At 70.9% G+C, this 56223-nt stretch carries 53 protein-coding genes and 4 tRNA genes (2 of these 57 cut by a window edge); 39 read left to right on the top strand and 18 right to left on the bottom strand.

Annotated elements, in window-relative coordinates:
• Both ABZZ17_RS02630 and ABZZ17_RS02625 read right to left on the bottom strand, forming a co-directional pair.
• Positions 1–654: the 5' portion of a CocE/NonD family hydrolase gene (locus ABZZ17_RS02630; protein WP_356871118.1), read on the bottom strand. The gene continues 1350 nt to the left of window position 1, outside the view; the window shows 654 of its 2004 coding nt (coding positions 1–654); it begins with the start codon at positions 652–654; the stop codon falls past the left edge of the window.
• Between the two features lie 20 nt (positions 655–674).
• On the bottom strand, positions 675–2180 hold the full coding sequence (locus ABZZ17_RS02625) for a peptide MFS transporter (protein WP_356871116.1): 1506 nt from the start codon (positions 2178–2180) through the stop codon (positions 675–677).
• Between the two features lie 202 nt (positions 2181–2382).
• Between ABZZ17_RS02625 and ABZZ17_RS02620 the strand changes: the two genes are divergently transcribed.
• The 4 genes from ABZZ17_RS02620 (at position 2383) to ABZZ17_RS02605 (ending at position 5569) form a co-directional block, all read left to right on the top strand.
• Positions 2383–3393, top strand: a complete 1011-nt coding sequence (locus ABZZ17_RS02620) for a polyprenyl synthetase family protein (RefSeq protein WP_356871114.1) — start codon at positions 2383–2385, stop codon at positions 3391–3393.
• A 262-nt stretch (positions 3394–3655) separates the two neighbouring features.
• Positions 3656–4855 carry a sigma-E factor regulatory protein RseB domain-containing protein gene (locus ABZZ17_RS02615; protein WP_356871112.1) on the top strand — a complete coding sequence of 400 codons (1200 nt, stop codon included), beginning with the start codon at positions 3656–3658 and terminating at the stop codon, positions 4853–4855.
• Positions 4856–4952: 97 nt separating this feature from the next.
• Complete coding sequence (locus tag ABZZ17_RS02610; protein ID WP_234333790.1) at positions 4953–5156, top strand: hypothetical protein; 204 nt, start codon at positions 4953–4955, stop codon at positions 5154–5156.
• A complete protein-coding gene (locus tag ABZZ17_RS02605; RefSeq protein WP_356871110.1) occupies positions 5153–5569 on the top strand; it encodes a hypothetical protein in 417 nt (138 codons plus the stop codon). The genes ABZZ17_RS02610 and ABZZ17_RS02605 overlap by 4 nt, the downstream gene beginning before the upstream one ends.
• A gap of 106 nt (positions 5570–5675) precedes the next feature.
• Here ABZZ17_RS02605 and ABZZ17_RS02600 read toward each other — a convergent pair whose 3' ends face one another.
• The 3 genes from ABZZ17_RS02600 to ABZZ17_RS02590 form a co-directional block, all read right to left on the bottom strand.
• Positions 5676–6992: a M28 family metallopeptidase gene (locus tag ABZZ17_RS02600; protein ID WP_356871108.1), complete on the bottom strand. Its 1317-nt coding sequence runs from the start codon at positions 6990–6992 to the stop codon at positions 5676–5678.
• A gap of 220 nt (positions 6993–7212) precedes the next feature.
• Positions 7213–8217, bottom strand: a complete 1005-nt coding sequence (gene rarD, locus ABZZ17_RS02595; protein WP_356871106.1) for an EamA family transporter RarD — start codon at positions 8215–8217, stop codon at positions 7213–7215.
• A 155-nt stretch (positions 8218–8372) separates the two neighbouring features.
• Positions 8373–9230, bottom strand: coding sequence for an SDR family oxidoreductase (locus ABZZ17_RS02590; RefSeq protein ID WP_356871104.1), 858 nt, complete (start codon positions 9228–9230; stop codon positions 8373–8375).
• Positions 9231–9328: 98 nt separating this feature from the next.
• Here ABZZ17_RS02590 and ABZZ17_RS02585 point away from each other — a divergent pair, with 98 nt between their 5' ends.
• On the top strand, positions 9329–9742 hold the full coding sequence (locus tag ABZZ17_RS02585) for a helix-turn-helix domain-containing protein (protein WP_356871102.1): 414 nt from the start codon (positions 9329–9331) through the stop codon (positions 9740–9742).
• A 37-nt stretch (positions 9743–9779) separates the two neighbouring features.
• On the opposite strand, the gene ABZZ17_RS02580 is transcribed toward ABZZ17_RS02585, so the two are convergent.
• The 5 genes from ABZZ17_RS02580 to ABZZ17_RS02560 all read right to left on the bottom strand — a co-directional run bounded on the left by ABZZ17_RS02580 (position 9780) and on the right by ABZZ17_RS02560 (position 16860).
• A complete protein-coding gene (locus ABZZ17_RS02580; protein WP_356871165.1) occupies positions 9780–10841 on the bottom strand; it encodes a 2-oxoacid:ferredoxin oxidoreductase subunit beta in 1062 nt (353 codons plus the stop codon).
• A gap of 1 nt (position 10842) precedes the next feature.
• On the bottom strand, positions 10843–12789 hold the full coding sequence (locus ABZZ17_RS02575; protein ID WP_356871100.1) for a 2-oxoacid:acceptor oxidoreductase subunit alpha: 1947 nt from the start codon (positions 12787–12789) through the stop codon (positions 10843–10845).
• A 268-nt stretch (positions 12790–13057) separates the two neighbouring features.
• Entirely contained in the window at positions 13058–13717 is a 660-nt protein-coding gene (locus tag ABZZ17_RS02570; protein ID WP_281210401.1) for a response regulator transcription factor, read from the bottom strand.
• A 296-nt stretch (positions 13718–14013) separates the two neighbouring features.
• Positions 14014–15303 (bottom strand): sensor domain-containing protein, encoded by a 1290-nt coding sequence (locus tag ABZZ17_RS02565; RefSeq protein ID WP_356871098.1) that lies wholly within the window; start codon positions 15301–15303, stop codon positions 14014–14016.
• 399 nt (positions 15304–15702) lie between these two features.
• Positions 15703–16860, bottom strand: a complete 1158-nt coding sequence (locus ABZZ17_RS02560; RefSeq protein ID WP_356871096.1) for a sensor domain-containing protein — start codon at positions 16858–16860, stop codon at positions 15703–15705.
• 157 nt (positions 16861–17017) lie between these two features.
• Here ABZZ17_RS02560 and ABZZ17_RS02555 point away from each other — a divergent pair, with 157 nt between their 5' ends.
• The 12 genes from ABZZ17_RS02555 (at position 17018) to ABZZ17_RS02500 (ending at position 28565) form a co-directional block, all read left to right on the top strand.
• Positions 17018–17425 (top strand): NADH-quinone oxidoreductase subunit A, encoded by a 408-nt coding sequence (locus tag ABZZ17_RS02555; protein WP_030163040.1) that lies wholly within the window; start codon positions 17018–17020, stop codon positions 17423–17425.
• Entirely contained in the window at positions 17416–18033 is a 618-nt protein-coding gene (locus ABZZ17_RS02550; RefSeq protein ID WP_356871094.1) for an NADH-quinone oxidoreductase subunit B family protein, read from the top strand. The genes ABZZ17_RS02555 and ABZZ17_RS02550 overlap by 10 nt, the downstream gene beginning before the upstream one ends.
• Positions 18030–19364 carry an NADH-quinone oxidoreductase subunit C gene (locus ABZZ17_RS02545; RefSeq protein ID WP_356871092.1) on the top strand — a complete coding sequence of 445 codons (1335 nt, stop codon included), beginning with the start codon at positions 18030–18032 and terminating at the stop codon, positions 19362–19364. Before ABZZ17_RS02550 ends, ABZZ17_RS02545 begins: the two co-directional genes overlap by 4 nt.
• Positions 19361–20329, top strand: a complete 969-nt coding sequence (locus tag ABZZ17_RS02540) for a complex I subunit 1 family protein (RefSeq protein ID WP_356871090.1) — start codon at positions 19361–19363, stop codon at positions 20327–20329. Before ABZZ17_RS02545 ends, ABZZ17_RS02540 begins: the two co-directional genes overlap by 4 nt.
• The gene (locus ABZZ17_RS02535; protein ID WP_356871088.1) at positions 20329–20922 is read left to right on the top strand and encodes an NADH-quinone oxidoreductase subunit I; all 594 of its coding nucleotides are present in this window, start codon (positions 20329–20331) and stop codon (positions 20920–20922) included. The genes ABZZ17_RS02540 and ABZZ17_RS02535 overlap by 1 nt, the downstream gene beginning before the upstream one ends.
• Positions 20919–21575: an NADH-quinone oxidoreductase subunit J gene (locus ABZZ17_RS02530; protein ID WP_356871086.1), complete on the top strand. Its 657-nt coding sequence runs from the start codon at positions 20919–20921 to the stop codon at positions 21573–21575. The genes ABZZ17_RS02535 and ABZZ17_RS02530 overlap by 4 nt, the downstream gene beginning before the upstream one ends.
• Entirely contained in the window at positions 21575–21934 is a 360-nt protein-coding gene (gene nuoK, locus ABZZ17_RS02525; RefSeq protein WP_356871084.1) for an NADH-quinone oxidoreductase subunit NuoK, read from the top strand. Before ABZZ17_RS02530 ends, nuoK begins: the two co-directional genes overlap by 1 nt.
• Positions 21931–23979, top strand: coding sequence for an NADH-quinone oxidoreductase subunit L (locus tag ABZZ17_RS02520; protein ID WP_356871082.1), 2049 nt, complete (start codon positions 21931–21933; stop codon positions 23977–23979). The genes nuoK and ABZZ17_RS02520 overlap by 4 nt, the downstream gene beginning before the upstream one ends.
• A 38-nt stretch (positions 23980–24017) precedes the next feature.
• A complete protein-coding gene (locus tag ABZZ17_RS02515; RefSeq protein WP_356871162.1) occupies positions 24018–25571 on the top strand; it encodes an NADH-quinone oxidoreductase subunit M in 1554 nt (517 codons plus the stop codon).
• Positions 25568–27106: an NADH-quinone oxidoreductase subunit N gene (locus tag ABZZ17_RS02510; protein ID WP_356871080.1), complete on the top strand. Its 1539-nt coding sequence runs from the start codon at positions 25568–25570 to the stop codon at positions 27104–27106. The genes ABZZ17_RS02515 and ABZZ17_RS02510 overlap by 4 nt, the downstream gene beginning before the upstream one ends.
• Before the next feature lie 206 nt (positions 27107–27312).
• Positions 27313–28176 (top strand): zinc metalloprotease HtpX, encoded by an 864-nt coding sequence (gene htpX, locus ABZZ17_RS02505; protein WP_356871078.1) that lies wholly within the window; start codon positions 27313–27315, stop codon positions 28174–28176.
• Positions 28173–28565, top strand: a complete 393-nt coding sequence (locus ABZZ17_RS02500) for a YccF domain-containing protein (protein ID WP_356871076.1) — start codon at positions 28173–28175, stop codon at positions 28563–28565. Before htpX ends, ABZZ17_RS02500 begins: the two co-directional genes overlap by 4 nt.
• Positions 28566–28837: 272 nt before the next feature.
• On the opposite strand, the gene ABZZ17_RS02495 is transcribed toward ABZZ17_RS02500, so the two are convergent.
• The 3 genes from ABZZ17_RS02495 to ABZZ17_RS02485 all read right to left on the bottom strand — a co-directional run bounded on the left by ABZZ17_RS02495 (position 28838) and on the right by ABZZ17_RS02485 (position 32270).
• The gene (locus ABZZ17_RS02495; RefSeq protein WP_356871074.1) at positions 28838–30076 is read right to left on the bottom strand and encodes an amino acid permease; all 1239 of its coding nucleotides are present in this window, start codon (positions 30074–30076) and stop codon (positions 28838–28840) included.
• An 18-nt stretch (positions 30077–30094) separates the two neighbouring features.
• Entirely contained in the window at positions 30095–31531 is a 1437-nt protein-coding gene (locus tag ABZZ17_RS02490) for a SulP family inorganic anion transporter (protein WP_356871072.1), read from the bottom strand.
• A gap of 250 nt (positions 31532–31781) precedes the next feature.
• Entirely contained in the window at positions 31782–32270 is a 489-nt protein-coding gene (locus ABZZ17_RS02485; RefSeq protein ID WP_356871070.1) for a YajQ family cyclic di-GMP-binding protein, read from the bottom strand.
• A gap of 202 nt (positions 32271–32472) precedes the next feature.
• On the opposite strand from ABZZ17_RS02485, the gene ABZZ17_RS02480 reads away from it, so the two are divergent.
• Positions 32473–32554: transfer RNA gene (locus ABZZ17_RS02480), tRNA-Tyr, on the top strand.
• Positions 32555–32651: 97 nt separating this feature from the next.
• Here the strand turns inward: ABZZ17_RS02480 and ABZZ17_RS02475 are convergent.
• Positions 32652–33203, bottom strand: a complete 552-nt coding sequence (locus ABZZ17_RS02475; RefSeq protein WP_356871068.1) for a hypothetical protein — start codon at positions 33201–33203, stop codon at positions 32652–32654.
• Between the two features lie 61 nt (positions 33204–33264).
• Here ABZZ17_RS02475 and ABZZ17_RS02470 point away from each other — a divergent pair, with 61 nt between their 5' ends.
• Entirely contained in the window at positions 33265–33705 is a 441-nt protein-coding gene (locus ABZZ17_RS02470; RefSeq protein WP_356871066.1) for a DUF3574 domain-containing protein, read from the top strand.
• 18 nt (positions 33706–33723) lie between these two features.
• On the opposite strand, the gene ABZZ17_RS02465 is transcribed toward ABZZ17_RS02470, so the two are convergent.
• Both ABZZ17_RS02465 and ABZZ17_RS02460 read right to left on the bottom strand, forming a co-directional pair.
• Positions 33724–34380 carry an SDR family oxidoreductase gene (locus ABZZ17_RS02465; protein ID WP_356871064.1) on the bottom strand — a complete coding sequence of 219 codons (657 nt, stop codon included), beginning with the start codon at positions 34378–34380 and terminating at the stop codon, positions 33724–33726.
• Positions 34381–34435: 55 nt separating this feature from the next.
• Positions 34436–35725: an amidohydrolase family protein gene (locus tag ABZZ17_RS02460; RefSeq protein WP_356871062.1), complete on the bottom strand. Its 1290-nt coding sequence runs from the start codon at positions 35723–35725 to the stop codon at positions 34436–34438.
• 415 nt (positions 35726–36140) lie between these two features.
• On the opposite strand from ABZZ17_RS02460, the gene ABZZ17_RS02455 reads away from it, so the two are divergent.
• The 10 genes from ABZZ17_RS02455 (at position 36141) to ABZZ17_RS02410 (ending at position 42932) form a co-directional block, all read left to right on the top strand.
• Positions 36141–36213 (top strand) — tRNA-Thr (locus tag ABZZ17_RS02455).
• A gap of 48 nt (positions 36214–36261) precedes the next feature.
• Positions 36262–36334, top strand: a tRNA-Met gene (locus ABZZ17_RS02450).
• Positions 36335–36422: 88 nt separating this feature from the next.
• Positions 36423–36587 carry a 50S ribosomal protein L33 gene (gene rpmG / locus ABZZ17_RS02445; RefSeq protein ID WP_003956487.1) on the top strand — a complete coding sequence of 55 codons (165 nt, stop codon included), beginning with the start codon at positions 36423–36425 and terminating at the stop codon, positions 36585–36587.
• A gap of 92 nt (positions 36588–36679) precedes the next feature.
• A complete protein-coding gene (locus tag ABZZ17_RS02440) occupies positions 36680–37132 on the top strand; it encodes a MaoC family dehydratase N-terminal domain-containing protein (RefSeq protein WP_356871060.1) in 453 nt (150 codons plus the stop codon).
• Position 37133: 1 nt separating this feature from the next.
• On the top strand, positions 37134–37562 hold the full coding sequence (locus ABZZ17_RS02435) for a MaoC family dehydratase (protein ID WP_356871058.1): 429 nt from the start codon (positions 37134–37136) through the stop codon (positions 37560–37562).
• A 1100-nt stretch (positions 37563–38662) separates the two neighbouring features.
• Entirely contained in the window at positions 38663–39292 is a 630-nt protein-coding gene (locus tag ABZZ17_RS02430) for a TetR/AcrR family transcriptional regulator (protein ID WP_356871056.1), read from the top strand.
• A gap of 172 nt (positions 39293–39464) precedes the next feature.
• Positions 39465–40880: a DHA2 family efflux MFS transporter permease subunit gene (locus ABZZ17_RS02425; protein WP_356871160.1), complete on the top strand. Its 1416-nt coding sequence runs from the start codon at positions 39465–39467 to the stop codon at positions 40878–40880.
• Between the two features lie 133 nt (positions 40881–41013).
• Positions 41014–41412 carry a DUF3291 domain-containing protein gene (locus tag ABZZ17_RS02420; protein ID WP_356871054.1) on the top strand — a complete coding sequence of 133 codons (399 nt, stop codon included), beginning with the start codon at positions 41014–41016 and terminating at the stop codon, positions 41410–41412.
• Between the two features lies 1 nt (position 41413).
• On the top strand, positions 41414–42514 hold the full coding sequence (locus tag ABZZ17_RS02415) for a UDP-N-acetylmuramate dehydrogenase (protein ID WP_356871052.1): 1101 nt from the start codon (positions 41414–41416) through the stop codon (positions 42512–42514).
• Between the two features lies 1 nt (position 42515).
• On the top strand, positions 42516–42932 hold the full coding sequence (locus ABZZ17_RS02410; protein ID WP_356871050.1) for a hypothetical protein: 417 nt from the start codon (positions 42516–42518) through the stop codon (positions 42930–42932).
• Here the strand turns inward: ABZZ17_RS02410 and ABZZ17_RS02405 are convergent.
• Complete coding sequence (locus ABZZ17_RS02405; protein WP_356871048.1) at positions 42922–43941, bottom strand: adenosine deaminase; 1020 nt, start codon at positions 43939–43941, stop codon at positions 42922–42924. The two genes, ABZZ17_RS02410 and ABZZ17_RS02405, sit on opposite strands and share 11 nt — an antisense overlap.
• Before the next feature lie 206 nt (positions 43942–44147).
• Positions 44148–45374 carry a pyridoxal phosphate-dependent aminotransferase gene (locus ABZZ17_RS02400; protein ID WP_356871046.1) on the bottom strand — a complete coding sequence of 409 codons (1227 nt, stop codon included), beginning with the start codon at positions 45372–45374 and terminating at the stop codon, positions 44148–44150.
• 191 nt (positions 45375–45565) lie between these two features.
• On the opposite strand from ABZZ17_RS02400, the gene ABZZ17_RS02395 reads away from it, so the two are divergent.
• The 10 genes from ABZZ17_RS02395 to ABZZ17_RS02350 all read left to right on the top strand — a co-directional run.
• A tRNA-Trp gene (locus tag ABZZ17_RS02395) sits at positions 45566–45638 on the top strand.
• A 105-nt stretch (positions 45639–45743) separates the two neighbouring features.
• Positions 45744–46025 (top strand): preprotein translocase subunit SecE, encoded by a 282-nt coding sequence (gene secE, locus ABZZ17_RS02390; RefSeq protein WP_030298162.1) that lies wholly within the window; start codon positions 45744–45746, stop codon positions 46023–46025.
• An 84-nt stretch (positions 46026–46109) separates the two neighbouring features.
• A complete protein-coding gene (gene nusG / locus ABZZ17_RS02385; RefSeq protein WP_356871044.1) occupies positions 46110–47051 on the top strand; it encodes a transcription termination/antitermination protein NusG in 942 nt (313 codons plus the stop codon).
• 170 nt (positions 47052–47221) lie between these two features.
• Entirely contained in the window at positions 47222–47656 is a 435-nt protein-coding gene (gene rplK, locus ABZZ17_RS02380; protein ID WP_030230579.1) for a 50S ribosomal protein L11, read from the top strand.
• A gap of 86 nt (positions 47657–47742) precedes the next feature.
• Positions 47743–48471, top strand: coding sequence for a 50S ribosomal protein L1 (rplA, locus tag ABZZ17_RS02375; protein ID WP_356871041.1), 729 nt, complete (start codon positions 47743–47745; stop codon positions 48469–48471).
• Positions 48472–48663: 192 nt separating this feature from the next.
• Entirely contained in the window at positions 48664–49560 is an 897-nt protein-coding gene (locus tag ABZZ17_RS02370; RefSeq protein WP_356871039.1) for a hypothetical protein, read from the top strand.
• Positions 49561–49973: 413 nt separating this feature from the next.
• Entirely contained in the window at positions 49974–50504 is a 531-nt protein-coding gene (rplJ, locus tag ABZZ17_RS02365) for a 50S ribosomal protein L10 (RefSeq protein WP_272259900.1), read from the top strand.
• Positions 50505–50614: 110 nt separating this feature from the next.
• On the top strand, positions 50615–50998 hold the full coding sequence (gene rplL / locus ABZZ17_RS02360) for a 50S ribosomal protein L7/L12 (protein WP_356871036.1): 384 nt from the start codon (positions 50615–50617) through the stop codon (positions 50996–50998).
• Between the two features lie 571 nt (positions 50999–51569).
• Complete coding sequence (rpoB, locus tag ABZZ17_RS02355) at positions 51570–55052, top strand: DNA-directed RNA polymerase subunit beta (protein WP_356871034.1); 3483 nt, start codon at positions 51570–51572, stop codon at positions 55050–55052.
• Between the two features lie 97 nt (positions 55053–55149).
• On the top strand, positions 55150–56223 hold the 5' portion of the coding sequence (locus tag ABZZ17_RS02350; protein ID WP_356871032.1) for a DNA-directed RNA polymerase subunit beta'. It continues 2826 nt past the right edge of the window; only the first 1074 of its 3900 coding nucleotides appear in the window; its start codon is at positions 55150–55152; its stop codon lies beyond the right edge, outside the window.

Genomic DNA, 56223 nt, shown 5'->3' with positions numbered 1-56223 from the left:
GTCGTCGCGGGTCTGGTGGGACAGCCAGGTGTGGACGAGGGGCTCCACGGCCTCCAGCCGGTCCAGCCACTGCTCGCGCCAGCCGTCCCCCGCGTAGAGCGGGTCCGGTGGCCGCGAGGCGAAGGCCAGCATGGTCGCCGACCAGGCGTGCATGTCCACGGCCAGGACGGAGCCGCCCATGTAGTGGACGTCGTTGTCGTACCGGTCGTCGGTCGAGCAGACGGTGACCACCGCCTTCAGGGCCGGCGGGGCGAGCGCCGCGATCTGGAGGCTGTTGAAGCCGCCCCAGGAGATCCCGAACATGCCCACCGCGCCCGTGCACCACGGCTGCGCGGCCAGCCATTCCACCACCGCGACCCCGTCGGCCAGTTCCCGCGCGTCGTACTCGTCGCCCGGGTGCCCGCCGCTGCAGCCGTGGCCGCGCACGTCCACCCGGACCGAGGCGTAGCCGTGCCCCGCGTACCAGGGGTGGCGCTGGCGGTCGCGGGGCGCGGTCCAGTCCGTGAGCCGGTACGGCAGGTACTCCAGCAGGGCGGGGACGGGCTCGTCCGTCACCGGGCGCCAGATCCGCGCGTACAGCTCCACGCCGTCCGGCAGCGGGATCCGGACGTCCTCCTGGGTGGTCGCGTACGGGAACGCGGTACGGATGATCATCGGTGGTCGGCCACCCTTTCTCAGTGGACGGGGTGCATCGTGCGGCGCAGCCAGGGCGCCAGTGCGACCACGACGAGGCCCGCCGCGACCGCGACGGCGCCGTTGACGCCGAAGTAGACGGGGTGGGAGACCTGGTCGTAGAGCTTGACGACCTGGGCCTGGATGCCGTTGGCGAGGGCCAGGGAGAGGAACCACAGGGCCATCGTCTGGCTCGCGTACGCCCTGGGGGCGAGCTTGGTGGTGGCCGACATCCCGGAGGTCTCCAGCAGGACGTCGCCGAGCCCCAGCAGCAGGTACGAGCCGACGATCCACCAGGCGGCCATCTTGTACGTCTCGTCGGCGTGGCCCGAGGTGGGGATGACCATCAGCAGGAACGACAGGCCGCCCAGGATCACCCCGATGGCGATCTTGTTGGAGGCGTGTGGCTGGCGGTGGCCCATGCGGGCCCACAGGGCGGCCACCACCGGGGCCAGCAGGACCTCGAAGGCGCCGAGCGCGGACGCGTACCAGCCGGCCGGGAAGTCGAAGCCGAGGATGGTGGTGCGGGCGTTCGTCGAGGCCAGCAGCATCATCGTCGAGTAGGCCTGGAAGAGGATGAAGTTGAAGGCGACCGAGGCCAGGAAGAGCACCACGTACGGGCGCAGCCGTCCGCGTTCCTCGGCCGTGACGCGCGGACTGCGGAACATGACGGCGAAGTAGACGACCGGCGCGATCACCGAGACGAGGGTCAGCAGGTCGACGAAACGGTCCATCGTCAACCAGCCGATAGCGGCCAGGAGGGTGGCGATCGCGGCGAACGCGACACACCCGCCGGTGATCTTCCACACGGCGGCGCGCATCGCGTCGGGCGCGAGGGCGTACTCGGCCGAGTGCTTGCGTCCGGCCAGATGGCGGCGTCCGAGGACGTACTGGACGAGCCCGGCGGTCATGCCGATGGCGGCGGCGGAGAAGCCCCAGTGCCAGCCCTGGCGTTCGCCGAGCCAGGCGGTGACCAGCGGTCCGGCGAAGGCGCCGATGTTGATGGCCATGTAATAGAGGGCGAATCCGGCGTCGCGCCGCTCGTCGGCCGTGCGGTACAGCTTGCCCACCATGCTGGCCACGTTGGGCTTGAGCAGGCCGGTGCCCGCGCTGATCAGGCCCAGTCCCACCCAGGTCATCACGGCGGTGGGCACGGCCATGGCGTAGTGGCCGCAGGCGATCAGGATGCCGCCGAAGAGGACGGCGCGGTAGGAACCGAGGATCCGGTCGGCGAGCCATCCGCCGGCCACGGAGACGAGGTAGACCATGGTTCCGTACGCCGCCGAGACGGAGGCGGCGGTGCCGGGGTCCATCCCCATGCCGCCGTTCGCCACCGAATCCGCGAAGTAGAGGACGAGGATGGCCTGCATGCCGAGGAAGGAGAACCGCTCCCAGACTTCCAGCCCGGACAGGGTGGCCAGGCCCCTCGGGTGCCCGAGGAAGGCGTGGTCGTCGCCGGGTGGCGGCTGGTCCGCCTCCGGATCGTCCGGCTCGTCTCGGTCGGTCACAGTTCTGGACAAAACGTATTCTCCGGTTGTTTCGGTTTCCTCAGAACATACCGGTGTGGATCGGGCGCTGCGCGCGTGGCGGCCGGACAGGCGCTCTGGGTGATCGAAAACGGACCGGATACGCTGGCTTGAGTGATGGCAGCGACACATCGACAATCCATGTGATCGTCAAGGTGATCGTCAGCAGACAGGAGTACCCCTCGTGACCGTCGTCGGGCCGTTCGGACTGAGCGTGCGGGACCAGGCTCTTGAGACCGATGTCCAGGCCGGACTGGCCGCCGTCGAGGCGGGTCTGCTGGAGGCCACCAAGAGCGAAGTCCCCTTCATCACCGAGGCCGCACAGCACCTGGTGAGAGCCGGAGGCAAGCGCTTCCGCCCGCTGCTGGTGATGCTCGCCTCCCGCTTCGGGGACCCGTACGCTCCCGGCATCGTGCCGTCCGCGGTGGTCGTGGAGCTCACGCACCTGGCCACGCTCTACCACGACGACGTCATGGACGAGGCGGACGTGCGCCGCGGGGTGGAGAGCGCCAACACCCGCTGGGGCAACTCCGTCGCCGTCCTGACGGGTGACTTCCTCTTCGCCCGCGCCTCGCACATCCTGGCCGACCTCGGGCCGGAGGCCGTCCGCATCCAGGCCGAGGCCTTCGAGCGGCTGGTCACCGGTCAGATCCTGGAGACGGCCGGTCCGCGCGACGGCCGCGACCCGGTCGCGCACTACCTCGACGTCATCGCCGGCAAGACCGGCTCGCTGATCGCGGTCTCCGGCCGGTTCGGCGCGCTGATGGCCGGCGCCGACGAGTCGGTCGTCGACATCCTGACCCAGTACGGCGAGCGGCTCGGCACCGCCTTCCAGCTCGCCGACGACGTCCTCGACATCGCCTCCGACTCGCACGAGTCCGGCAAGACCCCGGGCACCGACCTGCGCGAGGGCATCCCGACGCTGCCCGTACTGCGGCTGCGGGAGACGGCGGAGCGCGACGGCCGCCCCGAGGACCTGGAGCTCGTACGGCTCCTCGACGGCGACCTCACGGACGACGCCCGGCACGCCGAGGTCCTCGCCCGCCTGCGGGTGCACCCCGCGCTGGAGCAGGCCCGCCGCGACACCATCCGGTACGCGGAGGACGCGCGCGCCACGCTGGCCCCGCTGCCGGAGTGCTTCGCGAAGTCCGCGCTGGAGGAACTGTGCGACGCGGTGGTCCACCGCGCCGGCTGACCTCCCCGGGCCGCAAGGCGCCGCGCCCCGCGGGCGCCCGCGCCCCACGCCACCGGAACGGGCCCTTCCTCCCGCACGACCCCTACGGGTCGGGGGAGAGGGGCCCTTTCCGTGTCATCCCACGGTCGTACGCGGAGTTGGCTCCGGGGGCTGACGCGGTCCGCGCCCCGATTTGGTCAGATGGAGTCATCAACCCCACCGGATCGGGTGAGTGCGGCGACACGGGGGTCGCCGCCGTAGACACAGAGGGCAGGGCACTGACATGGCAGCGAACACGAAGACCTCTCGGAAGGCCGCGCGGTACGCCGTACCGGTCGCGGTGGTGGGCATCGCGGCGGCGACCGTCGCGATGGTCCCCGCCTTCGCCAACGCCGGCGGACCCGACCTCCCGAAGGTCACGGCACAGCAGCTCATCGAGAAGGTGGCCGCGTCCGACGTCGAACAGCTCTCCGGCACCGCGCGGCTGACCACCGACCTCGGCCTGCCGAAGATCGCCTCCGGCCTGCTGGGCGGCGGCGGGGTGACCGGCGGCTCCGCGAACCCGGAGGACAAGGTCGCGCAGCTGGCGAACGGCTCGCACACCTTCCGCGTCGCGGCCGACGGCCCGGACCGCCAGAAGCTCACCTTCCTCGACGGCAAGGACGAGTACAGCCTCGTCCACAACGGCGACGACGTGTGGGGCTACGACTCGAAGTCCAACGAGGTCTTCCACGAGAAGAACCCCGAGGCGGGCCGCTCCGGCAAGGGCGAGCACAAGACGGCCGACCGGCTCGGGGGCTCCTCCCCGCAGCAGCTGGCCCAGGAGATCCTGAAGGCCGCCGGCCCGACCACGGACATCAGCGTGGGCGACACCGCGCAGGTGGCCGGCCGGGACGCCTACCAGCTGGTCCTCAAGCCCAAGCAGAGCGGCTCCACGGTCGGCTCGGTGCAGATCGCGGTGGACGCCAAGAACGGCGTGCCGCTGCGCGTGCAGCTGCTGTCCAGCCAGGGCGGCAAGCCCATCGTCGACGCGGGCTTCACCCAGGTCGACTTCGCCAAGCCGGCCGCCGACACCTTCAAGTTCACCGTGCCGAAGGGCGCCAAGGTGACCGAGGGCCTGGAGGACAAGGGCAAGGAGCACGGCAAGGAGCTGAAGGCACTGGAGTCCTTCCCGGGTCTCGACGCGCTGACCGGCGGCCCCGGCAACGGCGAGGTGAAGGTCCTCGGCGAGGGCTGGGCCACGGTCGCCCGCATCGACACCGGCGCCGGCAAGGGCCTCAAGGAGCTGGAGAAGGACAAGAACGCCCCCAAGGAGGCGCAGCAGTTCCTGAACTCCCTCGGGGACAAGGTCTCCGGGAAGTTCGGCGAGGGCCGCGTCCTGTCGACCCGCCTGGTCAACGCCCTGATCACGGACGACGGCAAGGTCTACGTCGGCGCCGTCACCAAGGACGCGCTGGTCAAGGCGGCCGACTCCGCCAAGTAGGCACATCGACGCGAAGGGTGGCCCGGGACCTGTGTCCCGGGCCACCCTTCTGCCGTTCCCCTCCTGCGTACAGCACGGCCGCTGTACCGTGATGGCCATGTCGAGACACGTCACCATTCGCCTGGACGAAGAGTTCCACGAGCGCCTCAAGGCGCGCGCGGCGGCGCTGGGCACGACGGTCACCGCGCTGATCACCGAGGTCACGGAGCGCGAACTCGACGAGGACCGGAAGACCTTCCTCTCCGGCATCGAGGAGTTCGCGGACCACTGGGGCTACTTCCAGGAGCGGTTCGGCAATTGAAGATCACCATGGAGTGGGCCTGGACCGCCCTCGCCCACCATCTGCCGTCGGATCCCGCCGTGTGGGATCCCTCCGGTGTGGCCGCCGCCGTCGCCCGGCACCAGAACGACCTGGTGCTGGTGCCCGAGCAGCCCGCCCCCGACACCGCGTGGCGGGCGGCCGCGTTCCTGCACACGCTGGCCGTCTGCCCGGCGCTCGAATCCCCGATGAACGAGTTCTACGCGGCCGCGGCCACCCGCTCGTACCTGCGGGTGGCCGGGGCCAAGCAGCTGCCCTCCCCGGAGGAACTCGGCGACCTCGTGGAGGCCGCGAAGCTGGGCCGGGCGGACATCGGGGCGGTCGCTCAGGAGCTGCGGGCCCGGATGCAGGAGCCGCTGCCCGCCTCGCTGCGGTCGCGCACGGAGGACGCGTAGGGCCGGCGTCCCGACGTACGGGGCCGGCGTCCCGACGTCCGGTACCGGCGCCGCGACGTACGGGACCGTCGCCGCCCCGTACTGCGGAGCGGCGACGGATCCTTCACTAGAAGGTGATCTTCCAGCTGTTGATGTAGCCGACGTCCTGCGCCGCCACGTCCTTGACCTGGAGCTTCCAGACGCCGTTGGCCACCTCGCTCGACGCGTTCACCGTGTACGAGGCGATGACGTTGTCGGCGGAGTCCGAGCTGGAGTTCTTCAGCCGGTACGCCGTCCCGTCGGGGGCGATCAGGTCGATCTGGAGGTCACCGCGGTAGGTGTGGACGATGTTCACGTCGACCTTGGTGGTGGCGGGCGCGTTGCCCGCGACCCCGGACACCGTGATCGGCGAGTTCACCCCGGCGGCGGGGGAGTCCGGGATGTTCACGTCCGCGGTGTTCTCGAAGGACGGGCCCGGCGGGACCGGCGTGGCCGCCCCGAGGGTCCACACCGCGTAGGCGATGGCGTCCGCGTTGCGGTCCAGCGCCGTGTCGTTGATGTTCGCGGTGTTGTCGCAGGAGGAGTGGTAGCAGCGGTCGAAGGACTGACCGGCGGTGCCGCCCCACTTCTGCGCCTGCGCCGACGTCTTGCTGTTGCTGGCGCCGGTGAACAGGCCGCCGACGGGAATGCCCACGTTCTTGAAGGACGCGTGGTCCGAGCGCCCGTCGCCCTCGGTCTCGATCTCCGTGGGCACGCCGAGGCCCGCGTAGTAGTTCTTGAAGGTCTGCTCGATCGTCGGGTCGTCGTCGTAGACGAAGTAGCCCGGGTTCGGCGAGCCGATCATGTCGAAGTTCAGGTACCCGGAGAACTTGGCCCGCTCGGCGGCCGGCAGGTTGTTGACGTAGTACTTCGAGCCGACCAGACCCAGCTCCTCTGCGCCCCACCAGCCGAAGCGCAGGTGCTTCGTGGGCTGGAGCCCGGCGCGCGAGACGGCGAGGGCGGTCTCCAGGACCGCCGCGCTGCCCGAGCCGTTGTCGTTGATGCCCGCGCCCGAGGTCACGGAGTCCAGGTGCGCTCCGGACATCAGCACCGAGTTGGGGTCGCCGCCCGGCCAGTCGGCGATCAGGTTGTAGCCGGTGGCGCCGCTGGAGGTGAAGGTCTGGAGCGTGGTGGTGAACCCGGCCGCGTCCAGCTTGGCCTTCACGTAGTCGATCGAGGCCTTGTACCCGGCCCGGCCGTGCGCGCGGTTGCCGCCGTTGTTGGCGGCGATCGTCGACAGCTGCGTCAGGTGCGCCTTGACGTTGGCCAGCGGGATGTCGGGCGGCGTGGGAGCCGCGGTGACAGCCGTGGGCGCGGCGAGCGCGGCGGGGGCGGTGGCGCCGAGCAGACCGGTGACCGCGATCGCGGTCACGGCAGCGAGGCGCCGGGAGACGGACAGGCTCATGTGGGGGCTCCGGGATTCCGTATGGGGATGAGACGGAACGTGCGGGGATAGAGCAGGTGAGCTGTAGTGCGTCAGTGCGTCGTGCGTCAGTGCGAGCCTGATGTTCAGCGAGAGCATGACAATCCGTCAAGACCACAATCCGGTCAGGGTGGTTCGGAAAACGGACGATCCCCGGTACGGATGGTCCGTACCGGGGATCGGGTGCGTGGAGGGGGCGGTGTTACGCCGGTTCGCGGGCTGCCGCGGACGGGCCCGCGGGGCCTTCGGCGAGGGCCGCGCCGGGGATGTCCTGGGGGGTCGTCCCCAGCGCCGTCGCCGCGGCCGCCGCGAGCCGGGCCCGCGAGCGCCGCGAGGTCCGCAGGGCCTCCCAGGTCAGGATCGCGAGGGCGGCCCAGACCAGGGAGAAGCCGGCCCAGCGCTCGGGGGGCATCGCCTCGTGGAAGTACAGGACCCCCAGCCCGAACTGGAACACCGGGGCCATGTACTGGAGCAGCCCCAGCGTGGACAGCGGGACCCGCACCGCGGCCATCCCGAAGAAGATCAGCGGGATCGCGGTGACCAGGCCGGTCGCGGCCAGCAGCAGGGAATGCCCGAGCCCTTCCGTGGCGAAGGTCGAGCGTCCCTCGAAGCCCAGCCACAGCAGGTAGGCGAGGGCCGGCGGGAACAGCAGCGCCGTCTCCGCGGTCAGTGACTCCAGGCCGCCCATGTCGAGCTTCTTCTTGATCAGCCCGTACGCGGCGAAGGAGAAGGCCAGGACGAGGGAGATCCACGGCGGACGCCCGTACCCGACCGCGAGCACCAGCACCGCGGCGAAGCCGATGCCGACGGCCGCCCACTGCGCCCGGCGCAGCCGCTCCCCGAGTACCAGGACGCCGATCGCGATGGTGACCAGGGGGTTGATGAAGTAGCCGAGGCTGGCCTCGACCACCTGGCCGTTGTTGACCGCCCAGATGTACAGGCCCCAGTTCACGCTGATCACGGAGGCGGCCAGTGCCGTCAGCCCCAGCTTGCGCGGCCGGCGCAGCAGTTCGCGTATCCAGCTCCAGCGGCGCAGCGCGAGGAGGGCGACGCCGACGACGGCCAGCGACCAGACCATGCGGTGGGCGAGGATCTCGACGGCCCCCGAGGGCTTGAGCAGTGGCCAGAAAAGGGGCACGAGCCCCCACAGCCCATATGCGCCGAATCCGTAGAGCAAACCCGTGCGCTGCTCGTTCTCCGCCTTCACGGGCCCTCCAGTGCTACTTCCGGCCAATCTCACAACCCTTCGACGGTATCGCCGTCCGGGGCGGATGTCATGCCCGTATAAGCGAGATACTCATGACATCCCGCCTGGTGAGACGGCCCCGGCCGCCCGGGCGCCGCGGCGGCCCGGCGGGCCGGTCAGGCCAGGGCCGCGCTGATGGCCTCGGCCACCGGGGTCGTCGGCCGGCCGATCAGCCGCGCCAGGTCCCCGCTGGTGCCGGCCAGCCGGCCGCGCCCGATCGCGGCGTCGACGTCCACGAGGACGGCCGCGAAGCCCTCGGGCACTCCGGCGCCGGTCAGGACCTCCTGGTGGGCGCCGGCGGCCACCGAGGCGTAGGTGACGTCCTTGCCGGACTGCCGCGCCACCTCGGCGGCGTATTCGGCCAGGCTCCAGGCGGTGTCCCCGGACAGCTCGTAGACCTGGTTCAGGTGCCCCTCGCCGGTCAGTACGGCCGCCGCGGCCGCCGCGTAGTCCGCGCGCGCCGCCGAGGCGATGCGGCCCTCGCCCGCGCTGCCGACGACCGCGCCGTGCGCCAGGACGGACGGCAGCTGGGCGGTGTAGTTCTCGTGGTACCAGCCGTTGCGCAGGAAGGTGTACGGCAGTCCGGAGTCGAGGATCGCCTGCTCGGTGGCCTTGTGCTCGGCCGCCAGCTCGAAGTCGGCCTCGGGCCCGCCGAGGATCCCGGTGTACGCCAGCTGGGCGACCCCGGCCGCCTCGGCGGCCTTGACCACGGCGGTGTGCTGCGGGACGCGGCGTCCGACCTCGCTGCCGGAGATCAGCAGGACCCGGTCCCCGGCGCGGAAGGCCCCGGCCAGGCTCGCCGGGTCGTCGTAGTCGGCGATCCGCACCTCCACGCCGAGTGCGGCGAGCCCGGCGGCCTTCTGTCCGTCGCGTACGACGGCGGCCACCCGGCCGGCGGGAACCTCGCGCCGCAGCAGCTCTTCGATGACGAGGCGGCCCAGGGATCCGGTGGCTCCGGTGACGACGATGCTCATGATGCGCTCCTCTTCGGGGCGAATGTTCGGGGTAATGGCACCACCCTACGGAGAGCGCTAACTGTAGGAAAGTACCCACTTCAGAGTAAGGTACTGGCATGGAAGTAAGTACCGGAGCGGTCGGCGGCAAGACCGCCAGCGTCAAAGCCCCCCTGTGCCCCTCGCGCGGGATCCTGGAACACGTCACCAGCCGCTGGGGCGTGCTGGTCCTCGCCGCCCTCGTCGAACGCTCCTACCGCTTCAGCGAACTGCGCCGCGAGGTCGGCGGCGTCAGCGAGAAGATGCTCGCCCAGACCCTCCAGACCCTGGAGCGCGACGGCTTCGTCCTGCGCCACGCCCGCCCGGTGATCCCGCCGCACGTGGACTACTCGCTGACCGCCCTCGGGCGGGAGGCCGCCGAACAGGTGTGGGCCCTCGCCCGCTGGACGGAACACCGCACGGCCGAGGTCCAGCAGGCCCGCACGGCGTACGACGCGGCGCGCACCGCGCGCGACGGCGCCCGGACCCCGTGACGGGGTCCGGGCGCCGCGTGCGCGCTCTGGAGCCGGTCTAGCCGACGACGGTCCAGGTGTCGGTGCCGGAGAGGAGGGTGGCCAGGTCGCCCTTGCCGCGCTGGTCGATCGCGGTGTCGAGCTGCTCCGCCATGAGGGTGTCGTAGACGGGGCGCCGGGCGTCGCGGAACACGCCGATCGGGGTGTGGTGCAGGGTGTCCGGGTCGGCGAGGCGCGAGAGGGCGAAGGCGGTGGTCGGTGACGTGGCGCGGGCGTCGTGGACCAGTACCCGGGCTTCGTTCTCCGGGGTGACGGTGATGACGTCGAGGTCGCCGGTGGCCGGGTTGCGGACGACGCCCTTGCCGCCGTCGGCGCCGAAGCGGACGGGCTTGCCGTGCTCCAGCCGGATCAGGGCTTCCTGGGCCTGCTCGTTGTCCTTGAGGGCGTCGAAGGCACCGTCGTTGAAGATGTTGCAGTTCTGGTAGATCTCGACGAGTGCGGTGCCCTGGTGGTCGGCGGCCTGGCGCAGGACCTCGGTGAGGTGCTTGCGGTCGGAGTCGATGGTGCGGGCCACGAAGGTGGCTTCGGCGCCGAGCGCGAGCGAAACGGGGTTGAACGGGGCGTCGAGCGAACCCATCGGAGTGGACTTGGTGATCTTGCCGAGTTCCGAGGTGGGCGAGTACTGGCCCTTGGTGAGGCCGTAGATCCTGTTGTTGAAGAGGAGGATCTTGAGGTTGACGTTGCGGCGGAGCGCGTGGATGAGGTGGTTCCCGCCGATGGAGAGGGCGTCGCCGTCCCCGGTGACCACCCAGACGGACAGGTCGCGGCGGGAGGTGGCGAGCCCGGTGGCGATGGCGGGGGCGCGGCCGTGGATGGAGTGCATCCCGTAGGTGTTCATGTAGTACGGGAAGCGGGAGGAGCAGCCGATGCCGGAGACGAAGACGATGTTCTCCTTGGCGAGGCCGAGCTCGGGCATGAAGCCCTGAACGGCGGCCAGGACCGCGTAGTCACCGCAGCCCGGGCACCAGCGGACCTCCTGGTCCGACTTGAAGTCCTTCATCGACTGCTTGCCCTCGGCCTTGGGGACCAAGGACAGCAGGTGGTGGGGGGCGTCGGTCACCTCAGTCATTGATGGCCTCCTTGAGAACCGTCGCGAGCTGCTCCGCCTTGAAGGGCATTCCGTTGACCTGGTTGTACGACTGGGCGTCGACCAGGTACTTCGCCCGGATCAGGGTGGCCAGCTGTCCGAGGTTCATCTCGGGCACCACTACCTTGTCGTAACGCTTCAGGACCTCCCCGAGATTCCTCGGGAAGGGGTTCAGATGGCGCAGGTGGGCCTGGGCGATGGGGGTGCCGGCGGCGCGCAGGCGCCGGACGGCGGCGGTGATGGGCCCGTAGGTGGAGCCCCAGCCGAGGACGAGGGTGCGGGCGCCGTCCGGGTCGTCGACGTCCAGGTCGGGGACGTCGACACCGTCGATCTTGGCCTGGCGGGTGCGGACCATGAGGTCGTGGTTGGCCGGGTCGTAGCTGATGTTGCCCGTGCCGTCCTGCTTCTCGATCCCGCCGATCCGGTGCTCCAGCCCCGCCGTGCCCGGCACCGCCCACGGCCGGGCGAGGGTCTGCGGGTCCCGCTTGTAGGGCCAGAACACCTCCGTCCCGTCGGCCAGGGTGTGGTTCGGGCCGGTGGCGAACTGGACCTTGAGGTCGGGGAGGTCCGCGACGTCCGGGATCTTCCAGGGTTCGGAGCCGTTGGCGAGGTAGCCGTCGGACAGCAGGAACACCGGGGTCCGGTAGGTCAGGGCGATGCGGGCCGCGTCCAGGGCCGCGTCGAAACAGTCGGCCGGGGTGCGGGGGGCGACGATCGGGACCGGAGCCTCGCCGTTGCGCCCGTACATGGCCTGCAGCAGGTCGGCCTGCTCGGTCTTGGTCGGCAGCCCCGTCGAGGGACCGCCGCGCTGGATGTCGACGATCAGCAGCGGCAGCTCCAGGGAGACCGCCAGGCCGATCGTCTCCGACTTCAGCGCCACCCCGGGACCGGAGGTCGTGGTCACGGCCAGCGCGCCGCCGAAGGCCGCGCCCAGCGCCGCCCCGATCCCCGCGATCTCGTCCTCCGCCTGGAACGTGCGCACGCCGAAGTTCTTGTGCTTGCTCAGCTCGTGCAGGATGTCCGAGGCCGGGGTGATCGGGTACGAGCCCAGGTACAGCGGCAGATCCGCCTGCTGACCTGCGGCGATCAGCCCGTAGGAGAGGGCCAGGTTCCCGGAGATGTTGCGGTAGTGGCCCGGCGGGAACGCGCTGCCGGCCGGGGCGACCTCGTAGGACACCGCGAAGTCCTCGGTGGTCTCACCGAAGTTCCAGCCCGCCCGGAAGGCGACGATGTTCGCCTCCGCGATCTCCGGCTTCTTGGCGAACTTCTGCCGCAGGAAACTCTCCGTGCCCTGCGTCGGCCGGTGGTACATCCACGACAGCAGGCCCAGCGCGAACATGTTCTTGCTGCGCTCGGCCTCCTTCCGCGACAGCCCGAAGTCCTTCAGCGCCTCCACCGTCAGCGTCGTGAGCGGCACCGGGTGCAGGTGGTAGGCGTCCAGCGAGCCGTCCTCCAGCGGGGAGGTCTCGTAGCCGACCTTCGCCATCGGGCGCTTGGTGAACTCGTCCGTGTTGACGATGATGTCCGCGCCCCGGGGCACGTCGGCGATGTTCGCCTTCAGCGCCGCCGGATTCATCGCGACCAGCACGTTCGGCGCGTCGCCGGGCGTGAGGATGTCGTGATCGGCGAAATGCAGCTGGAAGGAGGACACGCCCGGCAGGGTTCCGGCAGGCGCTCTGATCTCGGCCGGGAAGTTCGGCAGGGTCGAAAGGTCGTTGCCGAAGGACGCCGTCTCCGAAGTGAAACGGTCACCCGTCAGCTGCATACCGTCACCCGAGTCACCCGCGAAACGGATGATCACGCGGTCGACACGGCGGATTTCCTTGCCGGATCCATCGGAATGGGGCTCGGTGCGCTGCCCTCCGATGGCCCCTCCGGCCCCGTCGGCCTGCTCGGCCGGGCTACTGACCTGGCTGGTCACTGAACTGGACCTCCTCCGAGGCTGGGCGTTCGTTCCCAAGGCCAACCCTACGTCTGCGGGGATGTCCAACCCTGGGTTTCCCACATCGTGGAACGTCGCGCTGGACTGTGCGTCCAGCGGCCGTCGTGCTCTACACGGATATTCCTGACCCCCGGGGGCGGCGGCGGAGGCCGACACGTGCGACCCGCCGCCACCGCCCCCGTGCTCCGTCACCACGGCGCTCCGCCCGACGGAACTACGGCGCTCTGCCTGACAGGGTGTCAGTCGATCAAGATTTCAGATAGGTGAGGACCGCCAGAACACGCCGGTGATCCCCGTCACTCGGGGACAGCCCGAGCTTCATGAAGATGTTGCTGACGTGCTTCTCCACCGCTCCGTCGCTGACCACCAGCTGTTTCGCCACGGCGGAATTGGTGCGTCCCTCGGCCATCAGGCCCAGTACCTCGCGCTCGCGCGGGGTCAGCCCGGCCAGTACGTCCTGCTTCCGGCTGCGGCCCAGCAGCTGGGCCACGACCTCGGGATCCAGCGCCGTACCGCCCCGGGCCACCCGCACCACCGCGTCGAGGAACTCCCGCACCTCGGCCACCCGGTCCTTGAGCAGGTAGCCCACACCGGTGGTGGAACCGGCGAGCAGTTCGGTGGCGTACTGCTCCTCCACGTACTGCGACAGCACCAGCACGCCTATCCCCGGGTACTCGCGGCGCAGCCGCACGGCCGCCCGCACCCCCTCGTCGGTGTGCGTCGGCGGCATCCGCACGTCGGCCACCACCACGTCCGGCAGCGCGTCCTCCGCCGCCAGCTCCGCCACCGTCTTGATCAGGGCTTCCGCGTCCCCGACGCCGGCCACGACGTCATGCCCCCGGTCGGTCAGCAGCCGGGTCAGGCCCTCACGGAGCAGCACTGAATCCTCGGCGATGACCACCCGCACCCTGTCGTCCACGTTTCAGCAGCTCCCGCATCACTCGTCATCCGCGACCCGCGCCCGTCACCGGGAGGTCCCTGGCATGCCCAAGCATCCCAGCCCGGCGGCCCGGCCACGGCCGGACCGCGTCAACAGGTGCGCGTACGGAGGGAGTTTCCGGGAACGGCACGGGCCCCGGCGGCGCGGCGCGCCGGGGCCGTGGTGCGGTGTCCATCTGAGCGGGGGTCCGTCGGTGCGGGGCTCATCGGCGCGGGCTCAGGACCGCCGGGGCGCGTGGGGCGGCGCCGCGCGCCGGGCGGGGTTCAGGACCGCCAGGGCAGCTCGGCGGTCACCGTCGTCCCGTGGCCGGCGGCCGAATCCACGACCAGCACCCCGTCCACGGCGTCCAGCCGCTCCGTCAGGCCCGCGAGCCCGCCGCCGGCGGTCACGCCCGCCCCGCCGCGCCCGTCGTCCGCGACCTGGATCAGCAGGCGCTCCCCGGACTTCCACACGTCGACGCCGGCCGTACGGGCCCGCGCGTGCTTGCCGACGTTCTGCAGCAGCTCGCAGACGGTGAAGTACGCGATCCCCTCGATCGCGGCGGCCGGCCGGGCCGGCAGGTCCACCGCCACCTTCACCGGTACCGCGCACCGCGAGGCCACCGACGACAGCGCCGCGTCCAGCCCCCGGTCGGTGAGGACCGCCGGGTGGATGCCGCGGGCCAGGTCGCGCAGCTCCTGGAGGGCGACCTTCACCTCTCCGTGCGCCTCGTCGACCATCCGCGCGGCGGCCTCCGGGTCCTCGGCCAGCTTCTCCTTCGCCAGCCCCAGGTCCATGGCCAGAGCCACCAGCCGGGCCTGCGCCCCGTCGTGCAGATCGCGTTCGATGCGGCGCAGGTCGGCGGCGGCGGTGTCCACGACCACCCCGCGGTCGGACTCCAGCTCGCTGACGCGGCTGTCCAGGCGCGAGGGACCCAGCAGTCCGGCGACGAGGACCCGGTCGACGGTGGTCAGCGCCCGGATGACCCATGGCGTGGCGAGGGTGAGGAGGAGACCGGTCAGGCAGACGACGGCGACGGCGAGCGGCGAGTCCAGGTAGAAGGCGTACTCGTCGTTCTGGAACAGCTGGAGGCCCGGCTGGTCGGTGAAGACGGGGAACACCCAGAACCACAGCGGGTACAGCAGGTAGCCCCACCCGGCCGCCCAGAGCGTCAGCGCCAGGCAGAACGCGAACACCGCCCACGGGAAGTGGATCACCGAGTACAGCAGGTGCCGCCAGGCGCTGCCGCTCTTCAGCAGGGCCCCCATGGCCGCCAGCGGCCCGGCCTTCGCCGCCCGGACGGGCGCCGGATCGCCGAGCGGCACCCCCAGCAGACCCCGTACCCGGGCCCGCTCCACCTGACCGAATCCCCGGCACATCGCGAGCACCCCCGCCAGCACCGGAACGCCGATGAACGTCACCAGCAGCCCGGCGCCCAGGCTCACGCCGGTGACGGCCAGCGAGAAGTACAAGACGCTCAGCGGCAGGCCGAGGAGCAGGTACCCGAACTCCCGCCAGGTCCGCGCCGCCACGGGCGCCCGCAGCACCGCTACGGCCCCCCGGCTGCTGTCCATGCCGTTGCCCATGATCCGTCCCGCCCTTCACGTCATCCCGATACCCCTCCACCCTGCCGCCGCCCCCACCCCGCCAACCATGCGGCGGGTCGGCCTCTCCGCAGGGGGGTTATCCCCACCCCGGCCTCGGGGACGGTCGCCCGCGAGCCGGCCTTGGGGTCGGTTGCCCCCGCGCCGGGATCCGTGGCGGTCGCCCTCGCGCCTCAGCGGCGGTCGCCCCCGCGCCGGCCCCTGCGCCGGCCTGCGCGGCGGTCGCCTCCGCCCCGGGCGACGCGAAGGGCCCGGGACGGGGTCACGTGCAGCGCCCGGCAGGGTTCGGCAGGGCCCGGGCAGGACGGCCCGGGACGCGCCGGGACCCCGCCCGGCCCGGACGGGGTCCCGTTCAGCGCCCGGCAAGGGCTACCCGCGGTCGCGCCAGGGCAGTTCCGCCGTCACCACCGTGCCCGCGCCCTCGGGGGAGTCCACGACGAAGACCCCGTCCACCGCCCCCAGCCGCTCCGCCAGGCCCGCCATCCCGGTGCCCCCGGACAGCCGCGCCCCGCCCCGCCCGTCGTCCGAGACACGGATCAGCAGCCGCTTCCCCGCCCGCCACACCTCGACGCTCGCACCCCGCGCCCCCGCGTGCTTGCTCACGTTCTGGAGCAGCTCCGACACCACGAAGTACGCGATCCCCTCGATCGCCTCCGCCGGCCGCCCCGGCAGGTCCACCGCCACCTTCACCGGCACCACGCACCGCGAGGCCACCGACGACAGCGCCGCGTCCAGCCCCCGGTCCGTCAGCACCGCCGGGTGGATGCCCCGCGCCAGGTCCCGCAGCTCCTGGAGGGCCAGCTTCACCTCGCCGTGCGCCTCGTCGACCATCGCCGCCGCCCCCTCCGGGTCCTCCAGCAGCTTCTCCTTCGCCAGACCCAGCCCCATCGCCAGCGCCACCAGCCGCGCCTGCGCCCCGTCGTGCAGGTCCCGTTCGATGCGCCGCAGGTCCGCCGCCGCCGTGTCCACGACCACCCCGCGGCCCGACTCCAGCGCCGCGATGCGCCGTTCCAGCTCGTCGGAGGGCGACAGCAGGCCCCGTACCATCGCCCGGTCCACGTTCGACAGCGCCCGGGTCACCCACGGAAGCACCGGCCACAGCACGAACAGCCCCGTCAGCGCGACGGTGAACGTCAGCACCCCCCACGGCAGCCTGACCAGCTCGTACAGCACCGTCCGCCAGGCCACCGGGTCCTTCAGGCCGGCCCACAGCCAGGGGAAGAACCCGCCCGACCGCTTCGGACCGGGCAGCGGAGTCGGCTCGTCCACCCGTACGCCCAGCAGGCTCCGCGCCCGCGCACGATCGATCTTCCCGAGCTGCCGTGACCCGTAGAGCACGCATGCGAGCAACGGCAGACCGATCGCGGTCACCGACAGACCACCCGCCAGCGAAATCATGACAACCGTGTAAACGAAACCGATCAGCGCCGCCGGGAAGTTGCTCAGCAGGTACGCGATCTCCTTCCACGTCACCGCGTCGAAGGCGGGGCGCACCGGAGGAAGCGAGGCTTGATCGTTCACTGTCATGCGCCCCAGCCTGCCAATTGCGCGGCCCCGATGCCATGGGGTGACCAGGCGCCAGTGAACGGGGGATAACCCCACCCCGCCGGGCCCAGGCCCTAGACTCCCGTCCGTACCAGATCATCCACACCGTCGACAGTGGCCGAGAAGCGAGGAAACGGACGTGCCCGACCCAACGGTATCGACCGTGACCGTGCTCGCGGCGGACTACTTCCGGAGCTATTCGGTCGTCGGGCTCCTCGCCGTCCTCGGCGTGCTCTTCGTCGCCGTCGCCTTCGGCGCCGGCCGCCTGCTGCGGCCCGTCGTCCCGACCCCCGAGAAGCTGCTGACCTACGAGTGCGGCGTGGACCCCGTGGGCGAGGGCTGGGCCCACACCCAGGTCCGCTACTACGTCTACGCGTTCCTCTACGTCATCTTCGCCGTCGACTCGATCTTCCTGTTCCCCTGGGCGACCGTGTTCGCCGCCGCCGGCTACGGCGCCACGACCCTCGTCGAGATGTTCATCTTCCTCGGGTTCCTGGCCGTCGGCCTGCTCTACGCGTACAAGAAGGGCGTCCTCGAATGGACGTGACACCGGCCGAGAGCCCCGCCGAGAGCCCCGCCGAGGGCCGGCTGCTCCCGGAACCCAAGCGCCTGGGAGTCCTCTCCCGCCTCGCCCCGGAACCGATGAAGGTGGTCCTCAACTGGGGGCGCCGCTACAGCCTGTGGGTCTTCAACTTCGGCCTCGCCTGCTGCGCGATCGAGTTCATCGCCGCGTCGATGGCCCGCCACGACTTCATCCGTCTCGGTGTGATCCCCTTCGCGCCCGGCCCCCGCCAGGCCGACCTGATGATCGTCTCGGGCACCGTCACGGACAAGATGGCCCCGGCCGTCAAGCGGCTCTACGAGCAGATGCCGGAACCGAAGTACGTCATCTCCTTCGGCGCCTGCTCCAACTGCGGCGGCCCGTACTGGGACTCGTACTCGGTGACCAAGGGCGTCGACCAGATCATCCCGGTCGACGTGTACGTGCCCGGCTGCCCGCCGCGCCCCGAGGCCCTCCTCCAGGGCATCCTCAAGCTCCAGGAGAAGATCGCCAGGGAGTCCCTCGCGGAACGCTATGCCGCGTCCCCCTCCGTCACCCAGCTCACCAGCGGCCTGGTCACACCCCCGCCCGCCACCCCGGGAGCCGGCGCGTGAACCTCTACGACTCCCTCCCCGACGCCGCCCCGACGATCTTCGGAGCCGAGGCCGTCGCCTCGTTCGCGTACGAGGTCCTCACCGTCGACGTCCCCGTCGGCTCCTGGATCCCCTCGCTCGAAATCGCCCGCGACAAGCTGGGCTGCACCTACTTCGACTGGCTGAGCGCGGTCGACGAGCCGGGCACCGGCTTCCGCATCTGCGCACACGTCGTCTCCCTGGAGAACCACCGCGTACGCCGCCTGCTGCTACGCACGACCGTCCCGCACGCCGCCCCCTCCCTGCCCTCCGCCGTCGCCGTCTACGCCGGCGCGCAATGGCACGAGCGGGAAACCTTCGAGATGTTCGGGGTCACCTTCACCGACCACCCGAACCTCGTGCCGCTCCTCCTCCCGGAGAACTTCGAGGGACACCCGCTGCGCAAGGACTTCGTCCTCGCCGCACGCGTCGCCAAGGCCTGGCCCGGCGCCAAGGAGCCGGGCGAGGCCCACGACCCCGACGCCCCGAAGCGCCGCCAGATGCTGCCGCCCGGCGTACCCGACCCGAACGACTGGGGCCCCTTGAAGGGCCAGCTCCCGCCGGCCCCGGCCCGTCCCGCCCGCACCCCGCGCGCCGCCGGCGCCGCCGCAGCCCGCACCCCGCGCGAGGGCGCCCCCGTGCGCCGGACCCGCTCGGTGGCGGAGGGCTCCGCCACCCAGCCCGAAACCCCGCCGACCCCGACCGCCCCGGCTTCGGACGCCCCGACCCCGGCTGCCGAAACCCCGCCCCGTCCGCCCCGCCGGACCCGCTCGGTCGCGGAAGGCTCCGCAAGCCAGACGCCCCCGGCGGCTCCGCCCGTGCCTCCGTCGGACGCTCCTGCGTCGGACGCGCCGACCCCGGCTGCCGGAACCCCGCCCCGTCCGCCCCGCCGAACCCGCTCGGTCGCGGAAGGCTCCGCGAGCCAGGCGACCCCGGCGGCCCCGACTTCGGCCGTGCCTGCGTCGGACGCTCCTGCGTCGGACGCGCCGACCCCGGCCGCCCCGGCTTCGGACGCCCCGGCTCCCGCCCGGCCGCCCCGGCGTACCCGCTCGGCCTCGGACGGTTCCGCCACCCAGGCCCCCGCGCCGGGGCCGGAGGCCGGGCCGCGCCGACGCCCCGCCCCGCGCAGCGCGGACGCGCCCTGGCACGACCCGAAGCCCGCCTTCAAGGAGCCACCGGGACCGCGGGGCGCCCCGCCCACCCCCGAGCCCGAGCCCAAGGCAGGGCCCGAGCCCCAGTCAGGGCCCGAGCCCAAGGCAAGGCCCGAGACCGACCCGGATCCAGATCCCGACACCACCGGAGGAGACGCGTGAACGACGTCCTCGACGTCGCCCTGCGACTGATCGTCGTCTTCGCCGTCTTCCTCGTGCTCCCGCTCGTCGTCGGACAGGCCGAGCACAAGGTGATGGCCCACATGCAGGGCCGCCTCGGCCCCATGTACGCCGGCGGCTTCCACGGCTGGGCCCAGCTCGTCGCCGACGGCGTGAAGTTCGCGCAGAAGGAGGACATCGTCCCGGCCAATGCCGACCGGCGGATCTTCCAGCTCGCCCCCGCCGTCGCGCTGCTGCCCTACCTCCTCGTCCTCCTCGCCATCCCCGTAGGACCCGGCGAGGGCGCGGTCGGCCAGGTCATCGACGCGGGACTCTTCTTCGCGCTCGCCGTCATGGGCGTCGGAGTCCTCGGCTCCCTCATGGCCGGCTGGGCCTCCGCCAACAAGTTCTCCCTCCTCGGAGGCCTCCGCACCGCCGCCCAGCTCCTCGCGTACGAGCTGCCCATGCTGCTCGCCGCCGCCTCCGTCGCGATGGCCGCCGGGACCGTGTCCCTGCCCGGCATCGTCGACGCCTTCGCATGGTGGTGGCTGCCCTGGCAGATCACCGGCGCGCTCGTCTTCTTCGTCGCCGGCCTCGCCGAACTCCAGCGGCCCCCCTTCGACATGCCCGTCGCCGACTCCGAGATCATCTTCGGCGCGTACACCGAGTACACCGGCCTGCGCTTCGCGCTGTTCCTGCTCGCCGAGTACGCCGGCATCGTCGTCCTCTGCGCCCTCACCACCGTCCTCTTCCTCGGCGGCTGGCACGGCCCCTTCGGCGGTGACGACCTCGGCTGGGTCTGGACCCTCCTCAAGGTCGCCGTCCTCGCCTTCGTCGTGATCTGGCTCCGCGTGAGCTACCCGCGACTGCGCGAGGACCAGCTCCAGAAGCTCGCCTGGACCGTGCTCATCCCCCTCGCGCTCGCCCAGATCGCGCTCACCGGCATCGTGAAGGTGGCGATCCAGTAATGTCCCCGGTTCCCGGATCCGGCCTCGCCAAGGGCCTGGCCGTCACCCTGCGCACGATGACCAAGCGCGCGCACACCGCCCAGTACCCCGAGGTACAGCCCGAGCTCCCGCCCCGCAGCCGCGGGGTCATCGGCCTGTTCGAGGAGAACTGCACGGTCTGCATGCTGTGCGCCCGCGAGTGCCCCGACTGGTGCATCTACATCGACTCCCACAAGGAGACGGTCCCCGCCGCCGCCCCCGGCGGCCGCGAGCGCAGCCGCAACGTCCTCGACCGCTTCGCCATCGACTTCTCGCTCTGCATGTACTGCGGCATCTGCATCGAGGTGTGCCCCTTCGACGCCCTCTTCTGGTCGCCGGAGTTCGAGTACGCGGAGACCGACATCCAGGACCTCGTCCACGAGCGCGACAAGCTCCGCGAGTGGATGTGGACGGTGCCCGCGCCGCCCGCCCTGGACCCGGCCGCCGAAGAGCCCAAGGAGATCGCCGCCGCCCGCAAGGCCGTGGAGAAGGCCGAAGCGGCGGCTGCCGCCGCGGCCGCGGCAGAGGCGGCCGTCGGCGACGAACCCACGACCACCCCGGAGGGAGACGCGTGAGCCCCGCCGCCACCCTGGCCGCAGCCGCAGCCGCAGCCGCCACCGCCGGCCCCGGCTTCCTCTCGCCGACCGGCGTCGAGATCGCCTTCCTCCTCGTCGGCCTCGCCACCCTCGGCGCGGCCGTCATCACCGTCACCACCAAGCAGCTCGTGCACGCCGCCCTGTGGCTGGTCGTCGCGCTCGGCGGCATCGCCGTCGAGTACCTGCTGCTGACCGCCGAGTTCATCGCCTGGGTCCAGGTGCTGATCTACCTCGGCTCCGTGGTCGTCCTCCTCCTCTTCGGGCTGATGCTCACCAAGGCCCCCATCGGCCGCTCCCCGGACGCCGACTCCAACAACCGGTGGGTCGCCCTCGGCGTCGCCGCCACCGCGGGCGCAGCACTCGTCTGGGTGGTCGTCGACGCCTTCCGCACCACCTGGATCGACCTCGACGGCCCCGCCCAGGGCTCCACCAAGGTGTCCGGCGAGATCCTCTTCCAGCACTGGGTGCTGCCCTTCGAGGCGCTCTCCGTCCTCCTCCTCGCCGCCCTGATCGGCGCCATCGTGCTCTCCCGCAGGAACACCCCCGCCGAGGACGCGGCGGCCGCCGCGACCCAGGACACCGCCGACACCGCCGACCCCGCCGACTCCGGCGACCGGAAGGGGAAGCGCTGATGCACCTCGCCTACCCCGCCGTACTGGCGGCCCTCCTCTTCGCCACCGGCCTCTACGGAGTGCTCGCCCGCCGCAACGCCATCCTGGTCCTGATGTCCGTCGAGCTCATGCTCAACGCCGTCAACCTCAACCTGGTGGCCTTCGACGTCTGGCTGCGCGACGCCCTCCACGCCGGCCAGGCCCTCACTCTCTTCACGATCGCCATCGCCGCCGCCGAGATCGGCATCGGCCTGGCGATCGTGCTCATGGTGTACCGCAACCGCGGCACCTCGGACGTCGACAAGCTCCGTGACACCGCCGAGGGTCACGAACCGGGCCGCACCGACGACACCACCGCCCGGCCGGAGGTCGCCGCGTGAGCACCACGACCCTCGCGGTCCTCGTCCCGCTCCTCCCCTTCCTGGGCGCGGTCGCCGGCCTGCTCCTCGGCCGCACCGCCCCCGGCTTCGTCCGGCCGCTCGCACTGCTGCCGACCCTGGGCGCCGCCGTACTGGCCGTGCTCGTCGCCGTCCGCCAGGGCGGCGGCAAGACCATCAACACCGCCACCGAGCTCACCCCGACCGGCTCCGTGCCGATCGAGCTCTCCCTGAACATCGACGGCTTCGCCGCACTCGTCGCCGTCCTCGTCGGCGTCGTCGCCACCTGCGTCCAGCTCTACTCGACGGCGTACCTCCGCGACGACCCGCGCTACCCCTCGTACGCGGCGCTCGTCTCCCTGTTCACCTCCGCGATGCTGCTCGTCGTCTACTCCGGCGACCTGATGGTGCTGCTGGTCGGCTGGGAGGTCATGGGCATCTGCTCCTACTTCCTCGTCGGCCACTACTGGGAGACCGAGGCGGCCCGCTCCGCCTCCCTGAAGGCGTTCCTCGTCACCAAGCTCGGCGACGTCCCCTTCCTGATCGGCCTGTTCGCGCTCGCCACGGACGCCGGGTCCTTCCAGATCACCAAGATCCTCGACACCGTCGCCGCGGGCGGACTCGACCACCCGACGCTGATCGCCCTGCTCCTCCTCGCCGGAGTCGCCGGCAAGTCCGCGCAGTTCCCGCTGCACACCTGGCTGCCCGACGCCATGGCCGGCCCCACCCCCGTCTCGGCGCTGATCCACGCGGCGACGATGGTCGCCGCCGGCGTCTACTTCATCGCCCGCCTCCTGCCCGTCTTCGCGGCGTCCCGCGCCGCACTGGTGGTCATGGCCGTCATGGCGGCCGTCACCATGATCGGCTCGGCCCTCGCCGCCCTCGCCCAGGACGACATCAAGCGGGTCCTCGCCTACTCCACCGTCGGCCAGCTCGGCTACATGACCGGAGCCCTCGCCGTCGGCGACCGCGACGCCGCCGTCTTCCACCTCCTGTCCCACGGCGCCTTCAAGGCACTCCTCTTCCTCGGCGCCGGCGTGATCATCCACGCGGCGGGCACCAACTCCCTCGCCGCCATGTCCCGCATGGACGGCCTGCCCAAGCGCATCCCCGACGCCTTCTGGACGATGACGCTCGCCCTGCTCGCCCTCGCCGCGATCCCGCCCTTCTCCGGCTTCTTCTCCAAGGAAGCCGTCCTCGTCGCCGCCGAGCAGACCGCCACCGGACACTCCGACCTCGCGCCCACCGCGGCCGGCTGGCTCGTGCTGGTCGCCGGCGTGCTGACCGCCCTGCTCACGGCCGCCTACGCCACCCGGCTGTGGCTGATGGCCTTCCGCGGCCGGGGCGCCGCCGCCCCCGACCACGGCAGGGAACCCGTCGCCATGACCGGCGTGCTGTGGGTACTGGCCGTCCCCACGGTCGGCTTCGGCCTCGCCGCCGGCCCCCTCGGCGACTGGTTCGACGGCAGGCAGCTCACCCCGACGCTGACCACCTCGCTCCTCGGCACGGGCGCCGCCCTCATCGGCGTACTGCTCACCTACGGCCTCTGGCAGCGCGCCACGGCCCGGCTCGCGACCGCCCCCGCAGCCGTCGGCCCCGCCGCCGCCGCTGCCGGAGCGGAGAACGCCGCCGTCACCGCGACCGTGTCCGCCGCGACCGCCGCCGCCGAGTCCGCCGCCGAGACCCCCGAGGTCGCGGAGGTCGCCCACGAGCACCCCGCCGTCCCGGCGGGCCCCGCCCCCGACCCCGGGCGCGCCCTCCTCGGCCCCCTGCACCGCCACGCCGCCGACGGCTTCCACCTCGACGCCGTCTACGACCGCCTCTTCGTCCGCCCCGTCCGCGGGGCCGCGAGCCTGGTCCGCTTCCTCGACCGCGAGGTCGTGGACACGTACGTCAACGGCGCGGGCGCCGCCCCCCGGCTGCTCGGCAGCCTCGTACGCCGCGCCCAGACCGGCAACGTGCAGAGCTACCTGAGCGCCCTGCTCGCCGGCGCCGTGGTCCTGGCGATCGCCACCGCCGTCCTCGCCAACGTCAACGCCGGATCGTGAGCCGTGAGTCAGCCGTGATTGATATCAGCCCGTCCGTGATGCAGTTCCTTCTGGCGTTCATCGTGGCCGCACCGCTCCTCGGGTCCGTCGCCGCCCTCCTGCCGGCGCCGCCCGGACTCAAGGGCAAGAGCCCCGAACAGGCCGTGCTCCGCCACGGCGTGACCGTCACCGGTGTCATCCTCGCCGCGGCCCTCGCCCTCACCCTGGGCTTCGACCACGACGCCCCGTCCCGCTTCCAGGCGACGACGGACATCAGCTGGATCCAGGCGCTGAACATCCGGATCCACCTCGGCGTCGACGGCATCTCGCTCCCCCTCCTCCTGATGACCGCGCTGCTGTTCTTCCTCTGCGCGGTGTACAGCTACCACAAGCTCCCCGAAGGGCCCTCCCCGAAGGCCTTCGTCGCCCTGCTGCTCGTCCTCGAATCCGGCACGCTCGCCACGTTCGCCGTCCTCGACCTGCTGCTCTTCTTCCTCGCCTTCGAGATGGTCCTCATCCCGATGTACTTCCTCATCGCCCGCTGGGGCGGCGCTCAGCGGCAGGCCGCCGCCTGGAAGTTCATCCTGTACACCCTCCTCGGATCCGTCGTCATGCTGCTCGGTCTCCTCCTGATCGGACTGAACAGCGGCACCTTCGACATGGTGGCACTCGCCTCTGACAACGGCCGCGAACTGACCCGCACCACCCAACTCCTGGCCGTCCTCGCCATCGGCATCGGACTCGCCGTCAAGACCCCGATGTGGCCGCTCCACAGCTGGCTCCCCGACGCCCACACCGCCGCCCCCACCGTCGGCTCCGTCCTCCTCGCCGGCGTCATGCTGAAGATGGGCACGTACGGGTTCGTGCGCATCCTGCTCCCCGTCACCCCCGACGGCATGCGCACCTTCGCCCCGTACCTCGGTGCCTTCGCCGCCGTCGGCATCGTCTACGGATCCCTCGCCTGCCTCGCCCTGGCCCGCAAGGGCAACAAGGGCGACCTCAAGCGCCTCATCGCCTACTCCTCCGTGGGCCACATGGGCTTCGTCCTCCTCGGCATCGCCTCGATGACCCCCACCGGAGTCAACGGCGCCCTCTTCGCGAACATCGCCCACGGCCTGATCACCGGCCTCCTCTTCTTCCTGGTCGGCGCCCTCAAGGACCGCTACGGCACCGCCGACCTCGACACCCTCGCCGGAGCCACCGGCGCCGCCCTCTACGGCCGCGCCCCCCGCCTCGGCGCGCTCCTCGCGTTCGCCGCCGTCGCCTCCCTCGGCCTGCCCGGCCTCGCCGGGTTCTGGGGCGAGATGCTGGCCCTGTTCGGGGCCTTCGACCCCGCCGAGGGCCTGTCCCGCCCGGCCTTCCTCACCTACACGGCCGTCGGCGCGTTCGGCACCCTGCTCACCGCCGCCTACCTGCTGATCGTCGTACGGCGCGTCTGCATGGGCGACCCCCAGTCCGGCCCCGAGACCACCCTCGCGGACGTCCAGCGCTACGAGTTCGCCGCCTGGACCCCGCTCGTCGCCCTCACCGTCCTCGCCGGCCTGTGGCCCGCGGTCCTCCTCGGCCTCACCGACCCGGCCGTCCAGAAGCTCCTCGCAGGAGGCAACTCATGACGGCCCTGACGGTCCTCGCCGCCGAGACCCCCAGCCTCGTCCAGTCCGTCGACTGGCTCGCGATCGCCCCCGTGGTCGTCCCCGCCGCCGTGGCCCTGCTCGTCCTGGTCGCCGACCTGTTCCTGCCGGAAGGCCGCAAGCCGCTCCTCGGCTGGATCTCCGTCGCCGGCCTCGCCGCCGCGACCGCCGCCCTGCTGCCCCTGCGCGCCGGCGACCGCAGCACCTTCTGCCTCACCGGCGACCCCGCCGCCTGCAGCTACACCGCCGACCACTTCGCGCTCGTCGTCCAGTTCCTGGTCCTCGCCGGCGCCCTGGTCACCGCCCTGCTGTCGGTCACCGCCGTCCGCGAGACCCGCATGCCGGCCGGCGAGTACTGGTTCCTGCTGCTCTCCTCCGCCGCGGGCGCGGCCCTGCTGCCCGCCTCCCGCGACCTCGCCACCCTGATCGTCGCCCTCGAAGTGGCCTCCCTGCCCGCGTTCGCCCTCGTCGGCATGCGCCGCGGCGACCGGCTCTCCTCCGAGGCCGCCCTCAAGTTCTTCCTGTCCTCGGTCACCGCCACCGCCGTGTCCCTGATGGGCGTCGCCTTCGTCTACGCCGCCACCGGCACCCTGCACCTCACCCAGGTCGCCGACCGCCTCGAAGACGTCCCCGCGCGGTTCGACACCCTCGCCATGGCCGGAGTCGCCCTCACCCTCGTCGGCTTCGCCTTCAAGACCGCGGCCGTCCCCTTCCACTTCTGGGTCCCCGACACCTACGTCGGCGCCCCGCTGCCCATCGCCGGCTACCTCTCCGTCATCGGCAAGGCCGTCGGCTTCACCGGCCTGATCCTCGTCACGGTCATCGCCTTCCCCGCGTACTCCGACATCTGGGGCCCCGCGCTGGCCGTCCTCGCCGCGCTCACCATGACGATCGGCAACGCCGCCGCCCTGCGCCAGTCCCCGGACCGCCCGAACAGCGCCGTACGGCTCCTCGCCTGGTCGTCCGTGGGCCAGGCCGGCTACCTGCTGGTCCCGATCGCGGCGGCCGCGTACTCCGACCGCGACCAGATCGGCTCCACCATCGCCTACGCGCTGATGTACGCCGCCGTGAACCTCGGCGCCTTCTCCGTGGCCGCGCTGGTCGCCCGGACGAAGCCGCTCCACCGGATCGCCGACTACCGCGGCCTCTACTTCGAGCGCCCCATCGCCGCCCTCGCCCTGGGCTTCTTCCTGCTGTGCCTCGCCGGACTCCCGCCGGGCATCATCGGCCTCTTCGCGAAGGTCACCGTCTTCCGGTCCGCCGTCGACGCCGGGCTCGGCTGGCTCGCCGTGGTCATGGCGGCCAACGTCGTCATCGCCCTCTACTACTACCTGCGCTGGACGGCCCTCCTCTTCCGCACCCCCGAGGAAGGGGCCCCCGCCGAACGGCCCGCCGCGGCGAAGGTCCCCTGGCCGGTCACCGCCGCGATCGCGCTCACCGCGATCACCGCCGTGGTCCTATCCGGCGCCCCCGAGCTGGCCCTCCGCTTCGCCTCCGGCAGCCTCTTCCCGCAGTAGCCCGGACCGCAGCCCGGGCGGGTTCACCCGCACGGCCCAACGCCCGCCGCCGCCCGCCGCCCCCGCCCGCAGGGGCGGCGGCCCCGCCGCGCCCTGGGAACCGTACGGCCCCATCTGGCGTTGACCAGGAAGGGAGGGTCCACTGGACCGTAAGACCCTCAGACCTGGACGGGGTCCCCCCTGCCGCACCACTTGGAGGGCGTACCGTGCACCGCCGGCACAACGGGCTCAAGACCGCCGTACTCCTCGGCGGACTGTCCGCACTGATCATCGTCATCGGAAGCCTCTTCGGACGGACCGGCCTGATCGTCGCCGTCGTGGTCGCCCTCGGGACGAACGCCTACGCGTACTGGAACAGCGACAAGCTGGCTCTACGCGCGATGCGCGCCCGCCCCGTCAGCGAGTTCGAGGCCCCCGATCTGTACCGCATGGTGCGCGAGCTCTCCACGTCCGCGCGCCAGCCCATGCCACGGCTCTACATCTCGCCCACCGAAGCGCCCAACGCCTTCGCGACCGGCCGCAACCCGCGCAACGCCGCGGTCTGCTGCACCGAGGGCATCCTGCGCATCCTCGACGAACGCGAGCTGCGCGGGGTGATCGGCCACGAGCTGAGCCACGTCTACAACCGGGACATCCTGATCTCCTCGGTCGCCGGAGCCCTGGCCTCCGTGATCATGTTCCTGGTGAACTTCGCCTGGCTGATCCCGATCGGCCGGTCGAACGACGACGAGGGCCCCGGCCTCATCGGCATGCTGCTGATCATGATCCTCGGCCCGCTGGCCGCGTCCGTGATCCAGCTCGCCATCAGCCGCTCGCGCGAGTACGAGGCAGACGCCTCCGGAGCCCAGCTCACCGGCGACCCGCTCGCCCTCGCCAGCGCCCTGCGCAAGCTGGACGCCGGCACCAAACAGCTCCCGCTGCCCGCCGAGCCGCGCATCGAGACGGCGAGCCACATGATGATCGCCAACCCCTTCCGGCCGGGCGAGGGACTGTCCAAGATGTTCTCGACCCACCCCCCGATGGCCGAGCGCATCGCCCGGCTCGAACAGATGGCAGGCCGCAGTCAGTGAAAACCATCCTCAACGTCATTTGGCTCGTGCTCAGCGGGATCTGGCTGTTCCTGGGCTACTGCCTGGCCGGCCTGATCCTCTGCATCACGATCATCGGCATTCCCTTCGGCATAGCGGCGTTCCGCATCGCCGTGTACGCCCTCTGGCCCTTCGGCTACACCACCGTCGAACGCCACGACGCCGGCGCCGGCTCGTGCGTGGGCAACGTCCTGTGGCTGGTCCTGGCCGGCTGGTGGCTGGCCATCGGCCACATCGTCACCGGCATCGCGCTCTGCGTCACGATCATCGGCATCCCCTTCGGCATCGCCAACTTCAAGATGGTCCCGCTCTCCCTGCTCCCGCTCGGCCGCGAGATCGTCCCTACGGACGCCCCCTTCGCCTCCCGGTGACCACCGCCGAGGCCGTCCGGACCGAGGGTTATCCACAGGTCCGGACGGCTGTCGGCGGCGTGCGGCACCATGAACGCATGAACGAATACGAGCAGTTGCCGGTGCAAGTCACAGACCGCTTAGGCACCCCCGCGCGCGGGCCAGGGAAGCCCCCGCCCGCCGCCGGGAAGAGCGCCCGGTCCGAGCTCATACCGGGCTCCGCCGCGCCCCCCCGTACGTCCCGCGCCCCTGACCTCCACGTGATCGGTCCGGGCTCAGGCAGCGGACCGGGCTCAGACAGCGGACCGGAACCGGCTCCGCACCCCGTAGGCCAGTGCGCCCAGGGCCAGTACGGCCGCCCCCGACACCGCCGCCCCGAGGGGTAGCGCGCAGGCCAGCACCACACAGCCGGACAGCCCGACCGCTGCCACGGCCCGCCCCTTGACACCTGAACCGAGAGTCCACGCGGAGGCGTTCGCGATCGCGTAGTAGGCCAGCACTCCGAAGGAGGAGAAACCGATCGCGCCCCGCAGATCGGTGGTCGCCGCGAGCACCGCCACCACCGTGCCCACCGCCAGCTCCGCGCGGTGCGGAACCCGATGCCGGGGATGTACGGCGGCCAGCGCGTGCGGCAGATGACCGTCCCGCGCCATCGCCAGCGCGGTCCGCGACACCCCGAGCACCAGGGCCAGCAAGGAGCCCAGCGCGGCCAGGACCGCGCCCACCCGGACGACGGGAGCCAGTTCGGGCCGTCCGGCCGCGCGCACCGCGTCGGCCAGCGGGGCCGTGGACCCCGCCAACACGTCGGCACCGAGCACCGACAGGACCGCCACGGCCACGGCGGCGTACACGAACAGGGCGATCCCCAGGGCGAGCGGCACCGCGCGCGGGATCGTGCGCTGCGGATCGCGCACCTCCTCGCCCAGGGTGGTGATCCGGGCGTAGCCGGCGAAGGCGAAGAACAGCAGCCCGGCGCCCTGGAGCAGCCCGGCGGGCCCGCCCCCGCCCTCGCCCCACAGGCGTCCCGCGTCGGCCGTACCGGAGGTCAGGCACGCCACCACGACCCCAGCCAGCACCGCCAGTACGGCCGCCACGATCAGCCGGGCGATCCGGGCGGACCTCTGCACCCCGCCGTAACTCGCCGCGGTCAGCGCCACCACCGAGGCCACGGCCACCTCGTGCTGCCGCTCCGGCCAGGCGTAGGCGCCGACGGTCAGGGCCATCGCCGCGCAGGAGGCCGTCTTGCCGACCACGAACGCCCAGCCGGCCAGGTGCCCCCAGAACGGGCCGAGCCGCTCGCGCCCGTACACGTAGGTCCCGCCGGAGGACGGGTACCGGGCGGCGAGCCGCGCCGAGGAGTGCGCGTTGCAGTAGGCCACGACGGCCGCCACCAGCAGGGCGGCGAGCAGCAGGCCGCCCGCCGCGCGGGCCGCCGGGGCGAGGGCGGCGAAGATGCCCGCGCCCACCATCGCCCCCAGGCCGACGACGACCGCGTCGAAAACTCCGAGGGTGCGCTTCAAGTCGTGGGTCACGGGCGGAGGGTAGCCGCACTAGATGACGCCCTCGCGGCCGGGGAGCGGCGCCCGCTTGCGCTCCCACCCCTCCAAGGCGGTCAGACAGGCGTGGTCCATGTGCCGCAGCCCGCTCAGGTCGAGCCGGACCGGCTTCCCGTCCGGCAGGGCGTCCAGCGCGTCCAGGGCGTCGAGGAGTTTGGGCAGCCTCAGGAAGCTGGCGTTCCCCACGACCCGCACGGACAGTTCCCCGCCCTCCCAGACCTCCTCGATGTGCACGTGGGAGGTCTCCCAGGCCGCCTTGGCGATGGCGAGTCCCAAACCGATCAGCACCCCTTCGAAGAGGTTGGTGACCACGATCGCCGACGCCGTGACCAGCAGGACCACGGCCTCGCCCCGGTGCGTGCGCCACAGCCCGGCCACCGCACGCGCCGGCAGCAGCTTCCAGCCCGCGTGCAGCAGCACACCGGCCAGCGCGGCGAGCGGGACGATCTCCAGCAGCTGGGGGAAGGCCACGGCGAAGAGCAGCAGCCAGGCCCCGTGCAGTACCCGGGAGGCCCGGGTGCGGGCCCCGGCCTCCACGTTCGCGGCGCTGCGGACGATGACGGCGGTCATCGGAAGCGCCCCGAGGATCCCGCAGACGCTGTTGCCCACGCCCTGGGCGATGAGTTCCTTGTCGTACTCGGTCCTCGGCCCCTCGTGCATCCGGTCGACGGCGGCCGCGCTGAACAAGGTCTCGGCGGAGGCGATCAGCGAGAGCGCGATCACGGTGCCGACGGCTCCCACGGAGGCCAGCACCCCGAAGTCGGCCCAGCCGGGCGGCGCCACCGCCTCCAGCACCCCCGTCACCCGCACCTTCTCGACGGGCAGGTTGAGCACCGCGGCCACCGCGGTCGCGGCCGCCACCCCGACGAGCGCCCCCGGCACGATCCGCAGCCGCGCCGGGACCATCGGCCAGGCCGCCAGTACGGCGATGGTCGCTCCGCCGAGCGCCACGGCGGCCCAGTCGGCCCCCGCCGCGAGCCCGGGAACCCCGCCCAGCTTGGCCAGGGTGTGCCCGGGCGCGGTCACACCGCCCAGGGCGTAGAGCTGCCCGGCGATCAGCACGAGCCCGATCCCGGCCAGCATTCCGTACACGACGGCGACGGAGATCGCCCGGAACCACCGCCCGAGCCGCAGCATCCCCATGCCCAGCTGCAACAGCCCGGCGGCCAGCACCAGGACCCCGAGCGCGGGCAGCCCGTACGCCCGCACCGCCTCGTAGACCAGCACGGTGAGCCCGGCCGCGGGCCCGCTCACCTGGAGCGAACTCCCGCGGAACCAGCCGGTGACCAGTCCGCCGACGACCCCGGTGACGATCCCCAGCTCGGCCGGTACCCCGGAGGCGACGGCCACCCCCACACAAAGCGGAAGCGCGACCAGCGCGACGACCACCGACGCCGCGAAGTCTTGGCGGAACGTGCCGGCCCCAGGCATGCGAGAACCCCCTGCGTAAGGTGATGGACGGTTCACCCAGCGTGGTGGGCGCACCCGCCCGTGCCTAGTGATCACAGGGGGCCCGCAGAGGAGCACGCGCCGCTCACGCCCCGCACACACCCTGCGAGCGCCCACGGCGAAGGGCACGACGCGGGCGGCCGCCGGGAGCCTCCCCGGCGATCTGCCCCCGTCGTGCCCTCGGGGTTCACTCAGCGGCGTACGGACGGGCCGAAGCCGCCGGACCCGCCGATCAGCGGTAGTTCACGAACTGGATCGCGAAGTCCAGGTCCTTGCCCTTGAGCAGCGCCTGGACGGCCTGGAGGTCGTCGCGGCTCTTGGAGCTGACGCGCAGCTCCTCGCCCTGGACCTGGGCCTTGATGCCCTTCGGGCCCTCGTCACGGATGATCTTCGCGACCTTCTTGGCGTTCTCCTGGGAGATGCCCTCCTCGATCGTCGCGAAGATCTTGTACTCCTTGCCGGACAGCTGCGGCTCGCCGGCGTCCAGCGCCTTGAGCGAGATCCCGCGCTTGACCAGCTTGGTCTCGAACACGTCGAGGACGGCCTTGACGCGCTCCTCGGAGTTCGCCTCCATCAGGATCTTCTCGCCGGACCAGGCGATCGACGCGCCCGTGCCCTTGAAGTCGTAGCGCTGCGAGAGCTCCTTCGCGGACTGGTTGAGGGCGTTGTCGACCTCCTGCCGCTCGACCTTCGAGACGATGTCGAAACTGGAGTCGGCCATGTGCTGTGGCTCCTTGAAGTCGGCTGTGATGTGCCCCGGAGGGCGCGGCCGGACATCCCCGGCCCGCTCGGCAAAGCCTAGCCACCGCACCCGCGTGGGGCGCTGATCAATCCGGTGGCGGACCACCCCCGCACATCGGGTATTGTTTACGTCGTTGCCGCAGAACAACGCCGCAAGGCGGAGGAACTGGGCGACAACCCATGGCGATGTGCCCGAGTGGCCAATGGGAGCGGACTGTAAATCCGTCGGCTTAGCCTACCCAGGTTCGAATCCTGGCGTCGCCACGCGAGTGGAACCCCCGTTCATCTGCGGAAACGCAGCAGGCGGGGGTTTCTTCGCATATCCCGGGGACACCGGGCCCGCCGGAGGCGGAGGCACCGCTCAGGGCGTGTCGGTCACGGTCAGGTGGTAGGTCGTGTCGACCCAGAAGCCGCTCGCAGCCGCGGCCTCGATCTCCAGCACGAACTGACCCGCCGGGAGCGGCTCCAGAGCGCACCACAGACCCCACGCGGTCCTCGGTATCCCCATGAACTGGAACGTCCCCGACGTGAACTCGCTCACCGTCAGCGGAAGGCTGTTCACCGCCGCCGACGCCCGCGTCACCTCCAGCCGCCAGGGCTTCGTCACCAGCGGCACCGCCGGACGCTGCGTGTTCAGGACCGGGAAGAACAGCCGCCGCCCCGCCGGGACGCTGCACCGCCGCACCACCCGGCCGCCGTAGGTCCCCGCGAGGAACCACAGGTCCTCGGGCTGCCGCCACCCGGCGTACGCCCCCGTGGTGTCGCTGACGGGGCTCCGGTCGAGCGGCGCGGACAGCGCCCACTTCCACCACCGGGCGGCGAGCCGGCCGCCCTCCGCCGCGCTGACCCGCCAGTCCCCGTCACCCATGACCCCGCCCCGGTGCCTCGTACGCCCGCCCCCTGCGGCCGACATCCGGGTGACCCTATCGGGCGCCTCCCGCGCACCGATGGGAGCGTCCGGTCGTTCACCGGCCGTGACATGGACTTCGGACACACGTGGAAAGGTCGGGGGCGGCGTCCTGCTCGCCCTGCTCGGCGCCGGCATCCCGGCGCTGGTGGGGGCCGCGCTGCACACCCCGGTGGGAGAGCCGTACCGGGAGACCCGGCTGTACTTCGGCACGCAGCGCCCCGACGGCCGCGAGCCCGTGACGGAAAAGGAGTTCACGGGCTTCCTCGACCACGAGATCACCCCGGCCTTCCCCGAGGGCCTCACCCTCCAGGACGGCCGCGGCCAGTGGCGCGGCGCGGACGGCACGACCATCCGCGAGACCTCGTACGAGGTGATCCTGCTCTACCCCGAGAAGGAGGCCGAGGAGCGCGGAGTACGCGTCGAAAAGATCCGGCAGGCCTACGAGAAGCAGTTCCAGCAGGACTCCGTCGGACGCTCGGACGACCGGCTGGACGCCGACTTCTGACGCCCGCTCAGCGCCGGCTCAGTTGCCCGCCATGTCCTTGACGGCCACCGACACGGGGGTGGAGCCCGAGATCAGCTCCAGGGTCAGTCCCGCCGTCGCCGGCGTCTCCACCAGCTCGGCCAGCACCGCCGCCACGTCGTCGCGCGGGACGGACCCGCGGCCCGTCCGCGCCTCCAGGCGCACCGCGCCCGTCCCCGCGTCGTCGGTCAGCGAACCGGGCCGCAGGATCGTCCACTCCAGGCCCAGCCGGGTCCGGAGGTACTCGTCGGCCTCGCCCTTCGCCCGCAGGTAGACGTCGAACACCTCGTCGCCCTCGTGCCGCGCGTCCGCCCCCATCGAAGAGACCATCAGGAAGCGCCGCACCCGGGCCCGTTCGGCCGCGTCGGCGAACAGCGTCGCCGCACCGAGGTCCACGGTCTCCTTCCGCCCGACACCGCTGCCGGGACCGGCCCCCGCGGCGAACACCGCGACGTCCGCGCCCTGCAGGATGCCCGCCACGTGCTCGACGGAAGCCGACTCCAGATCGCACAGCACCGGTTCGGCGCCCGCCTCCCTGAGGGCGTCGCCCTGTGCCGGATCGCGGATGATGCCCGCGACCTCGTACCCGCGCGCGGCGAGCAGGCGCTCCAGCCGCAGCGCGATCTGACCGTGTCCACCCGCGATGACGATGCGCATGTCCCGACCGTACGTCGAGCCGGGCTCCGACGCCCGCGAACGCCCGCCGGACGCCTCAGGGACCCGGCTCCGTACGGCCCTGCCGGGGCAGGTCCAGGGCCACCGCGACCGCCGAGTCGCAGTACTCCCGTACGGCACTCGTACGGGCTACGACACGCCCCCGGTGGATCACGATCCGGCTGTACGCCAGCGACAGCACCCCGGCGATCCGGTCCCCACGCACGGCCAGCAGCTCCGCCGGGAACCCCGCCTCCACCCGCACCTCGGGCAGCCCCATCGCCTCCCGGGCGGCGGTACTGACCGTCGCGTAAGCCTCCGGCGCGCGCAGCCCGCCCTGGGAGGCCAGCAGGTACGCCGCTTCCAGCGGGTCCCCCCGCCCGACCGGGTTGCCGGCGTCCCGCAGCGCCCCGCTGCCGGCCGTGACGCGGACCCCGGCCGACCGCAGCAGGCGTACGGGGGCCGTGCGCAGGCCGCGGCGCTCCAGGGCCGCACAGTCGCCCTGGGGCAGGCAGGTCACCCGGACGCCGGCCGCCGCGAGCTGGTCGGAGGCCCGGGCGGCCACGTCCAGCGGGAGCCGCGACAGGCCGCCGCAGGGGCCGATGGTCACCCCGGGGCGCAGCCCTCCGGCCATCGCCGCGAGCCGGGCGAGACGGCCCGGGTCGTCACCGTCCGTGTGCAGGTCCACGGGGCAGCCGTGCTCGGCGGCCAGTTCCAGGACCGCTTCGACGAAGCCCGTCGGATCGGGGTCCAGGTCGGGGCAGCCGCCGATCACCGACGCGCCCATCTTGACGGCGTCGCGCAGCATGGCCAGCCCGTCGGCGCCGGCGGCCCCCGTCAGCAGCCGGGGTACGGCCACCGCCGTCAGGTCGGTGAGCCCCCGCAGCGACCGCCGCGCCTGGAGGACGGCCTCCATGGGACCGAGCCCGTGCACGTCGCCGATCCGTACGTGGGAGCGGACCGCGGTGGCCCCGTGGCCGAGCTGGAGCAGAGCGGCCTCGGTGGCGCGGCGCTGCACCTCGTCGGGCGCGTACGAGACGGGCCCCTCACCGTCGGCGGTCAGGGCGGTGTCCCCGTGGGCGTGCGGTTCGGCGGGGGCGGGGAGCAGCAGGTAGCCGCGCAGGTCGACCCGGGCCAGGGAGGGGGCGGTCAGGCTGCCCGCGGTGCCGACGGCCTGGATCCGGCCGCCGCCGAGCCGCACGTCGACGGTGCGGCCGTCCGTGAGCCGGGCCCCGGCGAGCAGCAGGCCGGACGCCTCGGGCGCGCCCCCGCCGGCGGGGGCGCGGGAGGGGCCTTCGGCCGGGTTCCGCGGGGAGTGGGAGGGCTGCTGCGGCTGGCTGTCGGACATCGCGCTCCTGCGGTGGCTCGGGCGGTTCCTGTGCCGTGGCCGCAGCCCGCGGCCCAAGATCACGCAGCGTGGTCAGAGCCTAGGGCGCGGGACTGCCCGCTTCGCGGAAGAGCGCAATAGTCGTACCGGTGTGGTGCCCGCGCGCCCCGGCGCGGACGACCGCCCCGGCGCGCGACCGGGGGAGGGTGCGGGGGCGGGGCGGGGAGGGGGGCGGGTGACGGCCGCCGGGGCACGTGGTGTGGCCGTGGCGCTGGTGGAGGGGTGGCGCGGTGTGAGCCCGCCCACAAACAGCCCGGAAATCGGACCGGAGGCCACTCGGGCGGTGATCAAGAATCCCTTCCGACCCCGGCCCGAGCCCAGTCCCCGCAAAGGATTTGGGCGATCGGCGGGCAACCGTGTAATGTCTTCATCGCTCGCCCCAATAGCTCAGTCGGTAGAGCGTCTCCATGGTAAGGAGAAGGTCTGCGGTTCGATTCCGCATTGGGGCTCTGGTGAGAGAGGTTCCCCACCCTCGGGTGGGGAACGGATCTCATCAAAGCGGCGTAGCTCAGTCGGTAGAGCAAGCGGCTCATAATCGCTGTGTCACCGGTTCAAGTCCGGTCGCCGCTACACCCAGTAGCCGATTGCGGGGTCGGTCTCCCGATCGGCTACTCTTTTATGCGTTCATCCGTCCCATAGTCCGTCAAGGAGCACTCACGTGGCTGCCACCGACGTCCGCCCGAAGATCACGCTGGCCTGCGTGGAGTGCAAGGAGCGGAACTACATCACCAAGAAGAACCGGCGTAACAACCCGGACCGACTTGAGATGAAGAAGCACTGCCCGCGTTGCAACTCGCACACCGCGCACCGCGAGACCCGCTGATCCTGGCGAAGTCTCGAATATAGGCACCGTCATGAGGTCGTCCCCGTCATTGGGGGGCGGCCTTGTGTCGTTTCAACAGGAGGTAGTGAGCCATGGCCCTTGACCAGACCTTCGTCGGGCGGACCTACCCGCCCACCGAGCCGTACGAGGTCGGCCGGGAGAAGATCCGCGAATTCGCGGTCGCGGTGGGTGACGAGAATCCCGTCTACACCGACCCGGAAGCGGCCAAGGCGCTCGGTCACCCCGACGTGATCGCACCTCCGACCTTTGTGTTTGCCATCACGTTCAGGGCGGCGAACCAGGTCGTCGACGACCCGCAGCTGGGGCTCGACTACAGCCGCGTCGTGCACGGCGACCAGAAGTTCGCGTACGTCCGTCCCGTGCGCGCGGGTGACCGGCTCTCGGTCACGTCGACGATCGAGGCCGTGAAGTCGATGGCGGGCAACGACATCATCGACATCCGCGGCGAGGTCCACGACGCGTCCGGTGAGCACGTGGTGACGGCGTGGACCAAGCTCGTGTCCCGCGCCCCCGAGGAGGCCTGAGATGACTGCCCAGATCCAGTACGCCGACGTCGAGGTCGGCACCGAACTGCCGGCGGCGTCCTTCCCCGTGTCGCGCGCCACGCTCGTCCGCTACGCGGGGGCCTCCGGCGACTTCAACCCGATCCACTGGAACGAGAAGTTCGCCAAGGAGGTCGGACTGCCGGACGTGATCGCGCACGGCATGTTCACCATGGCCGAGGCGATCCGCGTGGTGACCGACTGGGCGGGCGACCCGGGCGCGGTGGTGGAGTACGGAGTCCGCTTCACCAAGCCGGTGGTGGTCCCGAACGACGACAAGGGCGCGCTGATCGAGGTCACCGCGAAGGTCGCCGCCAAGCTGGACGACAACCGCGTACGGGTGGACCTGACGGCGAGGAGCGCGGGCGAGAAGGTCCTCGGCATGTCCCGCGCGGTGGTCAGACTGGCCTGAGGGCGGGCTGGCGGTCGGGGTCGGGGGGCGGCGGGGTTCTAGCTGGTCCGGATCGGGGAGGGTTTGGTGGTTTCCCGTCAGTCTCATCGTCTCTCCGGGGTGGACCGGTCCCTCAAGGGCGCTCCTCCTTCGTCGTCGCGTCGCTTCGCGATGGCCTTCGGCCACCCTTGACCGACCGGCCCACCCCGGAAAGCCGAAGACCGACGGGAACCCCCCAAAAGAACGGTCACGGGGAAGAGGGGGAGGAGCGGCCCCGTCAGGGACGAGACGAGGGGCCGGGGGTCGGTAGGCCGGGCATTCGGCCCCCTCGCGGCCCCTTCCGGGACCGGGCTCCTGGCTTACCCACCCGAAATGACGACCAGATCAGCCTGGCGTGCAGTCAGGCGCATCGGATCGCTACGCGCTCCTCTCGGCTTAGCGTCCGGCGACCGTCTGGGGCTGGACATAGACCGCCCACACGCCCATCCATGGCCCTTGACGTGCGGCTACCGCCCGCCTGTACTCCTGCGGCGACAACCCGCTGGCAGGAAAGACCCCAGACTGCCCATAGGAGTGACCACGGCCGGTCGTCGGCCGCTGAGACGACATCGGGCGCAGATGCCTCCTGCGGCCTATGTCCAGCCCCAGACGGGCCGCTGCCGCTAAGCCGAGAGGAGCGCGTAGCGATCTGATGCGCCTGACTGCTCCGCAGGTCGTTGTGGTCGTCATTTCGGGTGGGTAAGCCTGCAGCCCGGTCCCGGAAGGGGCCGCGAGGGGGCCGTGTGCCCGGTCGGCCGACCCCCGGCCCCTCGTCTCGTCCCTGAGAGACCCGCTCCTCCCCCTCTTCCCCGTGACCGTTCTTTTGGGGGGTTCCCGTCGGTCTTCGGCTTTCCGGGGTGGGGCGGTCGGTCAAGGGTGGCCGAAGGCCATCGCGTAGCGACGCGACCGCAGGGAGCGCCCTTGAGGGACCGGTCCACCCCGGAGAGACGATGAGACTGACGGGAAACCACCAAACCCACCCTGACGCGGACCAGCTAGGACCCCGCCGTCCCACGACCCCGCCAGCGCCAGCACGCCCCCACCCCTTGACCAGGTTAGTGATTGAGCACTAACTTAAGGGCATGGCAAGGATGAGTGCGGAAGAGCGGCGCGAGAGCGTCGTGCGGGCCGCCATGCACGAGTTCGCTCGTGGTGGCTACTACGGGACGTCCACCGAGGCGATCGCCAAGCGCGTCGGTGTCTCGCAGCCGTACCTCTTCCGGCTCTTCCCGAACAAGCAGGCCATCTTCCTCGCGGCCACCACCCGCTGCATGGAGGAGATCAGGCTGGTCTTCGAGGAGGCCGCCAAGGGGCTCAGTGGCGAGGAGGCCCTCGATGCCATGGGGGAGGCGTACGGGCGGCTGATCGCCGAGCAGCCCGACAAGTTGCAGATGCAGCTCCAGGTGTACGTGACCGTGGCCGCCGCCGAGGCGGCGGGGGAGCCGGAGTTCGGCAAGCTGGTCCGTGCCGGCTGGATGGATCTGTGGGACACGGTGTGCGCGCCCCTCGGCGGGGACAACGAGCGGGCCGGTGCCTTCATGGCTCACGGAATGCTGATCAACACCCTCGCGGCCCTCGGATTCCCGTCCGACCACCGGGTCTGGCAAGGGTGCTGGCCCTCCAGCGGTGAGGCCCACGAGGCCCACGAGGCCACCGAGACCACCGAGACCGCCGAGACCACCGGGTCCACCCAAGCCGCCGAGCGCCCGTAACCCCCACCCCACCCCCGCACCGCACACCGCTGCGGTCTGCCCGCGAAAGTTAGTAATCAGTCACTAATACAGCTGATCAGGGGACATCGTGAGCACAGAACCCGTCACCGCACCGGCCGGTGAGCCCGTCCAGGGGTCCGGCCTCCGAGGGCCCGCCGTCTGGGCCCTCGTCATCACCGGGGTCGCCAGCTTCATGGCCGCCCTCGACAACCTCGTCGTCACCACGGCCCTCCCCGCCATCCGCGCCGACCTCGGCGGGAAGCTGGAGGACCTGGAGTGGACGGTGAACGCCTACACGCTGACCTTCGCCGTCCTGCTCATGTTCGGCTCCGCCCTCGGGGACCGCTTCGGCCGCCGCAGGCTCTTCATCGTCGGGCTCGGGATATTCACGGCCGCCTCCGCCGCGGCCGCCCTCTCGCCCGGCATCGACGCCCTCATCGCCGCCCGCGCCGTCCAGGGCGTCGGAGCGGCGATCATGATGCCGCTCACCCTCACCCTGCTCACCGTCGCCGTCCCGGCCGCCCGCAGGGGCATGGCCCTCGGCATCTACGGGGCCGTGACCGGGCTCGCCGTCGCCAGTGGCCCCCTGATCGGGGGCAGCCTCACCGAACACGTCTCCTGGCAGTGGATCTTCTGGCTGAACGTGCCGGTCGGCCTCGCCCTGATCCCCCTCGCCCGGCTGCGCCTCGCCGAGTCCACCGCGCCGGACTCCCGGCTCGACGTCCCCGGCACCCTGCTCATCAGCGGGGGCCTCTTCGGGATCGTCTACGCCCTGGTCAACGCCAATGCCGAAGGCTGGACCAGCGCCCCCGTCCTGACCGGGCTCATCGCCGGCAGCGCGCTCATCGGCGCCTTCGTCCGCCACGGCTTCCGCCACGCGAACCCCGTGCTCCCCATGCGGCTCTTCCGTGACCGCGGGTTCCTCGGCATCAACGTCGCGAGCCTGCTGATGTTCCTGGGGATGTTCGGCTCGATCTTCCTGCTCAGCCAGTTCCTCCAGGGCGTCGCCGGCTACTCGCCCACCGAGGCCGGGCTGCGCATGCTCCCCTGGACCGGCATGCCGATGATCGTCGCCCCGCTCGCCGGGATCCTCTCCGACCGGATCGGCGGGCGGCCCGTCGTCGCCGCCGGGCTGGCGTTCCAGGCCCTCGGGCTCGGCTGGTTCGCGGCGGTCCTGAGCACGGACGTCTCCTACGCCGCCCAGCTGCCGGCCCTGATCCTGAGCGGGATCGGCATGGCCCTCTACTTCGCCCCGGCCGCCAACGTGCTCATGTCCACCGTGCGCCCCGCCGACCAGGGCAAGGCCTCCGGCACCAACAACGCCCTCCGCGAGGTCGGCGGCGCCCTCGGAGTGGCCGTGCTCGCCTCCGTCTTCTCCGCCCAGGGCGGCTACGAGACCCCGCAGGCCTTCACCGACGGGACCGTCCCCGCCCTGTGGATCGGGGCCGTCGCCGTCGCCCTCGCCGCCGGGTTCGCACTGCTCGTGCCGCGCAAGGGCAGCCGCCCGCGGCCCGCGCCGGAGCCCGGGGCCGGGTCCGGGACCGGGTCCGAGGCGGCCGCCGTCCGGAAGGTGCCCGTCTCCGGCTGAGCCCCCCGGCACACCGGTCCCCACCCCACCGGCCCCGCTCGCCGGCCGGGGCCGCGCTCGGGCGCGGCCGGGGGGACCGCAGCACCGCCCGCGCACGAAGTTCCGTACGACTCATCGCGAAGGAGCGCCCGTCATGCCCGACATCCCCTGGTCCACGCCCGTCCAGCCCGCCCCCGACGCCGAGGTCTACGTCATGGCCTCCCGCTTCGAGACCGTCACCCTCCTCGGAGCCTTCAAGTTCTTCCTCAAGGCGCCCGGGATCATCGCGCAGATCCGCAAGGCTCCCGGCGCGCACGGCGTCGCCCTCCGGGCGCGGGTCCTGCGCCGCACCTTCCTCACCCTCTCCGCCTGGGAGGACCGGGACGCCCTCTACCGCTTCGCGGGCAGCGAGCCGCACCGCTCCAGCTCCCGCGCCGCAGCCGCCCACATGAAGGAATCCGAGTTCACCTTCTGGAGCGTGCGCGCCTCGGAACTCCCCCTCACCTGGGCCGAGGCCGAGCGCCGTCTGGCCGAGCGCGAGCAGGCCCACTGAGGTGCCCCGCCGGGATGCGAGGGGGGCGGACCGTACTCTTGTCCACGTGCAGGAACTCCACGACGCCCCCCTCGCCCCGCTGACCACCTTCCGCCTCGGCGGCCCCGCGGCCCGGCTGGTCACCGCGACCACCGACGCCGAGGTCGTCGACGCCGTCCGCGCGGCGGACGCCGCCGGCACTCCGCTGCTGGTCATCGGCGGTGGCAGCAACCTGGTCATCGGCGACGAGGGCTTCGACGGCACCGCCCTGCGCATCGCGACGACCGGGTACGCCCTCGACGGCACCCGCCTGGAACTGGCCGCCGGCGAGAACTGGAGCGACGCCGTCGCCCGTACCGTCGAGGCGGGCCTCGCGGGCATCGAATGCCTCGCCGGCATCCCCGGCTCGGCCGGCGCCACTCCGATCCAGAACGTCGGCGCGTACGGGCAGGAAGTCTGCGACACCATCACCGAGGTCGTCGCCTACGACCGCACCAGCGGCGAAACGGTCACCCTGACCGCCGCCGAGTGCGGCTTCCGGTACCGCAACAGCACCTTCAAGGACCAGCCCGACCGGTACGTCGTCCTGCGCGTGCGCTTCGCCCTGGAGGACGCGGGCGGCCTCTCCGCCCCGATCAAGTACCCCGAGACGGCCCGCGCCCTCGGCGTCGAGGCCGGCGACCGGGTCCCGGCCGCCGCCGCCCGCGAGACCGTCCTGCGGCTGCGCGCGGGCAAGGGCATGGTCCTCGACCCGGCCGACCACGACACCTGGTCGGCCGGCTCCTTCTTCCACAACCCGATCCTGACCGACGAGGCCTACGCCGCCTTCCTCGCCCGCGCCCAGGACCGCCTCGGCCCGGACACCACCCCGCCCGCCTACCCCGCGGGCGAGGGCCGTACGAAGACCAGCGCGGCCTGGCTGATCGACAAGGCCGGCTTCACCAAGGGCTACGGCACCGGCCCCGCCCGGATCTCCACCAAGCACACCCTGGCCCTCACCAACCGCGGCCAGGCCACCACCGAGGACCTCCTCGTCCTGGCCCGCGAGGTCGTCGCGGGCGTCCACGAGGCCTTCGGCGTCACGCTCGTGAACGAGCCGGTGACGGTCGGCGTTCGCATCTGACATGCACTGCCCCCTGCACGGGGCCGGTACGGACCCGACGCGCCTGGTGGGACGCGAGATCTGCAGGGTCGTCGCGTCCTGGCACGTCTGCGAAGGCGAACGCTCCGAGGCGCCGCTCGACGTGTGGCTGATCGACAGCGTCGGCGACTCCACGCGGATCACCACCGGGTCGGACCACTGCCTCATCGTCGAGTCCGCCGCCCCCCACGAGCCCTACGACATGGGGGAGTGGGGCCGCGTCGAGGTCGGTGAGGACCTCGGCGAGCACCCGTTCCTGCGCCACGTCGGCCAGACCATCGCCTCGGTCGCCGAGTTCGCGCTGCCCGCACGGGGCCGCACCCACCTGGAGATCGGCTTCCCGGGCGGCCACCGGGTGCGCGCCGACTGCTACGAGGGGGACCTGCGGCTCACCCGCTGAGCCAGTGGTCGATCCCGTCCAGCAGCTTGGCCTGTACGTCGTCCGGCGCCGCCGAACCGCGGACCGACTGGCGGGCCAGTTCGGCCAGCTCCGCGTCCGTGAACCCGTGGTGGCGGCGGGCGATCTCGTACTGGGCCGCGAGCCGGGACCCGAAGAGCAGCGGGTCGTCCGCGCCCAGGGCCAGCGGTACGCCGGCCTCGAAGAGGGTGCGCAGCGGGACGTCCTCGGGCCGCTCGTACACGCCGAGGGCCACGTTGGAGGCGGGGCAGACCTCGCAGGTGATCTGGCGGTCGGCGAGCCGCTTGAGCAGCCGCGGGTCCTCGGCGGCCCGTACGCCGTGGCCGATGCGGGAGGCGTGGAGGTCGTCGAGGCAGTCGCGGACGGAGGACGGGCCGCTGAGTTCGCCGCCGTGCGGGGCCGCGAGGAGGCCGCCGTCGCGGGCGATGGCGAAGGCCCGGTCGAAGTCGCGGGCCATGCCGCGGCGTTCGTCGTTGGAGAGCCCGAAGCCGACGATGCCTCGGTCGGCGTAGCGGACGGCGAGGCGGGCGAGGGTGCGGGCGTCGAGGGGGTGCTTCATGCGGTTGGCGGCGATGACGACCCGCATGCCGAGCCCGGTCTCCCGGGAGGCCGCGTCCACGGCGTCGAGGATGATCTCGACGGCGGGGATCATGCCGCCCAGCAGGGGTGCGTAGGAGGTGGGGTCGACCTGGATCTCCAGCCAGCCGCTGCCGTCGCGGACGTCCTCCTCGGCGGCCTCGCGGACCAGCCGGCGGATGTCGTCGGGCTCGCGCAGGCAGGACCGGGCGGTGTCGTAGAGCCGCTGGAAGCGGAACCAGCCCCGTTCGTCGGTGGCCCGCAGCTTGGGGGGCTCGCCGCCGGTCAGGGCCTCGGGCAGCCGGACGCCGTACTTGTCGGCGAGTTCCAGCAGGGTCGACGGTCGCATCGACCCGGTGAAGTGCAGGTGGAGGTGGGCTTTCGGCAGAAGCGTGAGATCGCGTACGTGCTCCATCTGGTGATCCTGCCGTACTCGTCACCCGATCGGCAGCCGCTTTCCCTGAACGGGACCTTGCCCGAACGTAAATATGAGCTGTCGGAGGCGCGGGGCCGTGACGGGCGCGGGGCCGTGAAACGCCCGAGCGGCGGCTCCCGGGTGGGGAACCGCCGCTCAGGGGTGCCGGAGCTGCCGGAGGACCCGGAGCTGCCGGAGGGCTAGGACTAGGCCTTGGCCTCGGCGAGGAGCTTCTGGAGCCGGGACACGCCCTCGACCAGGTCCTCGTCGCCCAGTGCGTACGACAGGCGGAGGTAGCCGGGGGTGCCGAAGGCCTCGCCGGGGACGACCGCGACCTCGGCCTCGTCCAGGATCAGCGCGGCGAGCTCGACCGAGGTCTGCGGGCGCTTGCCGCGGATCTCCTTGCCGAGCAGGTCCTTGACCGACGGGTACGCGTAGAACGCGCCCTCGGGGGTGGGGCAGAAGACGCCCTCGATCTCGTTCAGCATCCGCACGATGGTCTGGCGGCGGCGGTCGAAGGCGGTGCGCATCTCGTGGACGGCGTCCAGGTTGCCGGAGACGGCGGCGAGCGCCGCGACCTGGGCCACGTTGGAGACGTTGGAGGTGGCGTGCGACTGGAGGTTGGTCGCGGCCTTGACGACGTCCTTCGGGCCGACGATCCAGCCCACGCGCCAGCCGGTCATCGCGTACGTCTTGGCGACGCCGTTGACGACGATGCACTTGTCGGCGAGCTCGGGGACGATCGCCGGGAGCGAGACGAACTTGGCGTCGCCGTAGACCAGGTGCTCGTAGATCTCGTCGGTCAGGACCCACAGGCCCTTGTCCGCGGCCCAGCGGCCGATGGCCTCGGCGTCGGCCTCGCTGTAGACGGCGCCGGTCGGGTTGGACGGGGAGACGAAGAGGACGACCTTGGTGCGCTCGGTGCGCGCCGCCTCCAGCTGCTCGACGGAGACCCGGTAGCCGGTGGTCTCGTCGGCGACGACCTCGACCGGGACGCCGCCCGCGAGGCGGATCGACTCCGGGTAGGTGGTCCAGTACGGGGCCGGGACGATGACCTCGTCACCCGGGTCGAGGATGGCCGCGAACGCCTCGTAGATGGCCTGCTTGCCGCCGTTGGTCACCAGGACCTGGGACGCGTCCACCTTGTAGCCGGAGTCGCGCAGCGTCTTCGCGGCGATGGCGGCCTTCAGCTCGGGCAGGCCGCCGGCCGGCGTGTAGCGGTGGTACTTCGGGTTGCGGCAGGCCTCGACCGCGGCCTCGACGATGTAGTCCGGGGTCGGGAAGTCGGGCTCGCCCGCACCGAAGCCGATCACCGGACGCCCGGCGGCCTTGAGGGCCTTGGCCTTGGCGTCGACGGCGAGGGTGGCGGACTCGGAAATGGCGCCGATACGGGCGGACACCCGGCGCTCGGAGGAAGGCGTTGCAGAGGTCATGCGGCCAATCGTCCCAGACGGTCCAGAAGGCCCGCACACCGTTTCAGGTACCGGACGGAGCACATCCGGATCTCTTCTGTTCGACGTCAGGGCCTGGACCACGTACACTCACCTGTCGTTGGTCCTCACCAGCCGCCCAGAGCGCGAGCACTCCGTGCACTCGCTCGGATGCGGTAGGTTGGGGAACGCAAAGGGTCGTAGCTCAATTGGTAGAGCACTGGTCTCCAAAACCAGCGGTTGGGGGTTCGAGTCCCTCCGGCCCTGCTTCACACTCCTTCTCGGATGTGTGCGCAGGTACGTACTTCGATGCAACGCCGTGCGGCGCAACCGGGCGCGGCTACGGCCACGACCCGGATTCAGGTGAGAGACATGACGGACGCCCTGGGCTCCATCGACATGCCTGACGCCGAGGACGACACTCGCGAGAAGAAGGCCCGCAAGGGCGGCAAGCGCGGCAAGAAGGGCCCTCTCGGCCGGCTCGCGCTGTTCTACCGCCAGATCGTCGCGGAGCTCCGCAAGGTCGTCTGGCCCACCCGAAACCAGCTCACGACGTACACCACCGTGGTGATTGTCTTCGTCGTCATCATGATCGGTCTGGTGACCGTGATTGACTATGGGTTCCAGGAAGCCATCAAGTTCGTCTTCGGCTGATCCCCGCGGAGGGCGGCGCCTTGATGGGTGCCGCCCGTTTTCGCATGTTCCACCACCTTTTGTATCCAGGAAGAAGCAGCCACCGTGTCTGACCCGAACCTGAACGTGAGCGACGAGTCCGTCGAGTCCGTCGAGTCCGTTGAGGACCAGCTCGACATCGTCGAGGGTGCCGACGCCGTGGACCCCGACGAGGCCGAGCTCGCCGACGCCGACGCGGGCACCGCCGCCGAAGAAGCCGCGCTGCACGTCGAGGACGAGGTCGACGCCGAGGCTGAGGACGACGCCGAGGTCGAAGAGTCCGCCGACTCCGAGGACGACGAGTCCGCCGAGGACGAGGGTGACGTCGAGGCCGCGGACGAGACCGGCGAGGAGGCCGAAGAGGCCGCCCCGGTCGAGCCCGCCGAGCCCGTCGACCCCATCCAGGCCCTGCGCGACGAACTGCGCCTGCTCCCCGGCGAGTGGTACGTGATCCACACCTACGCGGGCTACGAGAAGCGCGTGAAGGCGAACCTGGAGCAGCGTGCCGTCTCGCTGAACGTCGAGGAGTTCATCTACCAGGCCGAGGTGCCCGAGGAAGAGATCGTCCAGATCAAGAACGGCGAGCGCAAGAACGTCCGGCAGAACAAGCTGCCCGGTTACGTTCTCGTCCGCATGGATCTGACGAACGAGTCCTGGGGCGTCGTCCGCAACACCCCCGGTGTCACCGGCTTCGTGGGCAACGCGTACGACCCGTACCCGCTGACCCTGGACGAGATCGTCAAGATGCTCGCGCCGGAGGCCAAGGAGAAGGCCGACAAGGCCGCCGCCGAGGCCGCCGGTCTGCCGGCTCCCGCCGTCAAGCGCACCATCGAGGTCCTCGACTTCGAGGTCGGCGACTCGGTCACCGTCACCGACGGCCCGTTCGCGACGCTCCAGGCGACCATCAACGAGATCAACCCCGACTCGAAGAAGGTCAAGGGCCTCGTGGAGATCTTCGGCCGCGAGACCCCGGTCGAGCTGAGCTTCGACCAGATCCAGAAGAACTGATCCAGATCTTCTGAGCGACGCTTCCGAAGCAGGTCAGATCGCCCCGTAAAGGGTGGTCTGACCTGCTCGGTTTTTAGCCCCGCGCCTGTACCCGTTATCGTGGTGCGGTATGCCTCCATCCGGATGACCGGTTGGCGGCTGAAAACTCTCACTAGGACCCGGAGAGAGCAATGCCTCCCAAGAAGAAGAAGATCACGGGGCTTATCAAGCTCCAGATCAAGGCCGGTGCGGCCAACCCGGCTCCGCCGGTCGGCCCCGCGCTCGGTCAGCACGGCGTCAACATCATGGAGTTCTGCAAGGCCTACAACGCCGCGACCGAGTCGCAGCGTGGCATGGTCGTGCCGGTGGAGATCACGGTCTACGAGGACCGTTCCTTCACCTTCATCACCAAGACTCCGCCGGCCGCGCGCCTCATCCTGAAGAGCGCGGGAGTGGAGAAGGGCTCCGGCGAGCCGCACAAGACCAAGGTCGCGAAGCTCACGCGTGACCAGGTCCGCGAGATCGCCACGATCAAGATGCCCGACCTCAACGCGAACGACATCGACGCCGCCGAGAAGATCATCGCCGGCACCGCGCGTTCGATGGGCATCACGGTCGAAGGCTGATCCAGCCACCCCAGCACGACAGTGGTAGGACCAAGCGCTGGTCCGCACCACGACTCCACGCCTGAAGTCACAACACAGGAGCAGAAGTGAAGCGCAGCAAGACTCTCCGCGCTGCGGACGCCAAGGTCGACCGGGACAAGCTCTACGCCCCGCTCGAGGCCGTCCGTCTCGCCAAGGAGACCTCCGCGACCAAGTTCGACAGCACCGTCGAGATCGCCTTCCGCCTGGGTGTCGACCCGCGCAAGGCCGACCAGATGGTCCGCGGCACCGTGAACCTCCCGCACGGCACCGGCAAGACCGCCCGGGTCCTGGTCTTCGCGACCGGTGACCGTGCAGCGGCCGCGGAAGCCGCCGGCGCCGACATTGTCGGCGACGACGAGCTGATCAACGAGATCGCCAAGGGCAACCGCCTGAACGAGTTCGACGCCGTCGTGGCCACCCCGGACCTCATGGGCAAGGTCGGCCGCCTCGGCCGCGTGCTCGGTCCCCGTGGCCTCATGCCGAACCCGAAGACCGGCACCGTCACGATGGACGTCGCCAAGGCTGTCACCGAGATCAAGGGTGGCAAGATCGAGTTCCGCGTCGACAAGCACTCGAACCTGCACTTCATCATCGGCAAGGTCTCCTTCACCGATGAGCAGCTGGTCGAGAACTACGCGGCGGCCCTGGACGAGATCATCCGTCTGAAGCCGTCCGCCGCGAAGGGCCGCTACATCAAGAAGGCCGCCCTGAGCACCACCATGGGTCCCGGCATCGCCCTGGACTCGAACCGCACCCGGAACCTCCTCGTCGAGGAAGACCCGGCCGCGGTCTGATCAGGCCTCGCCTGATCCACTCCCAGAGTGGCTGAACGGGCCCCTCGCTCCCCTCACCGGGAGCGGGGGGCCCGTTTTCCGTGGTGGTGGTCACATGTGTCCCCCGGGGCGGGGAATGTCCGCGCGCCGGCGGCAGGGGGCCGCGTAGGGTCGTTCCGAACTGACGACCGATCAAAAGGGGTGGGGACCTCCGTGACCGCGAACCGGAAGAGGAACATCGGGGCCGCGCTGGCCGCCGTACTGCTGGTGGCGGGGGCCGCCACGGGGTGCGAGGACGGCGCGAAGGAGAGCTCGGGCCAGAAGACCGTCAAGGCGCTCAACGCGGCGTACGAGAAGACCTCCGCCGCGAAGTCGGCGAAGGTGCGGATGACGATGACCGTGCCCGCGTCGCTCGGCGCGGGCGGCACCGTGGAGATGACCGGTGTCCAGGGCTGGAATCCGCAGGTCATGGACATCACCATGAAGGGCTCGGTCGTACCGGGCGCCGGCGGCGAGTCCATGCGCGTGATCACGGCGAACGACGCCACGTACGTGGAGATACCGCCCGGCTCGGCGATGGCCTCGGGCATGGACGGCAAGCGCTGGATGAAGATGGACCTCCGCGCGGCCGCCGAGGCCGCGGGCGACGCCGGGGCCCTCTCCAAGCTCACCGGTCTGAGCGGCGCGGAACAGAACCAGGACCCGGCCAAGCAGCTCGCCCTCCTGCTCAGCTCCCCGAACGTGGAGCGCGTCGGCTCCGAGAAGGTCGAGGGCAAGGACACCGAGCACTACAAGGGCACCGTGACGCTCGACGAGATGCTCGCCGCGAACGAGTCCTCCGCGGCCCTGACCGAGACCGACCGCAAGCAGCTCGCCGAGGCCATGAAGAAGGCCGGCATCAAGGGCTACGACATGGACGTGTGGGTCAACGGGGACGGTTACCCGGCCCGCATGAAGGTCGGCATCGGGACCGCGCAGGGGCGGATGGACATCGAGGCCTCCTACTCGGACTACGGCTCCGGCACCACCGTCCAGACCCCGCCGGAGGGCGAGACCTTCGACCTCTTCGCGATGCTCGGAAAGCTCGGCCAGGAGGGCGCGGGGGCCTGACCACCCCCGCCCCGCACACACGTTCCACCGTTGCACCAGTACGAAGATCCACCCATGGGGGAGAACAAGATGAAACACCCCGGGCTGGGCGGGCTGAAGCGTTCCTGAGGGCTTCGCGGGTCGTTCCGGGGGCCCTCCCGGGGTCTCCCCGGGAGGGCCCTCCGGGGCGATTTGCCTCGGCTGGACCCCTTCACGTACTCTTCACCAGAAGCCAAAGACCGCTGGTCGTTGCCGTGCTCGAAAGAGGGCGGTGGCCGAAGGATCCGCTGAATGCGGACGTCCTGCGCAGGTGTTCGTGGAAGGTTCCCGGGTTTACCTGGTTGAGCCACGCCCCGTGCGCATGCGCCGGGGCGTTTCGTATTTTTCAGCCCCTTCTGAGCGGTCCTCATCACCCGGAAGGAGGCCGACGCTCTATGGCAAGGCCCGACAAGGCTGCCGCGGTAGCCGAGCTCACGGACCAGTTCCAGAGCTCGAACGCCGCCGTGCTGACCGAGTACCGGGGTCTCACCGTCGCGCAGCTCAAGACGCTGCGTCGCTCGCTCGGTGAGAACGCCCAGTACGCCGTGGTGAAGAACACGCTGACCAAGATTGCGGCCAACCAGGCCGGGATCACCGCGCTGGACGAGCACTTCGCTGGTCCGACCGCGGTCGCCTTCATCACCGGTGACCCGGTGGAGTCGGCGAAGAGCCTGCGTGACTTCGCCAAGGAAAACCCCAACCTGATCATCAAGGCGGGTGTCCTTGATGGTAAGGCGCTCTCCGCCGATGACATCAAGAAGCTTGCGGACCTCGAGTCCCGCGAGGTTCTGCTCAGCAAGCTGGCCGGCGCGTTCAAGGGCAAGCAGTCCCAGGCTGCCTCGCTCTTCCAGGCGCTGCCGTCGAAGTTCGTCCGCACTGCGGAAGCGCTTCGCGTCAAGCTCGCCGAGCAGGGCGGTGCCGAGTAATTCGGCTCGCGCACTGATCCACGCCGCCTAGTGCGTGGGTCGTAGCGGGCCGTTACGCCCGCCTCTCTATACATCCGGCACCTGCCGATTTAGTGGAAGGATCGCCCATCATGGCGAAGCTCACCCAGGACGAACTCCTCGCCCAGTTCGAGGAGCTCACCCTCATCGAGCTCTCCGAGTTCGTGAAGGCGTTCGAGGAGAAGTTCGACGTCACCGCCGCCGCGGCCGTCGCCGTTGCCGGTCCCGCGGGCCCGGGCGCCGTGGCCGAGGCCGCTGAGGAGCAGGACGAGTTCGACGTCATCCTCACCGGTGCCGGCGACAAGAAGATCCAGGTCATCAAGGTCGTGCGCGAGCTGACCTCCCTGGGTCTGAAGGAGGCCAAGGACCTCGTCGACGGCGCCCCGAAGCCGGTCCTCGAGAAGGTCGCCAAGGAGGCCGCTGAGAAGGCCGCCGAGTCCCTCAAGGCTGCCGGCGCGGCTGTCGAGGTCAAGTAACACCTCTGAGGCCGTCTGACGGCCTCAGCCAAGGGCGATCACCCGTAAGGGTGGTCGCCCTTTGGCGTACCCGCAGTGCCTGACTTGCCCTGGTCTCGTTGGGGAGTAGGGTGATCTTCGTTGCCTCGAAGCTGGGTCCGAAGATGATCCGCTCGGAGCACGGGGCCTTGACGAACGGCTGGCGGCGCGCAATTCTCAGTCCCGTCGCCGACTCGGCCGGTTCGGTCCGAGAAGCCAGGCATGGATCGGTTACGAAGAGGGCAGTACTGATACGCGCTCTGTGTACGAGAGCCGCGCCGTGGGACGCAGGGTTGGTTCGAAACAACATGGGGAAGGCCTGTTGCCGGTTTCCGGAAACCTGGTCTGGACATCAGTGAGCCAAGTGGCTACACTGACCCTTTGCGCTGCCTGTTAGCTGCCCCCTGCCCGTCGCCAGGGGCATGCCCACGCTTGAGCACACTGATTGATCGTCCCTGACCTGGCGTTTTCGCCGGATCGGGAGCGCCCGTCTTCTGTGTCGGCTGGGACCGGTACGCGCGTAGTGAGTCCGAGCCCTCGGAAGGACCCCCTCTTGGCCGCCTCGCGCAACGCCTCGACCAATACGAACAACGGTGCCAGCACCGCCCCGCTGCGCATCTCCTTTGCAAAGATCAAGGAGCCCCTCGAGGTTCCGAACCTCCTGGCGCTGCAGACCGAGAGCTTTGACTGGCTGCTCGGCAACGCCGCCTGGAAGTCTCGCGTCGAGTCGGCGCTTGAGAGTGGACAGGACGTCCCCACCAAGTCCGGTCTGGAAGAGATCTTCGAGGAGATCTCGCCGATCGAGGACTTCTCCGGGTCGATGTCGCTGACCTTCCGCGACCACCGTTTCGAGCCGGCGAAGAACTCCGTCGACGAGTGCAAGGAGCGCGACTTCACGTACGCGGCTCCGCTGTTCGTCACTGCCGAGTTCACGAACAACGAGACCGGAGAGATCAAGTCTCAGACGGTCTTCATGGGCGACTTCCCGCTCATGACCAACAAGGGCACCTTCGTCATCAACGGCACCGAGCGTGTCGTCGTGTCGCAGCTCGTCCGTTCCCCCGGTGTCTACTTCGACTCCTCCATCGACAAGACGTCCGACAAGGACATCTTCTCCGCGAAGATCATCCCGTCCCGGGGTGCCTGGCTGGAGATGGAGGTCGACAAGCGCGACATGGTCGGTGTCCGCATCGACCGCAAGCGCAAGCAGTCCGTCACCGTCCTCCTGAAGGCTCTCGGCTGGACCACCGAGCAGATCCTCGAGGAGTTCGGCGAGTACGAGTCCATGCGCGCCACCCTGGAGAAGGACCACACCCAGGGCCAGGACGACGCGCTGCTCGACATCTACCGCAAGCTGCGTCCGGGCGAGCCGCCGACCCGCGAGGCCGCTCAGACGCTGCTCGAGAACCTCTACTTCAACCCGAAGCGCTACGACCTCGCCAAGGTCGGCCGCTACAAGGTGAACAAGAAGCTCGGCGCCGACGAGCCGCTCGACGCCGGTGTGCTCACCACCGACGACGTGATCGCGACGATCAAGTACCTGGTCAAGCTGCACGCGGGTGAGACCGAGACGACCGGCGAGTCCGGCCGTTCGATCGTCGTCGAGACCGACGACATCGACCACTTCGGCAACCGTCGTCTGCGCAACGTCGGCGAGCTCATCCAGAACCAGGTCCGCACGGGTCTGGCTCGTATGGAGCGCGTCGTCCGCGAGCGGATGACCACGCAGGACGTCGAGGCGATCACGCCGCAGACCCTGATCAACATCCGGCCGGTCGTCGCCTCCATCAAGGAGTTCTTCGGCACCAGCCAGCTGTCGCAGTTCATGGACCAGAACAACCCGCTGTCGGGCCTGACCCACAAGCGCCGCCTGTCGGCGCTGGGCCCCGGTGGTCTGTCCCGTGAGCGGGCCGGCTTCGAGGTCCGAGACGTCCACCCGTCGCACTACGGCCGCATGTGCCCGATCGAGACCCCCGAAGGCCCGAACATCGGTCTGATCGGCTCGCTCGCGTCCTACGGCCGCGTCAACGCGTTCGGTTTCGTCGAGACCCCGTACCGCAAGGTCGTCGACGGTGTCGTCACCGACGACGTCGACTACCTGACGGCCGACGAGGAAGACCGCTTCGTCATCGCCCAGGCCAACGCCGGCCTGAACGACGAGATGCGCTTCACCGAGAACCGCGTACTGGTCCGCCGTCGTGGTGGCGAGATCGACTACATCGCCGGTGACGACGTCGACTACATGGACGTCTCCCCGCGCCAGATGGTGTCCGTCGCGACCGCGATGATCCCCTTCCTCGAGCACGACGACGCCAACCGCGCCCTCATGGGCGCGAACATGATGCGCCAGGCCGTTCCGCTCATCAAGGCGGAGGCGCCGCTCGTCGGCACCGGCATGGAGTACCGCTGTGCGGTCGACGCCGGTGACTCGATCAAGGCGGAGAAGGACGGTGTCGTCCAGGAGGTCTCGGCCGACTACATCACCGTCGCCAACGACGACGGCACGTACACCACGTACCGCGTCGCCAAGTTCTCCCGCTCGAACCAGGGCACCTCGGTCAACCAGAAGGTCATCGTCAACGAGGGTGACCGCATCATCGAGGCGCAGGTCCTCGCCGACGGTCCCGCGACCGAAGAGGGCGAAATGGCCCTCGGCAAGAACCTGCTCGTCGCGTTCATGCCCTGGGAAGGTCACAACTACGAGGACGCGATCATCCTGTCGCAGCGCCTCGTGCAGGACGACGTCCTCTCCTCGATCCACATCGAGGAGCACGAGGTCGACGCCCGTGACACCAAGCTGGGCCCCGAGGAGATCACCCGGGACATCCCGAACGTCTCCGAAGAGGTCCTCGCCGACCTCGACGAGCGCGGCATCATCCGCATCGGTGCGGACGTCGTCGCCGGCGACATCCTGGTCGGCAAGGTCACGCCCAAGGGCGAGACCGAGCTGACCCCGGAGGAGCGTCTGCTCCGCGCGATCTTCGGTGAGAAGGCCCGCGAGGTGCGTGACACCTCGCTCAAGGTCCCTCACGGTGAGATCGGCAAGGTCATCGGCGTCCGCGTCTTCGACCGCGAGGAGGGCGACGAGCTTCCTCCGGGCGTGAACCAGCTGGTCCGCGTCTACGTCGCCCAGAAGCGCAAGATCACCGACGGTGACAAGCTGGCCGGCCGTCACGGCAACAAGGGTGTCATCTCCAAGATCCTTCCGATCGAGGACATGCCCTTCCTTGAGGACGGCACGCCGGTCGACATCATCCTGAACCCCCTGGGTGTCCCGTCCCGAATGAACCCGGGACAGGTCCTGGAGATCCACCTCGGCTGGCTCGCCAGCCGCGGCTGGGACGTCTCGGGTCTCGGCGAGGAGTGGGCCGAGCGCCTGAAGGCAATCGGCGCCGACCGCGTCGAGCCCGGCACCAATGTCGCCACCCCGGTGTTCGACGGTGCCCGCGAGGACGAGCTCGCCGGCCTGTTCGAGCACACGATCCCGAACCGCGACGGCGACCGCCTGGTCCTCCCGTCCGGCAAGGCGCGTCTGTTCGACGGCCGCTCCGGCGAGCCGTTCCCGGACCCGATCTCCATCGGGTACATGTACATCCTCAAGCTCCACCACCTGGTCGACGACAAGCTCCACGCCCGGTCGACCGGTCCGTACTCGATGATCACGCAGCAGCCGCTGGGTGGTAAGGCACAGTTCGGTGGCCAGCGCTTCGGTGAGATGGAGGTGTGGGCGCTCGAGGCTTATGGCGCCGCGTACGCCCTCCAGGAGCTGCTGACCATCAAGTCCGACGACGTCACCGGCCGCGTGAAGGTCTACGAGGCCATCGTCAAGGGCGAGAACATCCCCGAGCCGGGCATTCCCGAGTCCTTCAAGGTGCTCATCAAGGAAATGCAGTCGCTCTGCCTCAACGTGGAGGTGCTGTCCTCGGACGGCATGTCCATCGAGATGCGCGACACCGACGAGGACGTCTTCCGCGCGGCGGAGGAGCTCGGTATCGACCTGTCCCGGCGCGAGCCGAGCAGCGTCGAAGAGGTCTGACGGGCCTGACGGGGGGCTCGCTCAAGAGCCCCCCGTCATCCCCGGGACCGTTCAGACCATGATTGAGACTCGACCCCGAAAGAGGGATTGACGCACAGTGCTCGACGTCAACTTCTTCGACGAGCTGCGGATCGGCCTTGCCACCGCGGACGACATCCGAACCTGGTCGCACGGCGAGGTCAAGAAGCCGGAGACCATCAACTACCGCACCCTCAAGCCCGAGAAGGACGGACTCTTCTGCGAGAAGATCTTCGGTCCGACCCGGGACTGGGAGTGCTACTGCGGCAAGTACAAGCGTGTCCGCTTCAAGGGCATCATCTGTGAGCGCTGTGGCGTCGAGGTCACGCGCGCCAAGGTGCGTCGTGAGCGGATGGGCCACATCGAGCTTGCCGCTCCCGTCACCCACATCTGGTACTTCAAGGGCGTCCCGTCGCGCCTCGGATACCTGCTGGACCTCGCGCCGAAGGACCTCGAAAAGGTCATCTACTTCGCCGCGTACATGATCACGTTCGTGGACGACGAGCGCCGCACCCGCGACCTCCCGTCGCTGGAGGCCCACGTCTCCGTCGAGCGCCAGCAGATCGAGAACCGACGCGACTCGGACCTCGAAGGCCGTGCCAAGAAGCTCGAGACCGACCTGGCCGAGCTCGAGGCCGAGGGCGCGAAGGCCGACGTGCGCCGCAAGGTGCGCGAAGGCGCCGAGCGCGAGATGAAGCAGCTCCGTGACCGCGCCCAGCGCGAGATCGACCGCCTCGACGAGGTGTGGAACCGCTTCAAGAACCTCAAGGTCCAGGACCTCGAGGGCGACGAGCTGCTCTACCGCGAGCTGCGTGACCGCTTCGGCACGTACTTCGACGGCTCGATGGGTGCCGCGGCGCTGCAGAAGCGCCTGGAGTCCTTCGACCTCGAGGAAGAGGCCGAGCGCCTCCGCGAGATCATCCGTACCGGCAAGGGCCAGAAGAAGACCCGTGCGCTCAAGCGCCTCAAGGTCGTCTCCGCGTTCCTGCAGACCAGCAACAGCCCCAAGGGCATGGTTCTGGACTGCGTGCCGGTGATCCCGCCGGACCTGCGTCCGATGGTGCAGCTGGACGGTGGCCGCTTCGCGACCTCCGACCTGAACGACCTGTACCGCCGCGTGATCAACCGCAACAACCGCCTGAAGCGCCTTCTC

This window comes from Streptomyces sp. NPDC006512 (assembly GCF_040611935.1).
In the GTDB taxonomy this organism is placed as follows: Bacteria; Actinomycetota; Actinomycetes; order Streptomycetales; family Streptomycetaceae; genus Streptomyces.
The sequence above is the reverse complement of the archived record's forward strand: the minus strand, read 5'-3'. Positions and strand labels throughout refer to the sequence as shown.

Excerpts from the sequence above, each read along its gene's own strand:
- ABZZ17_RS02560 (WP_356871096.1), bottom strand. The coding sequence starts at position 16,860 with ATGACAGTGAACGATCAAGCCTCGCTTCCTCCGGTGCGCCCCGCCTTC.
- ABZZ17_RS02535 (WP_356871088.1), top strand. The coding sequence starts at position 20,329 with ATGTCCCCGGTTCCCGGATCCGGCCTCGCCAAGGGCCTGGCCGTCACC.
- rplL (WP_356871036.1), top strand. The coding sequence starts at position 50,615 with ATGGCGAAGCTCACCCAGGACGAACTCCTCGCCCAGTTCGAGGAGCTC.
- ABZZ17_RS02590 (WP_356871104.1), bottom strand. The coding sequence starts at position 9,230 with ATGAGCATCGTCGTCACCGGAGCCACCGGATCCCTGGGCCGCCTCGTC.
- ABZZ17_RS02465 (WP_356871064.1), bottom strand. The coding sequence starts at position 34,380 with ATGCGCATCGTCATCGCGGGTGGACACGGTCAGATCGCGCTGCGGCTG.
- ABZZ17_RS02430 (WP_356871056.1), top strand. The coding sequence starts at position 38,663 with ATGGCAAGGATGAGTGCGGAAGAGCGGCGCGAGAGCGTCGTGCGGGCC.
- ABZZ17_RS02410 (WP_356871050.1), top strand. The coding sequence starts at position 42,516 with ATGCACTGCCCCCTGCACGGGGCCGGTACGGACCCGACGCGCCTGGTG.
- ABZZ17_RS02435 (WP_356871058.1), top strand. The coding sequence starts at position 37,134 with ATGACTGCCCAGATCCAGTACGCCGACGTCGAGGTCGGCACCGAACTG.
- ABZZ17_RS02565 (WP_356871098.1), bottom strand. The coding sequence starts at position 15,303 with ATGGACAGCAGCCGGGGGGCCGTAGCGGTGCTGCGGGCGCCCGTGGCG.
- secE (WP_030298162.1), top strand. The coding sequence starts at position 45,744 with ATGACGGACGCCCTGGGCTCCATCGACATGCCTGACGCCGAGGACGAC.
- ABZZ17_RS02420 (WP_356871054.1), top strand. The coding sequence starts at position 41,014 with ATGCCCGACATCCCCTGGTCCACGCCCGTCCAGCCCGCCCCCGACGCC.
- nuoK (WP_356871084.1), top strand. The coding sequence starts at position 21,575 with ATGCACCTCGCCTACCCCGCCGTACTGGCGGCCCTCCTCTTCGCCACC.
- rplK (WP_030230579.1), top strand. The coding sequence starts at position 47,222 with ATGCCTCCCAAGAAGAAGAAGATCACGGGGCTTATCAAGCTCCAGATC.
- ABZZ17_RS02475 (WP_356871068.1), bottom strand. The coding sequence starts at position 33,203 with ATGTCGGCCGCAGGGGGCGGGCGTACGAGGCACCGGGGCGGGGTCATG.
- ABZZ17_RS02600 (WP_356871108.1), bottom strand. The coding sequence starts at position 6,992 with ATGAGCCTGTCCGTCTCCCGGCGCCTCGCTGCCGTGACCGCGATCGCG.
- ABZZ17_RS02460 (WP_356871062.1), bottom strand. The coding sequence starts at position 35,725 with ATGTCCGACAGCCAGCCGCAGCAGCCCTCCCACTCCCCGCGGAACCCG.
- ABZZ17_RS02440 (WP_356871060.1), top strand. The coding sequence starts at position 36,680 with ATGGCCCTTGACCAGACCTTCGTCGGGCGGACCTACCCGCCCACCGAG.
- rplJ (WP_272259900.1), top strand. The coding sequence starts at position 49,974 with ATGGCAAGGCCCGACAAGGCTGCCGCGGTAGCCGAGCTCACGGACCAG.
- ABZZ17_RS02585 (WP_356871102.1), top strand. The coding sequence starts at position 9,329 with ATGGAAGTAAGTACCGGAGCGGTCGGCGGCAAGACCGCCAGCGTCAAA.
- ABZZ17_RS02485 (WP_356871070.1), bottom strand. The coding sequence starts at position 32,270 with ATGGCCGACTCCAGTTTCGACATCGTCTCGAAGGTCGAGCGGCAGGAG.
- ABZZ17_RS02510 (WP_356871080.1), top strand. The coding sequence starts at position 25,568 with ATGACGGCCCTGACGGTCCTCGCCGCCGAGACCCCCAGCCTCGTCCAG.
- ABZZ17_RS02400 (WP_356871046.1), bottom strand. The coding sequence starts at position 45,374 with ATGACCTCTGCAACGCCTTCCTCCGAGCGCCGGGTGTCCGCCCGTATC.
- ABZZ17_RS02490 (WP_356871072.1), bottom strand. The coding sequence starts at position 31,531 with ATGCCTGGGGCCGGCACGTTCCGCCAAGACTTCGCGGCGTCGGTGGTC.
- ABZZ17_RS02615 (WP_356871112.1), top strand. The coding sequence starts at position 3,656 with ATGGCAGCGAACACGAAGACCTCTCGGAAGGCCGCGCGGTACGCCGTA.
- ABZZ17_RS02515 (WP_356871162.1), top strand. The coding sequence starts at position 24,018 with ATGCAGTTCCTTCTGGCGTTCATCGTGGCCGCACCGCTCCTCGGGTCC.
- ABZZ17_RS02550 (WP_356871094.1), top strand. The coding sequence starts at position 17,416 with ATGGACGTGACACCGGCCGAGAGCCCCGCCGAGAGCCCCGCCGAGGGC.
- ABZZ17_RS02610 (WP_234333790.1), top strand. The coding sequence starts at position 4,953 with ATGTCGAGACACGTCACCATTCGCCTGGACGAAGAGTTCCACGAGCGC.
- ABZZ17_RS02405 (WP_356871048.1), bottom strand. The coding sequence starts at position 43,941 with ATGGAGCACGTACGCGATCTCACGCTTCTGCCGAAAGCCCACCTCCAC.